The organism is Kitasatospora sp. NPDC001660 (assembly GCF_053596725.1).
The window spans coordinates 1-55960 of the sequence record NZ_JBSFGU010000035.1; the positions used below are offsets into that span (position 1 = coordinate 1).

The 55960-nt window shown below is 72.9% G+C and carries 53 protein-coding genes and 3 pseudogenes (1 of these 56 cut by a window edge); 37 read left to right on the plus strand and 19 right to left on the minus strand.

Features of this window, described 5'->3' with window-relative positions:
• The 3 genes and pseudogenes from ACWCXH_RS28995 to ACWCXH_RS29005 all read right to left on the minus strand — a co-directional run.
• Window positions 1-136 (minus strand): annotated as a pseudogene (locus ACWCXH_RS28995) (IS481 family transposase); the annotation flags it as partial.
• 241 nt (window positions 137-377) lie between these two features.
• The gene (locus ACWCXH_RS29000; RefSeq protein ID WP_449804435.1) at window positions 378-755 is read right to left on the minus strand and encodes a hypothetical protein; all 378 of its coding nucleotides are present in this window, start codon (window positions 753-755) and stop codon (window positions 378-380) included.
• Window positions 756-934: 179 nt separating this feature from the next.
• On the minus strand, window positions 935-3448 hold the full coding sequence (locus tag ACWCXH_RS29005) for an ATP-dependent Clp protease ATP-binding subunit (RefSeq protein WP_449804436.1): 2514 nt from the start codon (window positions 3446-3448) through the stop codon (window positions 935-937).
• Window positions 3449-3886: 438 nt separating this feature from the next.
• On the opposite strand from ACWCXH_RS29005, the gene ACWCXH_RS29010 reads away from it, so the two are divergent.
• From ACWCXH_RS29010 to ACWCXH_RS29035, 6 genes are all read left to right on the plus strand, one after another.
• On the plus strand, window positions 3887-4042 hold the full coding sequence (locus ACWCXH_RS29010) for a hypothetical protein (RefSeq protein WP_449804437.1): 156 nt from the start codon (window positions 3887-3889) through the stop codon (window positions 4040-4042).
• A gap of 130 nt (window positions 4043-4172) precedes the next feature.
• Window positions 4173-4496 (plus strand): plasmid stabilization protein, encoded by a 324-nt coding sequence (locus ACWCXH_RS29015; RefSeq protein WP_449804438.1) that lies wholly within the window; start codon window positions 4173-4175, stop codon window positions 4494-4496.
• 103 nt (window positions 4497-4599) lie between these two features.
• Window positions 4600-4791, plus strand: a complete 192-nt coding sequence (locus ACWCXH_RS29020) for a hypothetical protein (protein ID WP_449804439.1) — start codon at window positions 4600-4602, stop codon at window positions 4789-4791.
• 246 nt (window positions 4792-5037) lie between these two features.
• Entirely contained in the window at window positions 5038-5442 is a 405-nt protein-coding gene (locus ACWCXH_RS29025; protein WP_449804440.1) for an STAS domain-containing protein, read from the plus strand.
• A gap of 8 nt (window positions 5443-5450) precedes the next feature.
• On the plus strand, window positions 5451-5684 hold the full coding sequence (locus tag ACWCXH_RS29030) for a DUF6296 family protein (RefSeq protein ID WP_449804441.1): 234 nt from the start codon (window positions 5451-5453) through the stop codon (window positions 5682-5684).
• 144 nt (window positions 5685-5828) lie between these two features.
• Window positions 5829-6038, plus strand: a complete 210-nt coding sequence (locus ACWCXH_RS29035; protein WP_449804442.1) for a winged helix-turn-helix transcriptional regulator — start codon at window positions 5829-5831, stop codon at window positions 6036-6038.
• Window positions 6039-6085: 47 nt separating this feature from the next.
• On the opposite strand, the gene ACWCXH_RS29040 is transcribed toward ACWCXH_RS29035, so the two are convergent.
• Both ACWCXH_RS29040 and ACWCXH_RS29045 read right to left on the minus strand, forming a co-directional pair.
• On the minus strand, window positions 6086-6277 hold the full coding sequence (locus ACWCXH_RS29040) for an MmyB family transcriptional regulator (RefSeq protein ID WP_449804501.1): 192 nt from the start codon (window positions 6275-6277) through the stop codon (window positions 6086-6088).
• Window position 6278: 1 nt separating this feature from the next.
• Entirely contained in the window at window positions 6279-7130 is an 852-nt protein-coding gene (locus tag ACWCXH_RS29045) for a pirin family protein (protein WP_449804502.1), read from the minus strand.
• A 172-nt stretch (window positions 7131-7302) separates the two neighbouring features.
• Between ACWCXH_RS29045 and ACWCXH_RS29050 the strand changes: the two genes are divergently transcribed.
• Window positions 7303-7794: a carboxymuconolactone decarboxylase family protein gene (locus ACWCXH_RS29050; protein ID WP_449804503.1), complete on the plus strand. Its 492-nt coding sequence runs from the start codon at window positions 7303-7305 to the stop codon at window positions 7792-7794.
• A 192-nt stretch (window positions 7795-7986) separates the two neighbouring features.
• Window positions 7987-8637: a rhomboid-like protein gene (locus ACWCXH_RS29055; RefSeq protein ID WP_449804443.1), complete on the plus strand. Its 651-nt coding sequence runs from the start codon at window positions 7987-7989 to the stop codon at window positions 8635-8637.
• A 100-nt stretch (window positions 8638-8737) separates the two neighbouring features.
• On the opposite strand, the gene ACWCXH_RS29060 is transcribed toward ACWCXH_RS29055, so the two are convergent.
• Both ACWCXH_RS29060 and ACWCXH_RS29065 read right to left on the minus strand, forming a co-directional pair.
• The gene (locus ACWCXH_RS29060; RefSeq protein ID WP_449804444.1) at window positions 8738-11257 is read right to left on the minus strand and encodes a collagenase; all 2520 of its coding nucleotides are present in this window, start codon (window positions 11255-11257) and stop codon (window positions 8738-8740) included.
• A 201-nt stretch (window positions 11258-11458) separates the two neighbouring features.
• A complete protein-coding gene (locus ACWCXH_RS29065; RefSeq protein ID WP_449804445.1) occupies window positions 11459-12028 on the minus strand; it encodes an Lrp/AsnC family transcriptional regulator in 570 nt (189 codons plus the stop codon).
• Window positions 12029-12073: 45 nt separating this feature from the next.
• Between ACWCXH_RS29065 and ACWCXH_RS29070 the strand changes: the two genes are divergently transcribed.
• Entirely contained in the window at window positions 12074-12964 is an 891-nt protein-coding gene (locus ACWCXH_RS29070; RefSeq protein WP_449804446.1) for an NAD-dependent epimerase/dehydratase family protein, read from the plus strand.
• A gap of 13 nt (window positions 12965-12977) precedes the next feature.
• Window positions 12978-13850: an aldo/keto reductase gene (locus ACWCXH_RS29075; protein WP_449804447.1), complete on the plus strand. Its 873-nt coding sequence runs from the start codon at window positions 12978-12980 to the stop codon at window positions 13848-13850.
• A 423-nt stretch (window positions 13851-14273) separates the two neighbouring features.
• Here ACWCXH_RS29075 and ACWCXH_RS29080 read toward each other — a convergent pair whose 3' ends face one another.
• The 4 genes from ACWCXH_RS29080 to trpD all read right to left on the minus strand — a co-directional run bounded on the left by ACWCXH_RS29080 (window position 14274) and on the right by trpD (window position 22098).
• Window positions 14274-17180: an ATP-binding protein gene (locus ACWCXH_RS29080; RefSeq protein WP_449804448.1), complete on the minus strand. Its 2907-nt coding sequence runs from the start codon at window positions 17178-17180 to the stop codon at window positions 14274-14276.
• 135 nt (window positions 17181-17315) lie between these two features.
• Complete coding sequence (locus ACWCXH_RS29085; protein ID WP_449804449.1) at window positions 17316-17498, minus strand: hypothetical protein; 183 nt, start codon at window positions 17496-17498, stop codon at window positions 17316-17318.
• Between the two features lie 29 nt (window positions 17499-17527).
• A complete protein-coding gene (locus ACWCXH_RS29090; RefSeq protein WP_449804450.1) occupies window positions 17528-20608 on the minus strand; it encodes a type 2 lanthipeptide synthetase LanM family protein in 3081 nt (1026 codons plus the stop codon).
• 407 nt (window positions 20609-21015) lie between these two features.
• A complete protein-coding gene (trpD, locus tag ACWCXH_RS29095; protein ID WP_449804451.1) occupies window positions 21016-22098 on the minus strand; it encodes an anthranilate phosphoribosyltransferase in 1083 nt (360 codons plus the stop codon).
• Window positions 22099-22371: 273 nt separating this feature from the next.
• Here trpD and ACWCXH_RS29100 point away from each other — a divergent pair, with 273 nt between their 5' ends.
• Window positions 22372-23787: a pyridoxal phosphate-dependent decarboxylase family protein gene (locus ACWCXH_RS29100; RefSeq protein ID WP_449804452.1), complete on the plus strand. Its 1416-nt coding sequence runs from the start codon at window positions 22372-22374 to the stop codon at window positions 23785-23787.
• Entirely contained in the window at window positions 23784-23954 is a 171-nt protein-coding gene (locus ACWCXH_RS29105) for a hypothetical protein (RefSeq protein ID WP_449804453.1), read from the plus strand. The genes ACWCXH_RS29100 and ACWCXH_RS29105 overlap by 4 nt, the downstream gene beginning before the upstream one ends.
• 45 nt (window positions 23955-23999) lie before the next feature.
• On the opposite strand, the gene ACWCXH_RS29110 is transcribed toward ACWCXH_RS29105, so the two are convergent.
• Window positions 24000-24692 (minus strand): TetR/AcrR family transcriptional regulator, encoded by a 693-nt coding sequence (locus ACWCXH_RS29110; protein ID WP_449804454.1) that lies wholly within the window; start codon window positions 24690-24692, stop codon window positions 24000-24002.
• A gap of 224 nt (window positions 24693-24916) precedes the next feature.
• On the opposite strand from ACWCXH_RS29110, the gene ACWCXH_RS29115 reads away from it, so the two are divergent.
• Window positions 24917-25642, plus strand: coding sequence for a DUF2306 domain-containing protein (locus ACWCXH_RS29115; RefSeq protein WP_449804455.1), 726 nt, complete (start codon window positions 24917-24919; stop codon window positions 25640-25642).
• A gap of 101 nt (window positions 25643-25743) precedes the next feature.
• Here ACWCXH_RS29115 and ACWCXH_RS29120 read toward each other — a convergent pair whose 3' ends face one another.
• Window positions 25744-26286, minus strand: coding sequence for a DinB family protein (locus ACWCXH_RS29120; protein ID WP_449804456.1), 543 nt, complete (start codon window positions 26284-26286; stop codon window positions 25744-25746).
• A gap of 100 nt (window positions 26287-26386) precedes the next feature.
• Between ACWCXH_RS29120 and ACWCXH_RS29125 the strand changes: the two genes are divergently transcribed.
• Window positions 26387-27355, plus strand: a complete 969-nt coding sequence (locus ACWCXH_RS29125; protein ID WP_449804457.1) for a helix-turn-helix transcriptional regulator — start codon at window positions 26387-26389, stop codon at window positions 27353-27355.
• 6 nt (window positions 27356-27361) lie between these two features.
• Here the strand turns inward: ACWCXH_RS29125 and ACWCXH_RS29130 are convergent, their stop codons facing one another.
• A complete protein-coding gene (locus ACWCXH_RS29130; protein ID WP_449804458.1) occupies window positions 27362-28699 on the minus strand; it encodes an aminotransferase-like domain-containing protein in 1338 nt (445 codons plus the stop codon).
• A gap of 104 nt (window positions 28700-28803) precedes the next feature.
• Between ACWCXH_RS29130 and ACWCXH_RS29135 the strand changes: the two genes are divergently transcribed.
• Window positions 28804-29583 (plus strand): enoyl-CoA hydratase-related protein, encoded by a 780-nt coding sequence (locus ACWCXH_RS29135; protein ID WP_449804459.1) that lies wholly within the window; start codon window positions 28804-28806, stop codon window positions 29581-29583.
• Between the two features lie 67 nt (window positions 29584-29650).
• Here ACWCXH_RS29135 and ACWCXH_RS29140 read toward each other — a convergent pair whose 3' ends face one another.
• Window positions 29651-30553, minus strand: coding sequence for a LysR family transcriptional regulator (locus tag ACWCXH_RS29140; RefSeq protein WP_449804460.1), 903 nt, complete (start codon window positions 30551-30553; stop codon window positions 29651-29653).
• A 201-nt stretch (window positions 30554-30754) separates the two neighbouring features.
• Here ACWCXH_RS29140 and ACWCXH_RS29145 point away from each other — a divergent pair.
• From ACWCXH_RS29145 to ACWCXH_RS29155, 3 genes and pseudogenes are all read left to right on the plus strand, one after another.
• Window positions 30755-31282 (plus strand): annotated as a pseudogene (locus ACWCXH_RS29145) (DUF6817 domain-containing protein); the annotation flags it as partial.
• A 42-nt stretch (window positions 31283-31324) separates the two neighbouring features.
• Window positions 31325-32179 carry a ketopantoate reductase family protein gene (locus ACWCXH_RS29150; RefSeq protein ID WP_449804504.1) on the plus strand — a complete coding sequence of 285 codons (855 nt, stop codon included), beginning with the start codon at window positions 31325-31327 and terminating at the stop codon, window positions 32177-32179.
• Between the two features lie 240 nt (window positions 32180-32419).
• Window positions 32420-33331 carry a hypothetical protein gene (locus ACWCXH_RS29155; RefSeq protein WP_449804461.1) on the plus strand — a complete coding sequence of 304 codons (912 nt, stop codon included), beginning with the start codon at window positions 32420-32422 and terminating at the stop codon, window positions 33329-33331.
• Between the two features lie 66 nt (window positions 33332-33397).
• Here the strand turns inward: ACWCXH_RS29155 and ACWCXH_RS29160 are convergent, their stop codons facing one another.
• On the minus strand, window positions 33398-34087 hold the full coding sequence (locus ACWCXH_RS29160) for an SDR family NAD(P)-dependent oxidoreductase (protein ID WP_449804462.1): 690 nt from the start codon (window positions 34085-34087) through the stop codon (window positions 33398-33400).
• A 283-nt stretch (window positions 34088-34370) separates the two neighbouring features.
• Between ACWCXH_RS29160 and ACWCXH_RS29165 the strand changes: the two genes are divergently transcribed.
• Complete coding sequence (locus ACWCXH_RS29165) at window positions 34371-35435, plus strand: PP2C family protein-serine/threonine phosphatase (RefSeq protein ID WP_449804463.1); 1065 nt, start codon at window positions 34371-34373, stop codon at window positions 35433-35435.
• 271 nt (window positions 35436-35706) lie between these two features.
• Window positions 35707-37359, plus strand: coding sequence for an arylsulfotransferase family protein (locus tag ACWCXH_RS29170; RefSeq protein ID WP_449804464.1), 1653 nt, complete (start codon window positions 35707-35709; stop codon window positions 37357-37359).
• 58 nt (window positions 37360-37417) lie between these two features.
• On the opposite strand, the gene ACWCXH_RS29175 is transcribed toward ACWCXH_RS29170, so the two are convergent.
• On the minus strand, window positions 37418-39874 hold the full coding sequence (locus tag ACWCXH_RS29175; protein ID WP_449804465.1) for a sodium-translocating pyrophosphatase: 2457 nt from the start codon (window positions 39872-39874) through the stop codon (window positions 37418-37420).
• Between the two features lie 362 nt (window positions 39875-40236).
• Between ACWCXH_RS29175 and ACWCXH_RS29180 the strand changes: the two genes are divergently transcribed.
• A complete protein-coding gene (locus ACWCXH_RS29180; RefSeq protein ID WP_449804466.1) occupies window positions 40237-40731 on the plus strand; it encodes an inorganic diphosphatase in 495 nt (164 codons plus the stop codon).
• Between the two features lie 212 nt (window positions 40732-40943).
• Window positions 40944-41579 (plus strand): TetR/AcrR family transcriptional regulator, encoded by a 636-nt coding sequence (locus tag ACWCXH_RS29185; protein ID WP_449804467.1) that lies wholly within the window; start codon window positions 40944-40946, stop codon window positions 41577-41579.
• A gap of 49 nt (window positions 41580-41628) precedes the next feature.
• Here ACWCXH_RS29185 and ACWCXH_RS29190 read toward each other — a convergent pair whose 3' ends face one another.
• A complete protein-coding gene (locus ACWCXH_RS29190; protein ID WP_449804468.1) occupies window positions 41629-42591 on the minus strand; it encodes an EamA family transporter in 963 nt (320 codons plus the stop codon).
• A gap of 69 nt (window positions 42592-42660) precedes the next feature.
• Here ACWCXH_RS29190 and ACWCXH_RS29195 point away from each other — a divergent pair, with 69 nt between their 5' ends.
• From ACWCXH_RS29195 to ACWCXH_RS29230, 8 genes are all read left to right on the plus strand, one after another.
• The gene (locus ACWCXH_RS29195; RefSeq protein ID WP_449804469.1) at window positions 42661-43521 is read left to right on the plus strand and encodes a LysR family transcriptional regulator; all 861 of its coding nucleotides are present in this window, start codon (window positions 42661-42663) and stop codon (window positions 43519-43521) included.
• 196 nt (window positions 43522-43717) lie between these two features.
• Window positions 43718-44308 carry an SRPBCC family protein gene (locus ACWCXH_RS29200; RefSeq protein WP_449804470.1) on the plus strand — a complete coding sequence of 197 codons (591 nt, stop codon included), beginning with the start codon at window positions 43718-43720 and terminating at the stop codon, window positions 44306-44308.
• An 8-nt stretch (window positions 44309-44316) separates the two neighbouring features.
• Window positions 44317-45030 (plus strand): maleylpyruvate isomerase family mycothiol-dependent enzyme, encoded by a 714-nt coding sequence (locus tag ACWCXH_RS29205; protein WP_449804471.1) that lies wholly within the window; start codon window positions 44317-44319, stop codon window positions 45028-45030.
• A 106-nt stretch (window positions 45031-45136) separates the two neighbouring features.
• Window positions 45137-45562 carry a hypothetical protein gene (locus ACWCXH_RS29210; RefSeq protein ID WP_449804472.1) on the plus strand — a complete coding sequence of 142 codons (426 nt, stop codon included), beginning with the start codon at window positions 45137-45139 and terminating at the stop codon, window positions 45560-45562.
• 25 nt (window positions 45563-45587) lie between these two features.
• Window positions 45588-46730 carry a sensor histidine kinase gene (locus ACWCXH_RS29215; protein ID WP_449804473.1) on the plus strand — a complete coding sequence of 381 codons (1143 nt, stop codon included), beginning with the start codon at window positions 45588-45590 and terminating at the stop codon, window positions 46728-46730.
• Window positions 46727-47335, plus strand: coding sequence for a response regulator transcription factor (locus ACWCXH_RS29220; protein ID WP_449804474.1), 609 nt, complete (start codon window positions 46727-46729; stop codon window positions 47333-47335). The genes ACWCXH_RS29215 and ACWCXH_RS29220 overlap by 4 nt, the downstream gene beginning before the upstream one ends.
• A gap of 186 nt (window positions 47336-47521) precedes the next feature.
• On the plus strand, window positions 47522-48373 hold the full coding sequence (nadE, locus tag ACWCXH_RS29225; protein ID WP_449804475.1) for an ammonia-dependent NAD(+) synthetase: 852 nt from the start codon (window positions 47522-47524) through the stop codon (window positions 48371-48373).
• A 67-nt stretch (window positions 48374-48440) separates the two neighbouring features.
• The gene (locus ACWCXH_RS29230) at window positions 48441-48860 is read left to right on the plus strand and encodes a DUF2267 domain-containing protein (protein ID WP_449804476.1); all 420 of its coding nucleotides are present in this window, start codon (window positions 48441-48443) and stop codon (window positions 48858-48860) included.
• Window positions 48861-49138: 278 nt separating this feature from the next.
• Here the strand turns inward: ACWCXH_RS29230 and ACWCXH_RS29235 are convergent, their stop codons facing one another.
• Window positions 49139-49873, minus strand: a complete 735-nt coding sequence (locus ACWCXH_RS29235; RefSeq protein WP_449804477.1) for an ArsR/SmtB family transcription factor — start codon at window positions 49871-49873, stop codon at window positions 49139-49141.
• A 66-nt stretch (window positions 49874-49939) separates the two neighbouring features.
• On the opposite strand from ACWCXH_RS29235, the gene ACWCXH_RS29240 reads away from it, so the two are divergent.
• The 7 genes and pseudogenes from ACWCXH_RS29240 to ACWCXH_RS29270 form a co-directional block, all read left to right on the plus strand.
• Window positions 49940-50383 carry a GNAT family N-acetyltransferase gene (locus ACWCXH_RS29240; RefSeq protein ID WP_449804478.1) on the plus strand — a complete coding sequence of 148 codons (444 nt, stop codon included), beginning with the start codon at window positions 49940-49942 and terminating at the stop codon, window positions 50381-50383.
• A gap of 866 nt (window positions 50384-51249) precedes the next feature.
• Complete coding sequence (locus ACWCXH_RS29245; protein WP_449804479.1) at window positions 51250-51642, plus strand: plastocyanin/azurin family copper-binding protein; 393 nt, start codon at window positions 51250-51252, stop codon at window positions 51640-51642.
• 380 nt (window positions 51643-52022) lie between these two features.
• Window positions 52023-52100, plus strand: a pseudogene (locus ACWCXH_RS29250) (NUDIX hydrolase); the annotation flags it as partial.
• Between the two features lie 35 nt (window positions 52101-52135).
• Window positions 52136-54013, plus strand: a complete 1878-nt coding sequence (locus ACWCXH_RS29255) for an eCIS core domain-containing protein (protein WP_449804480.1) — start codon at window positions 52136-52138, stop codon at window positions 54011-54013.
• 100 nt (window positions 54014-54113) lie between these two features.
• Window positions 54114-54545, plus strand: a complete 432-nt coding sequence (locus ACWCXH_RS29260) for a hypothetical protein (RefSeq protein WP_449804481.1) — start codon at window positions 54114-54116, stop codon at window positions 54543-54545.
• 171 nt (window positions 54546-54716) lie between these two features.
• Window positions 54717-55136, plus strand: a complete 420-nt coding sequence (locus ACWCXH_RS29265; RefSeq protein ID WP_449804482.1) for a VOC family protein — start codon at window positions 54717-54719, stop codon at window positions 55134-55136.
• Between the two features lie 94 nt (window positions 55137-55230).
• Window positions 55231-55960, plus strand: partial view of an ATP-binding cassette domain-containing protein gene (locus tag ACWCXH_RS29270; RefSeq protein ID WP_449804483.1) — the beginning only. It continues 1661 nt past the right edge of the window; only the first 730 of its 2391 coding nucleotides appear in the window; the start codon lies at window positions 55231-55233; the stop codon falls past the right edge of the window.

Genomic DNA, 55960 nt, shown 5'->3' on the forward strand with positions numbered 1-55960 from the left:
CCGCCCAGCGCTTGGCCGTGGTGGGCGAGACCTGGAAGCGCTCGGCGGCCCTACGCAGCGGCCAGCCGTCCTCGACCACGCAGCGGGCCAGGCGCGGACGTCCGGTCTCGGTCAGCGGTGCGTTACGGTGTGGCATGAGGGCCTTTCTGGCTGTAGGTGGAGATGTCGCAATCCACACCGAGCCAGAAGGCCCTCACTCATTTCAAGATCACCCGGCCGTGAGCCCTGTCACCAACCTCCGTGGTCAGTACACGCGTCCCTGCACCTTCCGGTGCGAACACGCTCTTCAGCTCAATCGTTCCGGTCCGCTGAGTGCGCCGCCACCGCGGCTCCGGCCTCGTCGCTTGGGGTGGCTCTGTTGTTGGTTGCTTTCGCGGTCAGATCGTCGGTCTGTGTCTTCGGAGGAGGAGGCCGGCAGCGAGTGCGGCGACGCCCTCGGCGATGGCCGCGGCCTGTTTGTCGCTGAACCAGACGGGTTCGTACATGTTCGGCAGTGGTCCGAGCGTGCCGACGTCGACGTAGCGGTAGAGGAGCAGTGCGGCGAGGCCGCCGGCTGCCACGGCGAACGCGAGGGCGACTGCCGACCGCCGAGGCCAGACGAGCAACAGCAGCGCGGCCAGTGCCGCGAGACCGGCTTCGATCCTGAAGAGATCGCCCTGGCTGACCGACTCGCTGACCGCGTCGTACTGGTCGGCGAGGTGGGCGTGTATGTAGGCATCGACAGCGAGACCGGCTGCTGCCAGGCACCTGAGCACGGTCCGCCCGCGCCATCCGGCGTGGTGCGGTCGGCGATACGACCAGCGGGGGAGCATGGCGACACCTCACAACCGTGAGCAGCGGCCTTCCGCACCTGATGAGCCAGAGTCCACAAAGCGCGTGGCCACGTCACAAGTGTGCGTCGTGAGCCGATAGAGCCGGGACCAGTTCAGATGGGCTACTCCGCCGAACTTGCTGTGCCCGGCTCCGGCTGGTCCGCGCCGCCCGAGGCGACCGCCGGACCGAGGGCCAGTGCCAGCTCGCCGTCCTTGACATCGGCGATGACGGTGTCGTTCGGATTGACCGAGCCGCTGAGCAGCATGTTCGAAAGGCGGTTGTCGAGCTCCGTCTGGATGGTGCGGCGCAGCGGCCGGGCTCCGAACTCGGGCTGGTAGCCACGGTTGGCCAGCCACTCCTTGGCGGTCTCGGTGACCTCGAGGTTGATCTGCTGGGCGTGGAGCCTGCGCCGGCTGCGTTCCAGCAACAGGTCGACGATGCGCACCAGATCCGCCCGGGTCAGGGCGTGGAAGACGATGATCTCGTCGATGCGGTTGAGGAACTCGGGCCGGAAGTGCGCCTGCAGTTCGGCCATCAGGTCATCCCTGATGTCCTCGACCGCCCCCTGGTGGTCCAGGATGCGCTTGGAGGCGATGTTGCTGGTCATGATGACCACGGTCTGCCGGAAGTCGATCGTCCGTCCCTGGGCGTCGGTGAGCCGTCCGTCGTCCAGCACCTGGAGCAGCAGGTTGAAGACGTCCGGGTGGGCCTTTTCGACCTCGTCGAACAGCACGACGCTGTACGGCTTGCGGCGCACCGCCTCGGTGAGTTGCCCGGCCTCCTCGTAGCCGACGTATCCGGGAGGGGAGCCGACGAGCCGGGAGACGGTGTGCTTCTCCTGGAACTCGCTCATGTCGAAGCGGACCATCCGGTCGGAGTCTCCGAAGAGCAGTTCCGCAAGTGCCTTGGCCAGTTCCGTCTTGCCGACTCCCGTGGGTCCGAGGAAGAGGAAGCTGCCGGTGGGCCGGTCGGGGTCTCCCATGCCCGCCCGGCCGCGGCGCACGGCCTGGGACACGGCGGTGACCGCCTCGTCCTGGCCGACCACCCGCTCGTGCAGGGCCTCTTCGAGCTTCGTGAGCCGCTCGCGCTCGGTCTCGGTGAGCTGGGAGACGGGAATGCCGGTGCGCGCGGAGAGCACATCGGCGATGTCCTCGGCAGTCACACTCCCGGCCTCTTCCCGCTCCCCGCCGACCCCGGCGAGCTCCTGCTCCACCTGCCGGATCTGCTCCTTGAGCTGTGCGGCGCGTTCGTAGTCCTCGGTGCTGACGGCCTCGTCCTTCTCCCTGCGCAGCTTGGTGAGGCGGTCCTCGAGGCTCGCGGTCCCGGTCGGGGCACCGAGGCCGCGCAGTCCCACGCGTGCTCCGGCCTGGTCCATGAGGTCGATCGCCTTGTCGGGCAGGAACCGGTCGGTGATGTAGCGGTCGGACAGGGCGGCCGCGGCGTCCAAGGCCTCGTCCGTGTAACGGACCTGGTGGTGGGCTTCGTAGGAGTCGCGAAGCCCGCGCAGGATCTCGACCGTCTCCTCGACGGTGGGTTCGCGCACCATGACCGGCTGGAAGCGCCGTTCGAGCGCGGCGTCCTTCTCGATGTACCGGCGGTACTCGTCGATGGTGGTGGCGCCGACCACGCTGAGGTCGCCCCGGGCGAGCGCGGGCTTGAGAATGTTGCCGGCGTCCATGGCACCCTCGCCGCCTCCGCCGGCGCCGACGACCGTGTGCAGTTCGTCGATGAACACGATGATGCCGCTCTTGGCCTCCGTGACCTCGTCGATCACCTTCTTCAGCCGCTCCTCGAACTCTCCCCGGTACTTCGATCCGGCGACCAGACCGGCCATGTCGAGGCTCACGACGCGGCGGTTGCGCAGGGCCTTCGGGACCTCTTCGGCGACGATCCGCTGCGCCAGTCCTTCGACGATGGCGGTCTTGCCAACGCCGGGATCGCCGATGAGCACGGGGTTGTTCTTGGTACGCCGGGAAAGGACCTCCACGGTCTGCTCGATCTCCTCCGCCCGGCCGATCACCGGGTCGAGACGCCCGCCGCGGGCCTCCTCGGTGAGGTCCCGGCCGTACTCGTCCAGGGTCGGGGTGTCGCTGTTCCTGCCCGACGCCCCCTCCCGGCCGGCTCCGCCGCCCCTCAGCGCACCCGGGGAAACCCCCTCGGACCCCAGCGTCTGCGCGAGACCGGAACGGGGATCCTCCAGCAGCGCGGCGAGGATGTGCTCCGGACCGATGTACGAGGAACCCGTCGTCCGGGAGCGCGCGTGGGCGGCGAGCAGGGCACGCTTCGCCGCGGGAGTGAGACCGGGCTCCCCGGTGCCCGCCCCGGACGGAAGGCTCTCCTGCAGGTCCGCAGCCAGCTGGTCCGGATCAGCGCCCGCCTGCTCCAGCACCTGCCGGGCGGCCGGTACCTGCGTGGCGGCCCACAGCAGGTGCACGGTGTCGAGATCGGACCCGTCCTGGGCCGCCCGGCCGCCGGCCGCCGCCAGCAGCTCGTGCGAGGAATCACTGAGCAGTCGCCCGATGGGCACGCGCTGCACGGCTGGCGGCGATGCTGCCGGACTCATGCCGAAGAAGCGGTTGAAGAGATCGGAGAACGGGTCGCCGGACCCGAAGGGCGAAGTTGTCACAAGGATCATCCCGTCCGGCGGGCGGCACAGCGGCTGTGCGCAGCCTGCCGTAGTCGAATTGCCGGTTCACGGCCATTCTTCGCCGGGTCGTCCCGGCATGCGAACGCGGCAGGTGAGTGACGGGCGTCCTGGGTAGAGCCGCAGATGCCACAGGCGATCGGGCACGAGGAATGGGTCACGCGATCTTCGGCCGACGGCACTACTGGTAGCGCCGCGCAGTGTGGACGGGGGAGAACGTCATGGACGTGCCTGAGTGGTACGCGGCGGGAGCGTGGACGGCGTCCTACACGGACGCGGACGGTTTCTTCCGGTGTTTGCGTTGTGGCTGCTCGGCTTCGTCTTCCGTGGCGCGGCGGAGGGCGGACGCAGCCGCTGGTACCGCTGGTAGCCGTAGTCGGTCGCAGCGAGGCCGGCCGTCCGAGCCTGGGCAGGAGGCCGTGCCGTGCTGTGAGTGTGCTCCTGGCGCTGACGGTGATCGTCATCGCCCTGGGATCGGTGCGACTCGTCGTCCACGGAGTGCTGTACCTGCTGTTCATCGGCATCGTGGTGGGCGGCCTGAGTCGTCTCGCGTTCACCGCCTCCCGCAGGCGCCTTGCCCGCTGACCGTCCCGGGCGCCGGCCCGGCTGGGTCGGAGTAGTCCGGCAGGGCCCGTCTGCCGCATCCAGGAGGCCTGCGAACGAGTCGCGTCCTAGGTTCGGGGTAGACGATGCGGCACACCATAGAGGAGGAAACATGCCTGCGGGTTCGAGCAAGAAGCGTGAACGCCAGTACGAGCACATCAAGGACAGTGCGCTGGAACGCGGGGAGAGCCAGGAGCGGGCCAAGGAGATCGCGGCCCGGACCGTGAACAAGGAACGAGCCCGGCATGGCGAGTCGAAGACCGCCAGCCGCTCCTCCACGCACGACATGTCTTCTTCCCGGCGCGGTGGACAGCACTCGCACTCCGGCTCCCAGGGGCCGACGAAGGAGCAGCTGTACAACGAGGCTAAGCAGCGCAACATTCATGGCCGCTCGAAGATGAGCAAGAAGGAACTCGCCAGCGCCCTCGGCCACTGACCGACCCACACCACAGCAACCCGGCACGAGGCAACCGGGCGCCGTCATCGGGGCACGCCTGGTGGCCGAATCCGCCACCTGACATGACGGGAAGGACGATGCGATGAGCACGGACGACACGAGCGCCCGGGACAAGAACGACGCGTCGCGGGACGACGACACCGTACGGGAGCGGTCTGCGGAGGAGCGAAGCATTACGGCGCCGACGCCGAAGGACGTCCGGGCCAAGGCTGATGACGTCGATGACGACGGCGAGGAAGCCGAGCCGCCCGCGGCCGACACCCAGACGCCCTGACCGGCGCCTCCGCTGGTCGAACGCTTCACCCGTCGCCGACACTGGCCATTTCATATGGCGCGATCCGCAGTCAACCGCTCGTGCGCAGGCGGAACAGGACGGGATTCGTTTCAGACAAGCCGCAGGACGGCGACGGGGCCGGCCAAGCGGTGGGGCCCCCGCCATTGGCGCCTGCCAGTGGACCAGTTCGGGGCAAGCGAGGCAGGATCTAATACGGAACACCTTCCCCTGCCGGAGGCGAGCCCCATGTCTACCCGGCACGAGCCCTCCGAGGACAAGCCGACTGCCGAACCGCGACTGCGGATCGGCGCGACGAACGTCCCCGAGATCGCTCAGATCCTGCGCCTGGACGGCGAAGTCGATCATGACCAGCGCACAGACCTGGAGGACGCCCTCCGTCGCGCGATCAAAAACGGCGAGCCGCGACTCATCATCGATCTGGCCGGCGTTTCCTTCTGCGACTCCACCGGCCTCAATGCCCTGCTGGCGGCGCGTCTCGACGCCACTGCGAACAGCGTTCGGCTGATCCTGGTCGCCCCACCACCCCAGCTGCGGCGACTACTGGAGATCACCGGAGCTGACGAGGTCTTCACGATCCGTTACAACGTTCAGGCCGCCCTCACGGAGCCCACCCGCATGGACACGGACTGAGGCAGAGCATGGACGTACTGCCGTGCTACGCGATCACTCTCCCGGGCCCGTTCGGAAGCCACGGCCCACCAGAGGTCGTCCTGGTCCAGCCCAACGGCGAGGTCACTGCGGACGGCCACCCGGTGTACGCCGACGCAACGGGGAGACTGCGGGTGGAGATCATCGGCGGGGTCGCCCGACCGCTCATCGCCGGCCCCGGACCGGGTCGCCATACCTGCCTCCACGCCACAGCGCTACCTTGACCAGCGGCGAGGTGCTCTGCGAGGTGCGGACGGATTGGTCGGGGCGCCGGTCCGACGTCCCGGGCCAGCCGCTCGACGCCCTCGGGCAGCAGACGCTGCGGGTTCGGCGAACTCAAGGTCCAGGTCGACGGGATCAGCCACAAGATGCTCACTCAGACACTGCGTAACCTCGAACGTGACGGCATCGTCGAGCGCACCCCGTACGCCACCGTGCCACCTCGCGTCGACTACGCCCTCACTCCGGCCGGCCGCGAACTGCAGAAAATCGTGCACGGCATCTGCCACTGGACGCGTCACCACCTCGACCACGTCAAGGCGTCCCGCCGGCGCTTCGACCACCCTGACGGCAAGTGAGCCGCCGAGCAAGCCGCTGAGCGGCCCCCGCGTACCGGCGGCCTCGCTCAGGCGACCGGGAAACCGTCGGTGCCGAGGACGTTCAACAGCGCCAGCTTCTCCTGGCTGTCCGTGCCGGGCGTCGTGGTGAAGACCAGCAGCGACTGGGACTCGTCCGGGTCCTGGAGCGTCTGGCAGTACAGGTCGATGCGCCCGACCTGCGGGTGGAAGAAGCGCTTGGCCTGCTGCCACCTGTGCAGGTCAGCGTACTCGTCCGCGCGGCTTCAGCGGGGTGGTGGGGAGCTCGGGGGCGGGCAGGCGGTCACCGTGGTAGCCGCGCACCTCGCCGAATCGGTCGCCGGTCATCCAATCCGAACGGGCTCGGGCGATGTCGTCCATCGACCGGCCGATGAAGTTCCACCACATGACGATCCGCTCCTCGAAGGGCGGGCCGCCGAGCAGGACCGTCCGCGCCTCGGTGTCGGTGGTGTTGGTGAGGGTGAGGGTGGTGCTGCCGGGGGCGAGGTAGCCGAGTTCGGCCGGGTGGAGCGGGGTGCCCGCCATCCGGACCTCGCCGCGGTCGACGAGCAGGCCGTGTTCGAAGGCGGGGTCCACGTCGAGGGTGACGGTGGCGTTCGGGCCCAGTGTCACCTCGGCGCCGAGCAGCGGGGTGAACGTGGGCACGGGCGAGGTGTCGCCGGCCAGGGTGCCGAGGAAGACCCGCGCCTCGCCGCCGTCCAGGTGGACGGGCCGCGGCACGTGGTGGTGGAAGTCGCGCGCGGTGTGCCGGTGTTCCTCGGGCAGGGCCACCCACAGCTGGACGCCGTGCAGGACGGTGGTCGCCGGGGTGGAGACCTCGGAGTGGCTGATGCCGTGTCCGCCCGTCATCAGGTTCAGCTCGCCCGGGCGGACGAAGGCGTGGACACCGAGGCTGTCGCGGTGCTCGATCTCTCCGGTGAACAGCCAGCTGACCGTCTGCAGTCCGGTGTGGGGGTGCGGGGCGACGTCCATCCCGCCGGTCTCGGCGACGTCGTCGGGGCCGTAGTGGTCGACGAAGCACCAGGCGCCGATCAGGGTCCTTGAGCGCTGCGGCAGCGTGCGCCGCACTGTCATCGCCCGCGGCCCGCCGAGCGGGACGTCCCGTGCGGGCAGGACCTGTACCTGTGGTGCGACGGTGCTCACGTCGTGCTCCCTGCTTCCCCGGATGGTTTTACTTTCAACTATTATGCCATGGCGACCTGCCTTCCGACAGCGAATTGCCAGAGGAGTTACTGTGAGTAGCGAAGTGACCGGCCAGGTGACCGTGGCCCCGGCGCGGCGACGGGTGTTCATCGACAAGCAGACCCCCAAGGCCTACCGCGCACTGCTCGCGACCGCCGAATCCGTCCACGCGGCCGCGGCCGACGCCGGGCTCGACCGCAAGCTCGTCGAACTGGTCAACCTCCGGGTGTCCCAGGTCAACGGCTGCGCCTACTGCCTCAACGTGCACACCCGGGCCGCGCTGCAGGCGGGCGACACCACCCAGCGCCTGGGCACGCTCCCGGCGTGGCGCGACACCGAACTGTTCACCCCGCAGGAACGCGCCGCCCTCGCCCTCGCGGAGGCGACCACCACCCCGTCGGACGCGGCGGCACAGGAGGCCGCCTACGGAGCGGCCCGCGACGTCCTGACGGAGGAGCAGATCTCCGCCGTGATCTGGGTGGCCATCACCATCAACGCGTTCAACCGCGTCTCGATCCTGAGCAAGCACCCGGTGCGCTCGATCCCGGCCCAGTGACCGTGCGGAAGTCGGCGCGTCCCGGGCACACCCGACCCTCCCGGAGACGACTGTCGGGTGCTCCGACCGGGCGCCGTTGACTTCCTCCCCATGCTCATGGACGGGGATTCCGGCCGCGCGAGTCCGACCGCGGGGGCCGGGCACGGACCCCCTACGCTGGCCGCACCCCCCCGGCGACCTCTGGAGACCCCCTTGCCCCGCGCTCACCGACTCGTCCGCAATCCCGCCGCGTGGTACGCGGTCCTGCTGGCCGCGGGGGTGGCGGTGACGCACGCGCTGCCCGTCGACGATGCCGAGCAGCTCCGTGCGTGGGCCTCGACCAACCTCGCCAACCTGCGCCCCTGGCCGGTCGGGCACCCGGTCGAGGCGCTGGCGGTCTCCGCCTTCGTCCCCCAGGGCGACGGGTGGGCGTGGCCGCTGCTCGCGCTGGCCGGGCTCACCGTGGTGGCGGTCCTCGGCCGGCTGCGCGGTGTGCTGGTGCTCGCGCTGGCGCACGTGGGCGCGACGGCCGTGACGGAGGGGATGGTCTGGTGGCACATCCAGCACGGCAGCCTCCTGCCCGACGCCGCGTACGAGGTGGACACCGGCCCGTCGTTCGTCGTGGTCGCGGCCATGGTCATCGCGGTCGGCTGTGCCCGCCCGCTGTGGTGGCGCGCCGTCTGGCTGGCCCTCCTCGCGGCCTCCGCCCCCGACCTCCTCGACGGCCTGCGCGACGGCGACGTGTCCGCCGTCGGGCACGTCCTCTCCGCCCTCGCCGGTCTCGCCGTCGTCCTCACCCACCACCGCAGCCTCCGCCGCCGCCCCCGCACCCCCGACCGCACCCGCGAACCGAGTCTGAGGTGACACGGGGAGGCGGCGTGAGAAGGCGTCCACCATCCCGGTGGCCACCCGGCTGTAGGGCGGCCCGGGGCGGTTGCTCCGGGCCGCCGTTCAGGGGTGTGTGTCAGTACCGGGCCGAGACCGTGACGTCGCTGAAGTCGGTCTGGGCGTAGAGGCTGATGTAGCGGTAGCCAGCGGTGGTGTTGGTGACGGTGATGGTCTGCTCGGTGCCGTTGTTGGTCGAGCCGCTGGTGTGAGCGGTGGGTGTGGCCCAGGAGTCGGGGTTGTAGTAGAGGTAGGCGGTGCCGGTGCCGCCGGTGCTGGAGACGGTCAGGGTGGTCTGCCCGGCGGGCAGCCAGAGGTAGAAGTAGTCGAGGTTGCCGGCGGTCGCCGACTGGTTCGCGCGGTAGCAGTTGCGGTCGAGCTGCCGCGGGTCGGCTCCGGTGCAGGGCGCGGCCACGGTGACGGTCTTGCTGGTGGTCGCGGTCCGTCCGTTGCCGTCGGTGACGGTCAGGGTGACGGTGTAGGCGCCGGGCGCGGTGTAGGTCTTCGTCGGGCTGGCGGTGGTGGCGGTGGTGCCGTCGCCGAAGTCCCAGGCCCAGGAGGCGATGCTGCCGCCGCCCGACTCCGTGGAGCGGTCGGTGAGCTGGACGGTCAGGCCGGAGACGGCCGCGTCGAAGGCGGCGGTCGGGGTGCCGGTGCTGCCGGCCGTGCAGGCTCCGGCGGCGCAGGCGTCGAGCCAGGAGGTGAAGTCGGCGTCGTAGCCGGTGCCGACGGAGTTGTAGACCGCGTACCCGCCGGCGTAGTCGCCGGTCCGGAAGTGGGCGAGCATGGCCTGGATGTCGGCCGGGTGCTTCTCGACCATGTAGCGGACGGCGAGGTAGCCCCACGGGTAGGTGCGGACGGTGTCGCTGTTGTCGTAGGTGTTCTGGAACAGGGTGCTGAGCGCGTAGGTGTGCTTGGCGGCCTCGGTGACCGCCTGGGTGTCGGTGACGCCGCGGTAGGTGTAGGAGACGTACTCGGCGACGCCCTCGATCCACCAGACGTCGGGGACGGCGATCTGCTGGGAGAAGTTGCCCTTCATGTCGTAGCGGGCGTCGAGGGCGTGCGTGTACTCGTGGTTGAGGTTCCAGACCCGGGCGGTGAAGCCGTTGTCGGTCGGGTGCCGGTAGGTGATCGAGAGCGGCTGGTTGGCGGGGTTGGCCGGGTCGCCGGTCAGGGTCATGCCGCCGTTGTTGGTGTCGATGCCGTAGATCGGTCCGGCGTAGGTCTGGTAGTCCGCCGGGCTGGCGAAGTTCACCAGCTGGAGGGTGGACTCGTACTGGCCGGCTATCGGGCCGCTGTCCTTGACCAGGTCGTGGACGAACGGGTCCTGCTTCTGCAGGCTGGCGCAGACGGCGGCGAGGTCGGCCGCGGTGAGGTCCTGTGCGCGGATGGTGTGCGTGGCGTCGCAGGTGTCGCTGACCGGGAGGGCGGCCGCGGTCAGCTGCTGGGGCAGGTTGCACACGCCGTAGTACGAGCACTGGGACTGGTCGTAGGTGGCGGCCAGGTTGGCGACGCCCACCCAGAGCGGGGCGGTGGGGCCGGTGATGGACGACGCGTCGAGGAGGCCCTTGGCGAGCGGCCGCACCTTGGCCTGGAGGGCCGGATGCTCGATGAAGCGGGCGGTTTCGAGCCCGGCGTTGGCGTCGAGGAAGGCGTTGGCGGTGCCCAGCAGGTCCCGGTGGTTGAGCGCGAAGGCGTCGAGCGTGTCGATGATGCTCGGATCGGCGGTGACCGCGTCGACGTAGTCCTGGTTCTGGTGGCCGCGGAAGACCGGGGTGAAGACGTCGTTGACGAAGTTCACCATGTACCAGGAGGCGTTGTACGAGCTGTTGTACCCGTTCAGGAGCCGCTTGTAGGTGCCGAGGTAGCGGGCCTGGAGGTTGGCGCTGTCGCTGAGGACGACGACCTCGCCCGCGATCTTGCCGTTCCCGTCGTTGACGTCCTGGAGGTGCGGGCTCGCGAAGAACGCGTCGAGGCCGCCCGCCACCGCGTTGGTGAGCGCGGAGTCGTAGGCGCCGACGTCGGCCGGGTGGTTGTACTGCACGTAGTACCCGGCGCGCAGGAAGAGGACGAGGGGCAGGACCCCCGTCGAGTTGTCCCCGGGGTAGCCGGTCGCGACGCTGTGGAAGGCGTTGGCGATCGTGACCATCTGGCTCTCGCGGAACACCCCGCCGGCATCCGCCCCGCTGACGCCGAACAGCGTGTTGACGCAGTCGGGGGCCGAGGCCTCGACGAAGGAGACCAGCGCGGCCCCGGTCCGGCTGCCGAAGTCGCCCGGCGTGCACGACGCGGCGGCGGCCAGGGTCGCGGCCCCGGGGCGCGGCGTGGCCGTGGGGCTGCTCAGCGGCCGGTGCGGCGGGAGCTGGGCGGCCGTGAGCCGGTGGTCCTGCGCGGCGGCCGGGCTGGTGGCGTCGACGGCGGAACTGCCGGTCGGCGGCAGGGGTCGGACGGTGCCCGCGGCCTGCTCGACGTGGTGTGCGGGCTGGGAGGGCTTCTCCGTGGGGGCGGCGAAACCCGGTGCGGCGGAGAGGCCGACGACGGCGGTGCTCGTCGCGGCGATCACTGCCAGGAATTTGGGCAGCCGAAATGGCTGACGCATCGTCACTCCTTGCGTGGGGTGTGGGGGTGCGCCCCGAGGCGGGGGGAGGGCGCGTGAAGCACGGTCTCATGTACATGACGGTCCTTCAATAGGGTGTGACATATCACTTTGAACCGATGGCCGCCGAACCCGTGCGCAAGAGTGGACGGAGGAGCCTCCGTGCTCGCCGCGCAGCGGCCCCGGTGCCCGTGTCCGGGGTGGTCAGGGCGTTGTGCGCGGCCGCTGCGGGGGCAGGAGGACGCGCTGGGTGACGGGGGAGGAGAGGATGACGGAGGTCGTGGTGCGGCCGAGGGCGGAGATGAGTTCGATCAGCTCCTCCAGGTGGGTCGTGTCGCGGGCGGCGATCTTGAAGACCCAGCAGTCCTCGCCGATGACGTGGTGGACCTCCAGGACCTCGGGGCGGTGGACGAGTTCCTGGCTGCGCAGGTACTTGACGGTCATGCGCGCGTGCGGGGAGACGCGGACGAAGGCCTGGATGCCGTAGCCGAGGCGGTCGGGGGCGACCTGGGCGGCGTAGCCGGTGACGGTGCCGTCGGCTTCGAGGCGGCGGACGCGCTCGCCGACGGCGGCGGGGCTGAGGTTGACGCGGCGGCCGAGTTCGCTGAGCGTGATGCGGCCCTCGGCCTGGAGGAGCTCCAGGAGGCGCAGGTCGACGGCGTCGAGGCCGCTCTCGGAGCGCGGGCCGGGGCGCGAAACCGGCGGCACCGAGGAATCGTCGGTGGCGGTGCCGATCTGCCGTCGGTCTTTCGGTCGCGGCGGCTGAACTCCCATGATCTCCCCTTCATCCGGTGACGCCGCACCGTAACACTTGGGGGCATGGAAAACGTGCTGGTCATCGGGGGGAACCGCTACTTCGGGCGGCGGCTGGTCACCCGGCTGCGGGACTCCGGAGTTCGCGTCAGTGTGCTGAACCGGGGCTCGGCGGCCGCTCCGCCCGGCGTCGCCCATCTCGTCGCCGACCGGGGGGATGCGGCGGCGCTGGGTGCGGTGCTCGCGGGCCGGAGCTTCGACGTCGTGGTCGACCAGGTCTGCTACACGTCGCTGCACGCGGAGGGGGCGGTGCGGGCGTTCGCCGGCCGGGTCGGGCGGTATGTGATGACGTCGACGATCGAGGTGTACGACACGGGGGAGGACCGGCCGGCCGGTGTTCCGCTCGACGAGGGGGCCGTCGATCCGCAGCGGGAACCGGTGCATCCGGAACTTCCCTGGAGGGAAGGGGAGTTCTCGGAGGCCTCGTACGGCGAGGGCAAGCGCCGGGCGGAGGCGGTGTTCGCCCGCAGCGGCGCGTTCCCGTTCGTCGCCGTCCGGGCCGGGCACGTGCTGGGCGCCGCCGACTTCACCGGGCGCCTCGCGCACTACCGCGAACGGATCGGCACCGGGCGGCCGGTGGCCGTCCACCCGGCGGACCGGCCGTCGTCCTACACCCACGAGGGCGAGATGGCCGACGTCCTGCACTGGGCGGCCGCGGCGGACTTCACCGGAGCCGTCAACGCCTGCTCGCACGGCGAGTTGACCGCGACCGACCTCTGCGACCTGATCGCGGCCGGGCGTCCGTACCGGACGGCCGCACCCGCGCCCGGCGAGGAGGCCTCGCCGTTCTCCTTCGACCGCTACTACGGCATGGACAACTCCCGTGCCGAGCGGCTCGGTTACACCTTCTCCCACACCCGCGACTGGCTGCCCGGCCTCGTCGCCGCCACGTCTTGAACCGGAGCCACCCATGACCACCACCCGCCGCATCGGCACCCTGGACGTCAGCGCGATCGGCCTCGGAGCCATGCCGCTCTCCGTCGAGGGCCGCCCCGACGAGGACCGCGCGATCGCGACCGTCCACGCCGCGCTCGACGCCGGCATCACCCTGATCGACACCGCCGACTCCTACCACTGGCACGCCGACGAGTACGGCCACAACGAGCGCCTGATCGCCCGCGCCCTCGCCGCCTACGGCTCCGGTGCCGACGACGTGCTGATCGCCACCAAGGGCGGACGCGGCCGCCCCGGCGACGGCTCGTGGACGATCGACGGCGACCCGGCCCACCTCAAGCGGGCCTGCGAGGGCTCGCTGCGCCGCCTCGGCGTCGAGGCGATCGGGCTCTACCAGCAGCACTACCCGGACCCGCGCATCCCCTACGAGGACTCGCTGGGCGCCATCCGCGAGCTGTACGACGAGGGCAAGATCCGGGCGGCGGGCATCTCCAACGTCTCGGTGGAGCAGGTGCGGCAGGCGCGCGGGATCCTCGGGGACGCCCTGGTGTCCGTCCAGAACCGCTACTCGCCGATGGTTCTGGACCACCAGCCGGTGCTGGACCTGTGCACCGGACTCGGCCTCGCCTTCCTGCCCTGGAGCCCGCTCGGCGGCATCGGCCGGGCGGACGCGGTCGGGGGCGGCGCGTTCGCCGGGGTCGCGGCCGCACGTGGGGTGAGCCCGCAGCGCGTGGCGCTGGCGTGGCTGCTGGCCAGGTCGCCGGTGATGCTCCCGATCCCGGGTGCGAGCCGGCCGGGGACGATCCGAGACTCGGCCGCTGCGGCCGAACTGGTCTTGACGGGGCAGGAGTTGAGGACACTCTCGGTGATCGGCCGAGCGGACGCATGAACATGGCGGAGGCGATGCGGGAGTTCCGGTTCGCCTGGCAGGGGCGCCACTGCGCGGGGCTCCGCTGAAGGAGCTGTGGTTCGCGCTGGCCACGGACGGCTCGGCGTGGTGGTACGACGGCCGTGTGACGGGCCGCGGGCCGCGGGCCGTGTCGGGCACGTGGAGAATGTGGGGGATGTGGGAGACGTGCGGTGGGTTCGTGGGTGGGTCGGGCGGAATAGTGGGGCCCGATCCCTCATGTGCGCAGGCCGCGGACGGTGTTGGCTCTGGGAGCGCCGGAAAGCAGCCGGCGTGAAACCCGACCGGGGGCGGTAGTTCCCCGCCCTCGGCCGCGACGAGGAGGAAGTTCCATGAGCGTTCCGTACGCGGCGCGGCCCTGGCCGCCTCACGCCTGAATGGTGCGGCCCCGACGGAATCCCGTTCTCACCCCTGCGCGTTGAGGTCCGCGGCGAGCCGGCAGAGCGCGGCCCGGTCGGCGTGGCCGGTCTTCTGGAGCAGGCTGGCCAGGTGCTTCTCGACCGTGCGCGGCGAGATCGACAGCAGTCGGGCGAGGTCCTGGTTGCCCGGCCGGTCGACGAGCAGCGCCAGCACCTCGTACTCGCGCGGGGTGACGCCCCGGGCCCGCAGCCCGGCCGGGATCAGCTCGCGCCCCCTGCGGCGCTGGGCGACGTTGGCGCCGGCCTGGCGGAGCAGGGCCCGGCAGGCGCCCGCCACCGGCGGGACGTCGAGGGCGTGGAAGTACTCCTCGGCGGCCCGCAGCCAGGCCACCGGGTCGCCCCAGCCGTCGGCGATCGCGGCCTCCGCGACCAGGCGCAGCCCGAGGTGGTGCCCGGTGGGGAAGCGCCCGGCATCGCGACGCACCCGCTCCACCGCCTCCGCCGCCTCGGCGGCCCGTCCCTCCCGGCCGAGCAGCACCGCCTCGGCGAGGTCCAGGAACTGTCTGTTCCAGGCGAGTTCGGCGCCCGGCGAGGCGGCGACCGCGGTGTGTTCGGCCCAGCCCGCGGTGCCGGCCAGTACGGCCAGCAGCGGACGCAGCCCGTACCGCCCGGCGAGGAAGTAGACGTTCGGGTGCTCGGCCTCCCAGGCCGCCGCGGCCGCGAACTCGGCGTCCGCCGTCGCGCGGTCCTCCTCCAGCAGCGCGCACATGGCCCGGCACAGGCCGAGCATCACCGGCGTCAGCAGCGATCCCTCGCCCCCGGCCCGCCGGAACGCGCGCAGGACCTGCTCCATCGTCCGCCGCCGGCCGTGGTGGGCGGCGAGGGTCGCGGAGGTCAGCAGCAGGTAGCGGTGGGTGGCGTGGTTGCGCATCCGCCCGGCGGCGTCCAGCCACCGGCCGATGATCTCCTCGGCCGTCGCCGGGTCGCCGGCGAGCACGGCGTGCATGGCGAGGAACCCCTCGGTGCGCTGGCTCAGCACGATCGAGCCGAGGTCCTGGGCCGCCGCCTTCGCCTGCTCCAGTCTTCGCGCCTCGCCGGTGCGCATGAAGGCGTTGCCGCCGAGGCGGATCAGCGCCTCGAACCGCCAGCTCGGCAGGCCGTGCGTCTCGGCGATGGCGAGCATGCGCTCCAGGCACCCGTCGGCGACGTCGAAGCCGCGCGTGCGGGCGAGCATCGCCAGCACCTGCCAGGCCTGGCAGGCCAGGACCGGCAGCCCGGCCCGCTCGGCCATGTCGGCCGCCTCCTCGGCCGTCCGCTCGGCGTCGGGCAGGCGCTCCTCCTCGCCGGGCAGCAGCGCCAGGTGCGCCTCGACGACCGCCAGGGCGGCGGCCTGCTCCGGCCGGCCGCCGTCGTGCAGCCGGGCCCGGGCGGCGGCCACCTGGGCGACGGTCTCCGCGCTCCGTTCGGCGACGACGGCGGCCCAGGCGAGGCGCGTGTGCAGGGCGACCATGCGGTCGGCGCCGAGGGTCGTCGAGCCGATCGTGGGCAGCGTCCAGGCGAGCGCGAACGCGCGGTCCAGCCGGCTGTCCTCGGCGAGCGCGTAGGCGAGCGACTCGGTGATCTCCGCCCGGTGCGCCGGGCCGGCCAGCGACTCGGCCCGCTCCAGCAGCAGCACGGCGGACGCGGAGGCGCCGTCGGCCAGCGTCAGCCGTCCGGCCTCGGCGAGGAGCAGTGCCGCGCCCGGCCGGTCGCCCGCGGTGACGAGCAGGTCGGCGACCAGCTGGCAGCGGTCGGGGGTCAGCGGACCGTCCTGGCGCAGCGCGTCGGCGGCCCGGCGGGCGAGCGCGGCGCGCTGGGCCGGGGGGATGCCGGCGAGCACGGCGTCGACGGTGATGGAGTGGCGGAACGCGTAGTTCTGGGGCGAGGAGTCGTCGGGCACGAGGAAGTGGGCCTCGGTCGCCTCCCGGAGGCGGGCGAACAGGGCGGGCTCGTCCAGCCCGGTGACGGCCCGCAGGACGCCGACGCAACAGCGGGGGCCGATGGTGGCCGCGAGCAGCAGGAAGTCGCGCAGCGGCGGGTCGATCTGGAGCAGACGGTGGCCGAAGCTCTGCACGACGGTGGTCGGCACGGTGGTGTCGAGGTCGCCGGTCACCCGCCAGCCGTGCCCGGCGGTGCTCAGCAGCTTCGAGTCGACGAGGTCGGCGAGCAGTTCCTCGGTCAGGTAGGGGTTGCCGTCGCTGCGCGCGAACAGGCGGTCGACGACGGCGTCCGGGACGTCGTCGGCGGGTGCGTCCAGGCAGCCGGCGACCAGCGCCCTGATCTCCGGCGCGCTCAGCGGCGGCAGTGCGGCCACCGTGGCGATCCGGCGCCGCTCGGCGCTCCGCGCGAGGGTGAGCGCGTTGCACGGGTCCGTCCGGACGGTGGCGAGGAGCAGCACGGGCAACTGACCGAGGTTGTCGGCCAGGTACTCCGCCACCGCGACGCTCTCGGAGTCCGCCCAGTGCAGGTCCTCCAGGGCGAGGACGCAGCCGGCGTCGCGGCCGATGACGGCGAGCAGGCGCAGCAGTGCCTCGGCGAGTTCGACGACGCTCTCGGTACGTCCGGGGGCCGCGGTGTGCCGCCACTCCGGGACGACCCGGGCGAGCGCGGAGCGGTAGGGGAGCAGTTCCGGGTCGGTGGGCGGGCCGTTGGTGCGGAAGTGCGAGGACAGCGCTTCGAGCAGCGGCCGGAAGGGCGTCCCGCCGCCGGTCATGCTGCCCCGCCCGCGCAGCACCGGCAGGCCGAGTTCGGCGGCCCGGCGGGCGCAGTGGTCGACCAGCCGGGACTTGCCGATGCCGGGCTCGCCGACCAGGAACACCGTGCGGCCGGTGCTCTCCCGAAGCCGCGTCAAGGCCGTCTCCAGCAGGGAGATTTCGGCCTGACGCCCGATGGTGACCGGCGAAGTGATGCGCATGTCGGCAGGGTAGTTGATCGCATGATCCAGTTGACAAAACGATTGTCAAAATCCGGTGGGTCGGTCGGCGACGGACGCTGCCCGAGCTGGGACCGCCGCCGACCGCCGGTCAATGGCCGGTCAGGGAACGTCCGGTCACCGGCAGGTCACCGTCTCGATGGTGCACCTCCCGCGGTCCCGGGTGCCCAGCAGCTCGGCGCGGCGGGCGAGCAGAGCGCCGCCCGAGCGGATGCTGATCGCGCCGATCGGGTCGTCCTGCGCCGCGTCCTGGTCGACGGTCGACGACTTCCAGCGGAGGACGGTCTCGTGGATGTCCATGGGGAATCCTTTCGTTGGAGGGTCATGCGTCACGGCGTCCGGTGCGACGGCCGCGGATCGGTCGGCGGTTGCAGCAGCAGCGCCGAGGTCGTGTGGTCGGGGAAGGCGAGCCGCAGCAGTCCGTGGCCGATGCCGGCCAGGCCGGTCAGCAGGCCCGGGGCCGGGACGGCGCCCGGGGTGCCGCAGACCGGGCCGACCCGGTCGAGGGCGGTGAGCAGGGCGGCGGTGCGGCCGCCGAGGGCGGGGTCCTTCAGGTGCGCGAGCAGTTCGAGGACGCCGAGCTCGCCGTGGCACAGGCTGTGGTCGGGCAGCGGGCCGGTCGCGCCGGCGCGACCGGCCGTCTTTGCGACGAAGCGCGCCAACTCCTGGTCCGCCATGGCGACTTCGCTGTCGGCCACGGCGAGCGCGATGCCTGGTGCGCCTTCGCACCAGGATGTGGGCTGCGCCACCGTGGTCGGGCCGTCATCGGCGAGGCGTGCCGACTTCGGTTCGGCCACGGCGAGTTCGAGGTCCGGTGTGCCGTTGCGCCAGGGCGTCGGCACTTCTCCCGCGCACGCGGCCGAGCGGAGGGCGGCGAGTCCCGCCCGTTCGTGGTCGGCGCTGCCGCCGGCGCGGGCGAAGCGGAGCAGTGCCCAGCCGATGCCCGCCGTCCCTGCGGCGAAGCCGCGCGCGGCGGGCCAGGGCCGGCCGGTCAGGTGGTCGGCGCACTGCCGGGCACCCTGCCAGGCCTCGGCGCTGCCGGTGGCGCGGTGCACGGCGAGCAGGGCGGCGAGGCCGCCGGCGGTGCCGTCGGCCAGGGCGGGGGAGTGCTCGGCCTCGGCTGCGGAGGTGGTGAGCCGGACGGCCTGGTCGCGCAGGTCGGCGAACTCGTGCTCGTCCAGCAGGACGGCCAGGTGGGCCAGCGCGTGGGTGAGACCGCCGAGGCCCGCGAACGCGCCGGATCCGATCAGCGGCAGCTGCTCGGGCCGGGCCGCGAGCCGGTCCAGCAGGTCGGGCACCGGCCGCAGCGCGAGGCGGGCGGCCTCGGCGTAGCGGCCCGTGCCGGTGAGCGCGGCGAGTTGGGCGAGGAACAGGGCAGGGCCCGGGTAGCCGCCGCCGAGGTCGGCGCCGGCGGGGGCGGGCTGCCAGTAGCGGTCGCCGAGGAGTTCGATCCCGATCCAGTTCACGCGTCCGGCGTTCCGGTGGGCCCGGTCGAGGAGGGTGTCGCCGATGGCGCGGGCGGCGTCCAGGAGTCGGGCGGGGCCGGGGGCGTCCGTCGGTAGGGGCGGGGCGGTCCGCCCCGGGCCGGACGGGTCGTTCGTGCCGGGCTCCCGGGGCCGGCCGGCCGCCTGGCCGGGCGCGTTCGCCGGTAGGGGCCGACCAGGCGCGTGGGGCGGGGTGGTCGCGCGGCTCGCCATGGTCGCGCGGATGATCCACTCCTGGTCGTCCAGGGCGGCCGTGCCGAGCCCGCGGAGCCGCTGTGCCACCCGGTCGAGGCCGGGGCGGTCCAGCGCGTCGCGGACGCGCCTGCCCCGGCCGGTCCACAGGTCCGGCGCGCCGGGGCGGGCGGTGAAGAGCGGAACGTCGCCGTTCCAGAGCTCGGCCACCTCGTCGTCGTCCAGTCCGGCCCAGCCGGGGCGGTCCGTCCCGTCCGCGAGCGCCTCCCGCAGCAGCGCGTCCCGGTCGGCCGCGTCGCGCAGGAGGCTGGGGTGGGTGGACTCGTCGAGCAGTGCGGCGTAGTCGGCGGTCGCGCGGACGACGACGCGGGTCTCGTCGTCGGCGAACGCGGGCAGCAGGCCGAGCAGTTCGTCCCTGCCGTCGGCGAGGATGCGCAGGCCGAGGCGGTGGCCGTCCACCAGCGCGTCGACGTGGTCGGCCGGGTCGGCGTCCGTGCCGTCGAGGCGGGGGCGGTTGGCGCCGCCGCGGAGTTCTCCCGTCCGGCGGACGAGCCGCATCGCGTCGGTGCCGGCCGCCTCCCACCGCACGGACTCCTCGGGCGCCGCGGCCCCCGCGTCGCCGCCCAATCCCGAGGCGTCGAGCGCCCTTTCGTCGCCGAGGATCAGGCGCGGCAGCAGGCCGGTCCGGTACACCGAGGCCGCGAGGGCGACGGCCGCCGGATCGACGGATCCACCGGGCTCCTGCGGGGGCGTCGGGTGGAAGAGGGTTTCGAGGTCCACCGGCACCGGGTGGTCCGCGGACGCGATGAGGTTCTCGAAGTGCAGGTCGGTGCAGTCGAAGGCGTGGAGCAGGGCGAGCCAGGCGCCCTGCCGGAGGTAGAACCGGTGCACCTCCTCGGGCGTGGCGCACGGCCGGCGGTCGACGAACTCCGTCCAGCCGTGGCCGGGGCGTTCGACCAGGGCGAGGGCGCGCAGTCCGGGCGAGCCGGGCTGCGCGTTGAACCAGTCGACCACGGCGTTGAAGTGCCGGTGGACGCGCGGCGGCCGCGGCTTGTAGACGACCCGGTTGCCCTCCGCGAAGTGCAGCACGGCGACGGCGTGGCCGCGCCGGTGCTGGTCGCCGGTCCGGTGGACGGCGGTCAGCGGGCCGGGGTCGGTGCCGGTGAGCAGCTCGGCGGCGATGTCCGCCCGGTCGGCGGCGAACCGGTCGAGCAGGTCGGTGAGGGCGTCCGCGGCGGCGAGGCAGGCCTGTGCCAGGGTCCTTGCGAGGACGGGGTATTCGCGGAACAGGGCGGACAAGCCGCACTGGCGTGCCGTCGAATCGACGTACGAGCGGAAGCGTTCCTCGGGCGTGGTGCCCGTCAGCCGCCCGCCCACCCGGGCGACGTTGAGTTCCAGGACGAGCGTACGGGCGGCGCGCCGGGTGAGGGCGTCCGTGAGGTCGTCGGCGAACCGTGCCCGGACGGCGGGTAAGTCGACGATCGCAGGCGGGAGTTCGGTGCGGACGCGCGCCAGCGCGGCCCGGACGAGGGGCGCGACGACCGTCCGGAACCCGGTGGTCCCCGGCAGCGGGCCTGCGGGCACCCGGGGCACGTCCGCGCCGGCGACCGCCTCCTCGACGAAGGCCGCCCACGAGGGCCGGCCGCCGTCCGACGGCTCGCCCGGGCGCAGGCCCGGCGCCCACCAGCGCCCCGTCAGGGCGTCGGCCGTCGTGTCGATCGGAGGATTGGTCACGGTACAGAGCGTGACAGCCGACGGACTGTTCGCACAAGAGTTTGATCAAGTCGGACTGCGTGGGAGCCGGGCCGGCCGGGATCCCCGAAGCGCGCAAGAACAGCGCAAGAACATGGGGGCCGGGCCCCCATGTGGGGTGGGCGCGGTGTGCCCAGAATGACGACTGCGGCCGCGGTTCCCCGCCTCCGCCCCGGCTCGGCCGCCTCCATCAGGGCCTCGGCGGCCGCCGGGGCGGGCACGGTTCGCCCGCGTGGGGGTGGGGGTTCCGGCCCGGGGGGAGCCGGAACCCGCCGGGCACCCGGCGCGCGGACGTCGCCCGCCCTCCACCCCCGTGGGGCGGGCGATGTCCTCGCGCCGGGTGCCCGTCCTCGCGCGCCGGCCGATGGCGTGGCACCCGCTGTGGCGGGCTATCCGACGGCGCGCACGTCCCGGACCGCCGTGAGCCACGCGTCGAGCGTCTTCAGCGCGGCCCCCGACTCCACGGCCTGCCGCGCCTCGTGCAGGGCGGCCGGGAACCGGGTCACCACGCGGCCCGGTCGGGGCCGGGCGGCGATCAGGGCCGCGGCCGCGTTGAGCAGGACGGTGTCGAGCGCCGCTCCCGCCCCGCCCGCCAGGACCCCCCGCAGGACGCGCGCGTTGTGCTCGGGGCCGCCGCCGGCGAGTGCCCCGGCCGGCGCGGGGGCGAGCCCGAGGCCGACGGGATCCAGCCGCTCCTCCGTGACGGCACCGTCCCGGACGGTCCAGATCCGGGCCGGTGCGGTCGTCGTCAGCTCGTCCGTCCCGTCCTCGGAGCGCACGACCAGCGCCGAGGTCCCGCGCTCGGCCAGCACGCTCGCGATCGCGGGTGCCGCCCGCAGGTCGGCGACGCCGACCACCTGGTGGCGCGGCCGGGCCGGGCCGAGCAGCGGCCCGAGCAGGTTGAACGCGGTCGGGACGCCGAGCGCGCGGCGCACCGGGGCGGCGTTGCGCAGGGCCGGGTGGAAGACGGGGGCGAAGCAGAACGTGATCCCGGCCCGGCGGGCGACCTCGGCGACGGCGGCGGGCGGCAGGTCCAGCGGGATGCCGAGCGCCTCCAGGACGTCCGCGGTGCCGCACGTGGACGAGGCCGAGCGGCCGCCGTGCTTGACCACCGGGACCCCGCAGGCGGCGACCACGACGGAGGCCATGGTCGAGATGTTGACGGTCGAGCCGCCGTCGCCCCCGGTGCCGGCGAGGTCGACGCACCGGCCGCCGTCGACGTCGAGCGGCACGGCGTGGTCGAGCGCGGCCTCGACGAGCCCGGACAGTTCGGCGGCGCTCTCGCCCTTGACCCGCAGGCCCATCAGGAAGGCCGCGAGCTGCTCGGGCCGGAAGTCGTCGTCCAGCACGCGTTCCATGGCCCACCGCGTCTCGCGGGTCCGGAGGTCGCGTCCGGCCGCGAGCGCGGCGAGCACCCGCGGCCACGAGAGGCCCGGGGTGTGGGCGGGGTGCGTGGGGTTCCTGTCGTCCACTGGTTCGCCGTCCTTGGCGTCGAGTCCAGTGGGAGCCCGGGAAAACGCGAATCGGCCGCCCACCGGACGGCCGATACATGACGCGCTGCGCTGTCAGGCCACCCGATCGGTGGCCCACCAGAATCCGCGGCACGTCGTCATGCCCGGCAGCATAGCGCCCACGGGCCGGGCGGCGCGGTGCAGGCCACTTGGGTGGAATTGGACTGGGACAGCATGGCTGCCAGTCGGTAGTCTCGGTGCACAAGTTGATCTTCCGATCCGCGGAGTAGCGCCATGCACCCTGAACTCGCCGCCGACCTCGACCAGTTGCCCGCGCTGCTGGAGGAGACCCGGCAGCGGGCGGTCGCCTTCCTGGGCGGCCTCGACGAACGGCCGGTGGTTCCTCGCACGGAGGAGCCCGCGCCGGTGCGGCTCGGGGACGAGGGCGGCGGGCTGCGGGCGGCGCTGGCGGAGTTCGCCGAGCGCTGGGAGCCGAGGCTGGGGGCGAGCGCCGGGCCGCGCTACTTCGGGTTCGTCACCGGCGGTGCGACCCCGGCGGCCCTGGCGGGGGACTGGCTCACCGCCGCCGCCGACCAGAACTCCAACTCCTCGCTCGACCCGGCCGGCCAGCACCTGGAACGCGAGACGGTCGGCTGGCTGCGCGAGCTGTTCGGGCTCTGCGGCGCGCACACCGGCACCTTCGTGAGCGGCGCCACCATGTCCAACACGGTCGGCCTCGCGATCGCCCGGGAGTGGCTGGGCGAGCGCCTCGGCGTGGATGTCGCCGAGGACGGCGCCGGCGCGCTCGGCCGGGTGCGGGTGCTGTCCGGCAGCGCGCACTCGAGCATCGCCAAGGCGCTGTCCGTCCTGGGCCTCGGCCGTTCGGTGCTCACCGCCGTGCCCACACTGCCGGGCCGCGAGGCGGTGGACCCCGCCGCGCTGGAGCGGGCGCTCGCGGCGGCGGACGGCCCGTGCGTCGTCGTGGCCAACGCGGGCACGGTGAACACGGTCGACTTCGACGACCTGCGGGCGATCGCCGCACTGCGCGAGCGGTACGACTTCTGGCTGCACGTGGACGGCGCGTTCGGCGCCTTCGCCGCGCTGACGCCCGAACACGCCGAACTGACAGCGGGGTTGGACCTCGCCGACTCCGTCTGCATCGATCTCCACAAGTGGCTCAACGTGCCCTACGACAGCGCCGTGCAGTTCACCCGCCGCCGCGATCTCCAGGCCCGCGTCTTCCAGAACGCCGCCGCCTACCTCGGCCCCCTCGGCGAGCACCCCGACCTCGTCCACCTCACCCCCGAGAACTCGCACCGCCTGCGCGCCCTCGCCGCCTGGTTCACGCTGCGGGCGTACGGGCGGGCCGGCCACCGCGAGATCGTCGAGCGCTGCGTCGCCGGGGCCCGGGCGCTCGGCGAGGCGGTGGACGGGATCGACGGGCTGCGCCTGCTCGCGCCGGTGCGGCTGAACGTCGTCTGCTTCACGCTCGCGGACGACCCCACCGCCGAACGGCTCGCCGAACTGGCCGCCGAGGTGGCCGGGGAGGCCTTCTTCACGCCGACCCGCTACGCCGGCGTCCCGGCGCTCCGGGCGGCGTTCAGCAACTGGCGCACGACGGAGGCCGACGTCCGGCGGACGGTGACGGCGCTCGCGCAGGCAGTGGCGAAGCCGGGGGCGGGAGCGGAGCCGGGGGCGGGGCCCGCGTGAAGCCCTTTGCGGGACGGCGGCTGCGGCGCTGGAACAGCGCGGCGACCGTCTTCTGCTGTGCCGCCTGCGACACCGACCTCACCCTCACCCTGGCCCAGCTGCCCTCCGTGCCGGACGTGTCCGCCACGGAGGGCGTCCGCGACCCGGTGACGCGGCGGGCACGGTGAGGCCATCCCCGCGCGGTGGTGCCGACTGCCCGGAGTAGGGGACGGTCACGAACGGCTCCGCCCGGCCCGGGAAGGTGCCCGGCGGGGTGCCGTCGTGAGGCCCCGGATCATGGAGGCGACGCCGTCGGCGATGGCGGACTCCCTTGCCTCGTCCGGGAGTTCGGCGTAGGGGCCGAGCAGGAGCAGGGCGATGCCGTGGACGCCGGCCCAGGCGTTGAAGGTGGCCGTCTCCATGGGCTCGGCGAGGAGGCCGGCGGCGTCGAGCGCGGCGAGGGTCTCCTGGAGGATGGTGAAGGGCCCGTGCCGGGGCTCCCCGGTTTCCCCGGCCTTCCCGCTGTCCTCGTTCTCCTCGCCGTGCTCGGCGGTGCCCGCCTTGCCGGTCGGGAAGGCGGTGGCGAACAGGCCCGGTTCGGCCAGGGCGTAGCGGATGTAGCCCTGGCCGACGGCGGTGAGCCGGCCGACCGCGTCCGCGCCGGGCTCGGCCGCGGGCGCGCGCCGGCTCAACTCGGCGTCCATGGCGTCGGCGAGGCGTCTGCGGGAGTCCCGGGCCACGTCGTCGATGAGGTCGGGCAGGGCGGAGAAGTGCCGGTAGGTCGCGTTGGGCGAGACGCCGACCCGGCGCGCAACCTCGCGCAGCACGATGGCCGACGGCCCGCCGTCGCGTGCGAGCTCGACGCCGGCCTGCACGAGGGCTTCGCGGAGGTTGCCGTGGTGGTAGCCGGCTCGCTGTGAATCCATGCTCGATGTTAACAGCGTGAACACGTCGAATGGACCGGCTCGGCTCTCGTGCAGAACGTGCTTGTACAGCAAAGTGATTGAGGCGCAATCGGTCGTGAACCGGTACATGTTGACGCCGTCCACATCCACGCGTAAGTTCACAGTGTCCACATCGGGGGAGCCGGCGTCGCCGGCTTTGCGCCCGTGTACGCGTCATCGAACCACCGAGCAGATCGGGGACACCCATGACCAGTACCACAGCTCCCGCTGCCGGCGGCCCCGGCGCGGGAGCGGACAAGAGAAGCGGACGGGTCCCGTGGACCGTCGTCCTCCTGACCTCACTGGCGGTCGTCGGGTATGTCGTCGCCACCTACGCGCAAGCCGGCCTGCCTCTCGACGGCTCGCGCGGCGGCCTCGCCGCCACCTACGCCGAGCGTCCGTTAGGCATCCAACTCGCCTTCTGCGTCCACATCGTGACGGCCTCGACAGCGCTGCTCGTCGGCCCACTGCAGTTCTCCGCCGCGCTGCGCCGCCGCTCGCGCACGGTCCATCGCTGGACGGGGCGCGTGTACCTGGCCGGCATCGGGCTCGGGTCGCCGGCCGCGTTCGTGATGTCGTTCGCCAGCTCGGTCGCCTTCGACGGCTTCTTCGGTTTCGGCAGCCTCGCCCTGCTGTGGGCCTGGACCACCTGGCGCGGCTACCGCGCGATCCGCGAACGCGACCTGCCGAGCCACCGCGCCTGGATGATCCGCAGCTTCGCCCTCACCTACGCCGCCGTCACCCTCCGGGCCTGGCTCGGCGTCCTCATCCTCGTCCAGAGCCTCACCGCCGACGGCACCGTCGACGGCACGCGCGTCTTCGACAACGCCTACGCCGCCCTGCCCTTCCTCGCCTGGCTGCCCAACCTCGTGGTCGCCGAACTCCTCATACGCCGCCGCGGGCTGCCCTCCTACCGCCTCGCGGCGGGCTGACCGCCGGCCGGCGCGCGGGTCGGCGAGCACGGGCGGACTCCTCCGCGGAGGATCCGGCCGAGCGTCAGCCCGTGCTCTTCGCGGAGGAGTCCGGCCGAGCGTCAGCCCATGCTCTTCGCGCCGTCGAGGGCCTCGCGGATGATGTCGGCGTGGCCCGCGTGCTGGGCGGTCTCGGCGACGATGTGGAGCAGGACGCGGCGGGCGGACCACTCCTCCTCCTGGAACCAGGGGGCCTTCGGGAGCGCCTGGGCGGCGTTCAGGTCGGCCAGGGTGGTGACCAACTCGTCGGTGCGGCGGGCCACTTCCTCGTACGCGGCGAGCACGCCGGCGAGCGTCTCGCCGGGCAGCATGCGGAACTCGTCGGCGCGGCGGGCGAAGTCCTCCTCGGTGAAGGTGGAGAAGTCGGGCATCGCCGACAGGCCCTCGACGATGAAGTTCGCCCACAGCTTCTCGACCACCGTCACGTGCTTGATGAGGCCGCCGACGCACAGTTCGCTCACGGTGGTGCGCTGCCCGGCCTGCTCGTCGGTGAGGTCGCGGGCGGTGAAGCGCAGGAAGTGCCGCTGCTTGGCCAGCGCCAGGAGGAGGTCGGCGCGCTCGCCGGTGACGGCGGTGGTGTCAACGGTGCTGGGGGTGGTGGTCATGGTGATTGCCTTCCGTGTGCTTCCTGCTCCCTCGGACAAGAACCACAGTAGGGGCCATTGCGGCCACTTCCTGACCTGAATTCCGAGGAGAATCGGAGACATGGCGAACACCAGCACCCGCACCCTCCGGTTGCTCTCCCTCCTGCAGACCCACCGTTACTGGCCCGGCGAGGAACTGGCCGAGCGGCTCGGCGTCTCCGTCCGCACGCTGCGCCGCGACATCGACCGGCTGCGCGAGCTCGGCTACCCCGTCGAGGCGCAGCGCGGCGTGGACGGCGGCTACCAGCTGGCCGCGGGCGCGGCGCTGCCGCCGCTGGTGATCGACGACGAGGAGGCGGTCGCGCTCGCGGTGGGCCTCCAGGCGGCGGCGGAGAGCCCGGTGGAGGGGATCGCCGAGGCGTCGGTGCGGGTGCTGGCGAAGGTGGTGCAGGTGATGCCGGCCCGGCTGCGGCGGCGGGTGGAGGCGCTGCGGGCGATGACCGTGCCCGCCGACTGGGGGAGTCGGCCGGGGGCTGCGGTCGACCCGGACGGACTGACCGTGGTGGCGCTGGCCTGCCGGGACGGCGAGCGCCTGCGCTTTTTGTACACCACGGCCGACGGGCGGAGCGCCGAGCGGCACGTCGAGCCGCACCGGCTGGTGTGCCTCGACCGTCGCTGGTACCTGGTGGCGTACGACCTCACCCGGCGGGACTGGCGCACCTTCCGGCTCGACCGGCTCAGCGCGCCCGAGGGCGGCGGGGGCCGGTTCGGGCCGCGCGAGCTGCCGGCCGCCGGCGCCGCCGAGTTCGTCCGGGCCGGTGTCAACGGCCTGATCCGTCCCTACCGGGTCGAGGCGGTGGTGGCCGCGCCCGCCGGGGACGTGCGCGAGCGGATCGGCCGGTGGGCCACGGTCGAGGAGGCCGGCGCCGGGCGCTGCCGGGTGGTGATGAGTGCCGACGACCTCAACTGGCCGATCATGGCGCTCGGTTCGGTCGGCGCGGACTTCACGGTCGTCGAGCCGCCCGAACTGGTCGAGCGGCTCGACGACTGGTCCACGCGCTTCGGGCGGGCCGTCCGCGCGGCGGGGTAGCCGGGGTCACGGCGGCGGGATGGACTCGATCGCCCTCCTCAACCGTCCCAGCACATCGCCGAGTTCGTGACGTGGTGGTGTCGCCAGGGCGAGGCGGACGGCGTGCGGCACGTGCGGGCCGGTGGCGAAGGCGTCGGCGGTGGAGACCAGGATGCCCTCCCGGGCGAGCAAGTCCGCCACGTGGTCGGGGCGTTGGTGCGCCTCCAGGCCCAGCCACACCACGTACGACGACGGGTGCGCGGTGACGTCCATCCCGGCCAGCTCGGCGCGGGCGATGGCCTGCCGGGCGATGGCGTCCTCCCGGCGGTGGCGTTCCAGGCGGGCGACCGTGCCGTCCGTGATCCAGCCGGTGGCGAGTGCGGTGACCAGGCCCGGGGAGCCCCACGCGGCCGCGCGCAGCGCGGAGGTGGCGGCCCGCAGGTGGCGGCCGGGCACGACGGCGAAGCCGAACCGCAGGCCGGGGGCCACGTTCTTCGACAACCCGGCGACGTAGCAGGTGCGTTCGGGCGCGAGGGCGTGCAGCGGGGGAGGGGGCGCGGGCTCCAGGAACGCGTACGTGCCGTCCTCGACGATCACGCAGTCGTGGGCGGCGGCGATCTCGGCCAGGCGCTCGCGCCGCTGCTGGTCGAGCACCCAGCCGAGCGGGTTGTGGACGGTCGGCATCGCGTACACGGCGCGGACCCTGCGGGCCCGGCACAGGCGGTCGAGCGCGTCGAGGTCCGGGCCGTGCGGCGTGACCGGCACGGGCGCCAGGTCGAGGCCGTGGGCGGCGGCGAGCAGCTTGACGCCCGGGTAGCCGAGGGCGTCCACGGCCAGGACGTCGCCGGGCCGGGTCAGGGCGCGCAGCACGCAGTCCAGCGCCTGCTGGGCGCCGCTCGTCAGCAGGACGTTCTCGGGGGCGGTGTCGACGCCCCGGTCCAGCAGGTAGGTGGCGACGACCGCCCGGTCGTGCCGGTGGCCGCCGGGCGGGTGCTGGCGCAGCAGCGCCTCCGCGTCGCCGGAGGCGGCGAGGGCGCGCAGGGCGTGGCGGAGGTCGTCGCCCTGGCCGGGGGTCAGCGGCTGGTTGAACGAGAGGTCGGCGAGGCGCGGCACCGGGAGCGTGCGGGAGGGCTCGATGCCGTCGTAGCCGGAGCGGACCCGGACGAACGTGCCGCGGCCCTGTTCGCCCACCACGAGCCCGGCGGCGGCGAGTTCGGCGTAGACCCGGGTCGCGGTGGCGAGGGCGATGCGGCGCTCGCGGGCGAGCTTCCGGTGGGTGGGCAGGCGGGTGCCGGGCGGGAGGGCGCCGGAGCGGATCGCGGCGGCGTACTCGTCGACGACGGCTTTGTAGGCGGGCGGTCGCATGGGCGGCATCCCTTTCGGGTGTATCCGGGACAATGAGTGGATTGTCCTGCACGGCCTTCCTAGCCTCGGTCCCGACCGCATCCAGGCGCAAGGGAGCAGCCGGAATGACCGTCCGCACCGTCCCCACCGTTCAGGTGGCACGCGACCAGCACGTCGTGACCCTCACCATCGACCGCGAGGCCAAGCTCAACGCCCTCGACTACCCGACGATCGACGCGCTGCTCGCCGAGCTCGCCCGCGTCGACGCCGACGACTCCGTCCGGGCCGTCATCCTCACCGGCGCCGGGACGCGCGCCTTCAGCGCGGGCGCCGACATCCCGTCGCTGGCCGGCAGCATCGCGGGCGGGACGGAACGGGCGCTGCGCGAGATCGTCCGGCGCGGGCAGGCGCTGACCCGGCGGATCGAGGAGTTCCCGAAGCCGGTTGTCGTGGCCGTCAACGGGTTGGCGTACGGCGCGGGTTGCGAGATCACCGAGGCCGCGCCGCTGGCGATCGCGGCCGCGCACGCGACCTTCGCCAAGCCGGAGATCACTCTGGGCTTCCCGCCGCCGTTCGGCGGTTCGCAGCGGCTGCCGCGGCACGTCGGGCGCAAGCGCGGCCTGGAGATGATCCTCACCGGGGATCCGGTCCCGGCGGCGCGCGCCGCCGAGCTGGGCATCGTGAACGCGGTCGTCCCGGCGGACGAACTGCTGGACGCGGCACGGGACTTGGTCGACCGCATCGTCCGGCACGCGCCGACGGCGGTCGCGGCCTGCCTGCGGGCCGTCACGCGCGGGATGAACCTGCCGATCGACGAGGGGCTGGCCGTCGAGGCGGCCTGGTTCGCCGCGACGGTGCCGACGGACGGGGTGCGGGACGGGCTGCGCCGGTTCCTCGACCGGTAGGTGGTTGACCCGCCGGCTGCCGGGGTGCCTGGCTCCACGGGCCCGCGGTGGAACGGTACTTGGCGCATCAGATGGTCGAACCCGACGCCCCGCAGTGGTCCGCGACAGTGTCCGCGAAGGCGCGGGCCAGCGGCGAGAGGGTGTCCCAGCGGCGGACGGCCCAGCCTGCGGTGAGGACGGGCAGGGCCGGGAGGGGAATCAGGCGCAGGCCGGGGTGGCCGGGGCCCTGCCACTCGGGGAGGGCGGGCACGATGGCCTGGCCGAGGCCGAGTTCGGCCAGCAGGATCGCGGTGTCCCAGTCCGCGACGCTGGTGTCGAAGACCGGCCGGATGCCCGACGTGGCGAGCCAGGCGTCGAGTCGGGAGCGCGAGACCGAGTTCTGCGGCAGCCCGATGAGCCGGGCGTCCTGGAGGTCGACCGGGTCGACGTGGGAGCGGCCCGCGAGCGGATCCCCGGCGGCGACGGCGAGCACCCAGGGCATCTCGACGACCGGCCGCTGCTCGATCCCGCGCACGGGGGCACCGAGCGAGATCCAGGCCAGGTCGACGCGGCCCGTGGCGAGCGCCTCGAAGCAGCTGCGGCTGGAGACCTCCGTCTGGAACTCCAGGCTCACCTCCGGGAAGCGGCGCCGGAAGTCGACGACGGCCGCGGACATGAAGTGCCGGATGCTGGTGGCGCCCGTCGTGATCCGCACCGATCCGCCCTCCCCACGGGCGAGTTCGTCGATGCCGCGCAGCGCGTGGTCGATTCCGCCGAGGCTGTCGACGGCCGCCGCGCGCAGCAGTTGCCCGGCCTTCGTCGGCGCGACGCCGCGGGGGTGGCGTTCGAGCAGCGCGACGCCCAGCTCCCGTTCGAGCCGCTTCACGTGCTGGCTGACGGCGGACTGCGTGCAGGAGAGCTGGCGGGCGACGGCGCTCAGCGAGCCGGCCCGGCACACCGCGGCGAAGACGCGGAGATCGTCGAGGGTCACGACGGTCCACGGTACGCGGTGCTGACCCAAGCTCTTCCTTGGGGGTTCCCCAGTGAACCCGTGGATTGACTTGGATGTTCGCGGGGCTCGATCATCGCTGCAGGGCCCAGGGCGGCAACCCGCCCGCTGTCCTCGCGCGTTCCGGACGCAAGGCGGGGCACGGCGGGTGCCGACCCACAATGCTCCGAGAGGAATTCCGAGTTGACGACCGACCATGCTGTCTCCCTGCTGCGCGAACTCGGCGCAGCGGAACTCCCGCACCCCGGCGGCACTATGCTCGCCCACCTGGAACGGGTCCGCCGGCAGCTCGCCGACTGGGGTGCCCGCCCGGCCCTCCAGCTGGCGGGGCTCTGTCACGCCGCCTACGGGACGGACGGCTTCCCGACCGCCCTCCTGCCGCTCGACCGCCGGGCCGACCTGGCCGCCGTGATCGGCCCCGAGGCCGAGCGCCTGGTCCACCTGTACGCGAGCTGCGACCGCCGCGCCACCCACCCCGGGCTGCCCGGCCCCGGCGCCGTCCTCCACGACCGCTTCACCGGCCGCACCCTCACCCCGGACCCGGCCGACCTGCGCGACCTCGCCGAACTGACCGCCGCCAACGAGCTGGACATCGCGCGGACCGACCCGGCGTTCCGGGAAAGGTGGGGCGCCGACCTGCTCGCCCTGTTCACCCGGCTGCGGCCCCTGCTGAGCCCAGCCGCCCGGGACGCGTGCACGGCCGTCCTCGCCCGGGGCTCGGGCACCGACCCCGACCGCCGCTGGACGGTCGCCGTGCTCGGGCCCGGCGGGGTCGGCGGGCTGTTGGCCGCACTGCTGGCGCGGGCCGGCCACCGGGTGATCTGCCTCGCCGGGGAGGCCACCGCCGAGGCGCTGCGCCGCGACGGGATCCGGGTGCGCAGCGCCCAGTTCGGCGAGTTCACCGCACCGGTGGAGGCGGACACCGAGCTGCGCGAGCCCGTCGACCTGTGCCTGGTGACCGTCAAACACACCCACCTGGCCGCGGCTCTGGAGCGGGTCCCACCCGCCCTGGTCACGGACGGACTGGTGGTGCCGTTGCTGAACGGCATCGAGCACCCGGCCCAGCTGCGCGGGCGGTTCGGGGCGGAGCGGGTCGCCGCGGCCGTCGTCCGGGTCGAGTCGGCCCGGGTGGCGCCGGGCGTCGTCGAGCACGGCAGCCCGTTCACCGAGATCGACCTGGCCGGCCCGGCCGACCGGCTCGCCGCCCTGGCCGAGGTGCTCGGCGGCGCGGGTGTGCGGACGCGGGTGAGCGAGGACGAACCGGCCGTGCTGTGGGCCAAGTTCGCCTTCCTCGCACCCTTCGCGCTGCTCACCACCCGGTACGGGCTCACCATCGGCCGCGTCCGCACCGGGCACCGCGCCGAACTGGAGGCCCTCGTCGAGGAGGCCGCCGCCGTCGCCCGCGCATGCGGAGCCCCGGCGGACCCGGCACGCTCGCTGGCCCTGTACGACGCCTTCCCGCCCGAGGCGAAGTCGTCGATGCAGCGCGACGCCGAGGCCGGCCGCCCGTTGGAGCTCGATGCGATCGGCGGAGCCCTGCTGCGTTCGGCCGCCCGCCACGGTGTGCCCGTACCGCTTGCCACCCGCCTGGTCAACGAACTGGGGTGAGACGTCCCGCCTCGCCGCATCCAGCCGGCGCCGGGCCGCCGGTGCAACGCGACGCCGAGGCCCGCCGACCGTCGGAAGGAGGCACCGACGGACCGGGCGGGCATGGGCGTACGAGCAGTAACGGATCACGAGCCCTTCACCGTCGGGTTGCGGCTAATGGGATTGCGCACCCGTACGGGGAACTGGCACGGTTTCAGCGCTTCGACGTACGAGGTGTTCTGACGACCACGGGGGCCGACCATGACCACGCCTGCGCCACCGGGCGACCTCGCCGACGGGTACGACCGGCCGCCCTACTGGCAACCGCCGGCGCCACGGCGGGAGCCGCGGGAGTGGGTGCTCGACCTGCTGCTGCCCTGGAGGCTGGCGAGCCGGGTGTACGGGCCCTACCGGATGCTGCGGATGTCGGCCTCCGGGGTCGCTGCGGTGGCGGGAGCGGAACTGCTGGATCCGGTGCTGCAACCGGTGGTCACGCAGCTGGTGGCGCGGACGCTCGACCCGCTGGTGGAGCGGCTGATGTGGGCCCGGGCGCTGTTCGGCCTCGGCGTGATCCTGTTCGTGGTGCGCCTGGCGAACGGGGCCTCCGCCGACGAGCTCTTCCAGGATGCGTTCGGGGACAGCATCGTGATGCTGCTCAGTGGGCCGGTCGCGCTGCTGCTCGCCTGTGTGCCGCTGGTGCTGCTGGCGCGGACCGGGACCAGGCGGCGGGTGGGCCGCCTGGTGGCCCGGCCGCTGTTCACCGGTGTGGTCACCTTCGCGGTCTTCCTGGCGATGATGAAGTCCGACCCCAACGCGTACGTCGGCAACACGGTCGGGCTGCACCTGCTGCTGGTGATCTGGCTGCCGGCGTTCACCCTCCCGACGGTGTACCTGATACACCGGAACTCCTTCGCGGTGCGGGGGCACCCGCTGGTGCGGCCATTGGTCGCGGTGCTGCTGGTCTGGCTCACCCTGATCGGGCACGTCACGCTGGTCGACACCAAGGGCGCCACGACGAGCGGCGCGGCGGCGCTGGTCGGACTGCTGGTCGGGCCGGTCGGGGTGACGGTCACCGCGCTGATCGAACTGGTGCGACTGAGGCGCCGTCACCGCGTTGGCTTCCGCGGCCCGTTGCCGCCGCTGCCCCCGCGGGAGCCGCATGGCGCGGGGTAGCGTCGGCTCCCTCCGCCGCGCGGGCCACGTCCAGCGCGAGGGGTGTCGCGCTGCCGTGGTCGTCGCCTACCAGGGCAGAGGGCCGGCCGCGTCGAAGTAGCCGCCGGTCGGGCCGTCCGGCCCCAGCCGAGCCATCCGAACGATGATCTCGGCGCCCTGCTCGACGGTCTGCGTGCCCTCGTGCCGGTTCAGGTCCGTCGCGGTGTAGCCGGGCTCCACGGCATTGATCCGCATCCGCGGGAACGCCTTGGCGAACTGCACGGTGAGCATGTTGACCGTGGTCTTGGAGGCCGGATAGGCGGCCCCCGGGTACCCCTTGCCGGCGTGGGTCAGTGAGGCCAGGCTGCTGCTGACATTGACCACGACCGGGGCGGCGGAGCGTTCCAGCAGCGGCAGGAAGGCGTGGGTCACCCGGACCAGGCCGAAGACGTTGGTCTCGAACACCTCCCGCATCACGTCGGCGGTCAGCTCCGCGGCGCCGATGATCTCGCCCCCCGGTGACCGCACCTCGATTCCGGCGTTGTTGACCAGGACGTCCAGGGCGCCGTCGGCCTCGATGGTGGCCACCGCGGCGGCGACCGACGCGTCGTCGGTGACATCGAGTTGCACGAACCGGGCGCCGAGCTCGGTCGCGGCCGCCGTGCCCCGCTCGATGGTGCGCGCTCCCAGGTAGACGGTGTGGCCCGCGGCGACCAGGCGGCGGGCGGTCTCGTAGCCCAGGCCCTTGTTGGCCCCTGTGATCAAGGTTGTCGTCATGGGCACAGCTTCCCTCCGGGACGATGCGATCGGCCAGTGGTTTACGACGCGGTCCGCGATGCGGAACGCGCCCGACGCGAGGGCCTGCCCAGAGCTGCTCGCGCGGCCTGCGGGCGTGGCCCCAGCCGGATCGCGAGCCCGCAGGAGACCACGAGCGTGTCCGAAAGATCGCGTAAGTCCGTGATGTGGCAGGCTGGCCGGGACCTGCGCTCTGGGCCTTGCCGGCCGGGACGGGAGATGCACCGTGAAAGTCCTGCGACCCACTCTGGCGAAGGTGCCGTGGATGCTCGCGGCGCTGGTCCTCGTGGCCGGCGTCCTGCTGGACCGTTTCGCGCCTCAGCCGTACACGGGACTCCCCCTGCTGGCAGCCGCACCGCTCATCGCGGGTGCCACACTGTCCTTCCGCTCCGCGCTCGCCGTCGTGTGTGTCACGTGCGTGGTCTCGGTGTTGGTGGACATCGAACGCGGGCGCCCGGCGACACCACTGATCGTCGATCTCGCCGTGGTCAGCGTGATCGGCGTGCTGGCTCTCGCGGTCAACCGGCTGATCGTGCGCCAGGGGCGCGATCTGGCACTGGCCAGAGATGTCGCGGAGAGGGTCCAACGGGCGGTGCTCCCGGAGCCGCCGACGATGGTCGGGCCGCTGGCCGTGGCCGCGGGTTACACGGCAGCGCAGGCCGAGGCGCGGATCGGCGGGGACTTCTTCGCCGTGCAGGAGACGCCGTTCGGGGTGCGGATGATCATCGGCGATGTACAGGGCAAGGGCATTGCGGCTGTCGCCGCCGTGTCGATCGCGATCGGAATCTTCCGTCATGAGGCCGAGTCCGTTCCCACCCTGGTGGCGCTGGGACAGCGGATGGACGAGGCGGTGAACAAGGACACGGCCCGGAGCGGCCCGGTGCTCGCCATGGAGGGCTTCATCACCGCCGTGCTGGCCGAGGTCTCCTCCGACGGCGAGGTGCTGAGCCTGGTGAACCACGGGCATCCGCCCCCGTACCTGATCCACGACGGACAGCTCGTGCGGCTCGATCCGACCGTCCCACAGCTGCCTCTCGGCCTGGGGCTGGGAGACCTCGCTCCTGCCGGCTCCGTGCCCGCCGATGTCGTGCGGTTGCCTCCGGGGGCCTCGCTGCTGCTGGTGACCGACGGTGTCACCGAGGCGCGGGACAAGCGGGGGACTTTCTACGATCCGCTCGACTCGGAGCGCATGCGCGGGCATTTCAATGACCCCGCTGCAGTGGTGGATGCCCTCATCGAAGACGTCGGCAACTGGACCGAGGGCAAACGCGACGACGACATGGCCATCCTGGTGGTCACCCGGCGCCACCGCCCTGCCCGCGGTGCCTGATCGGGAAGCGCGCTCCCAGTCATTCGGCACCCCGGGGCGTCACCCGGCCGATCGGGCGGGACCACGTGACCACCGGCCGGTCGGCTGGCCTGTTCGGGTGCCATCTGTGGGCCATACCGGTCATGGGGGGCGGGGGCCTCCGGGGCGGATGCCGCGGGCCCGTACAACCTCGTGTGGGGTGCTGGCTCCCCGCCGCTTCCGGGCAGGACGGCCAGGTCGGTGGGGCCATCGCTCCGATTCCGCGCGGGTGAACAGCAGAAGGAGGCGGGACGTGCCTGCAGCTATGGGTGCCTGGCACCGCTGGATGGCGGCCGCGACGGTGATGGTGACGGCCGGGGCACTCGGTTCGCTGGGGGCCGGCACGTCCGCGGCGGCCGATCTGATGGGATGGGACCGTGCCCAGTGCGCGACCGAGCCCGCCCCGCCGGCGACGAGCGTACCGCCACCGATCACCTCCGGCAGCGATGTGTGGAGCTTCGTGTCCGCGCCGAAGCTGCATCCCATGCGGGTCGCCGTGACCACGCGACGACCGGGCACGGCCCCGGGGAGCGTCTTCGTCGCCCCGTACAACCTCACCCAGCCGGTCGGCCAGACCGGGGCGCTGATGCTCGAAGACTCCGGTGATCCGGTCTGGTTCCGCCCGCTTCCCGTCGCGAACCTCGAGAACGGCGACTTCCGGGTGCAGACGTACCGCAACCCCCGGACCGGCGTCAGGCAGCCGGTGCTGACGTTCTGGCAGGGGACCATCGCGATTCCCCCGTATTACACCAACCTGCCCGGCGGCGCCCCCGAGCCGGGAGGCTGCTACTACGTCTACGACGACCACTACCGTCTGCTCAGGACGGTCTTCGCCCGGCACGGCTTCTACCCTGACTTCCACGAGTTCCTCGTGACGCGCCGGGGGACCGCGCTGTTCATCGCGTCCAAGCCGGTCCCGATGGACCTCACCCCGTACGGGGGGCCGAAGGACGGAGCCATCGAGGACAGTGAGATCCAGGAGGTCGATCTCGCGACCGGGAAGCTCGTCTTCTCGTGGGACATCCTGGACCACGTGAACCCGGCGGACTCCGAGGTGTCGGCCTCCTCGGCGTCCTCGTCCGGCGGGGTGTGGGACGCCTACCACGTGAACTCGATCGACGAGGGCCCCGACGGCCAGCTGCTGATCTCGGCCCGAAACCTCTGGGCGGTCTACGACGTCGCGCGGAGGACAGGCGACATCCGATGGCAACTCGGCGGCAAGAAAAGCGACTTCAGCTTCGGCCCGAACGCGGACTTCTTCTGGCAGCACCACGCCCGGTTCCGGCCGGGAAACCGGATCAGCATGTTCGACGACGGTTGCTGCAACCAGCCGGACGGCACCCCCGAACAGCAGTCGCACGGCCTGATCCTCGACCTCGACCTCCCCAACCACCGCGCGACCGCGGCACGGACCTACTACCACGCACCGGGGTTGTACGCGGCGTCCCAGGGAGACACCCAGGCGCTCGGCAACGGCAACGAGTTCGTCGGATGGGGGCAGGAGTCGTACTACTCGGAGTACAGGGGGGCCGGGAACACCGAGGGCGACGGCTCGAAGAACCTGCTCTACGACGCCATGATGCCGGGCTCCGACGTCTCGTACCGGGCGTTCCGCCACGAGTGGGTCGGCAAGCCGTGGTACCCGCCCAGTGCGGCGGCGCGCGGCGGCAGCGGCGGGCCGAGCACCGTCTACGCCTCCTGGAACGGCTCAACGGAGACCAGAGCGTGGCAGGTGCTCGCCGGACCGGACGCCCGTTCCCTGTCGGTGGTCGTCGACCACGCCGACCGGACCGGCTTCGAGACGGCCGTCACGACGGCCAACCCGGGACCGTACTTCCAGGTGAGGGCGCTGAACGCGAAGGGGGAGGTCATCGGGACGTCCCACGTCGTGACCCGCTCCGGTTGAGGTGTGGGTGTGATCGACACCAGGCGGGACTCCGCGGGCGGTGCGCTCGGGATGCGCCCTACCGAACGGGGGCGGGCTCCTCCGACGCCCGGGTGTCGGCGGGTGCTTCATCGGGGCCGACGGTGATGCTGCGGCGTCTGGAGATCCACACCGCAGTGATGACGACGGCCAGCGCCACCAGGCCGATGGCCAGACGGAGGCCGAGGTTGGCGTGCGAGCCGAAGCCGAGTTTGACGATGGCAGGGGCGACCAGGAGGGAGACCAGGTTCATCACCTTCAGCAGCGGGTTGATGGCCGGCCCCGCGGTGTCCTTGAAGGGATCTCCCACGGTGTCACCGATGACGGTGGCGGCGTGGGCGGGGCTGCCCTTGCCTCCGTGGTGGCCGTCCTCGACCAGTTTCTTGGCGTTGTCCCAGGCTCCACCGGAAGTGGCCAGGAAGACGGCCATCAGGGTGCCGGTGCCAATGGCGCCGGCCAGGTACGAGCCCAGCGAGCCGACGCCGAACAGGAAGCCCACGGCGATCGGGGCCAGCACGGCGAGCAGGCCCGGGGTGGCCAGTTCGCGCAGTGCGTCGCGGGTGCAGATGTCCACCACCCGGCCGTATTCGGGCCGCTCGGTGCCGTCCATGATGCCGGGTCGGGTGCGGAACTGGCGGCGGACCTCGTAGACCACCGCGCCGGCGGAGCGTGAGACGGCGTTGATGGCCAGGCCGGAGAAGAGGAAGACGACGGCAGCGCCGAGCAGCAGGCCGACCAGGTCGTTGGGCTGGTCGATGGCCAGGCTCAGGCTCGGGCCATGGGCGGCCGGGCCGATCTGTGCCTCGGCGGTGGTGATGGCGTCGGTATAGGAGCCGAACAGCGCGGTGGCGGCCAGCACCGCCGTGGCGATGGCGATGCCCTTGGTGATCGCCTTGGTGGTGTTGCCGACCGCGTCCAGCTCGGTGAGCACCTGCGCGCCGGCGCCGGTGACATCCCCGGACATCTCGGCAATGCCCTGGGCGTTGTCGGAGACCGGCCCGAAGGTGTCCATGGCCACGATCACGCCGACCGTGGTCAGGAGCCCCGTGCCGGCCAGCGCGACCGCGAACAGGGACAGGATCAGGGAGCCGCCGCCGAGCAGGAAGGCGCCGTAGACGGCGGCGCCGATGGCCACGGCGGAGTACACGGCGGCTTCCAGGCCGAGCGCGATACCGGAGAGCACCACGGTGGCCGGCCCGGTGAGGGAGGTCTTGCCCACGTCCCGCACCGGCCGGCGGGTGGTCTCGGTGAAGTAGCCGGTCAGTTGCTGGATGACCGCGGCCAGCACGATCCCGATGGCCACCGCGGCCAGGGCGAAGAGCCGCGGACTGCCCGCATGCCGGGTGATTTCGGCCGGCACCCCGTGCAGACCGGAGAAGTGGGCCGGCAGGATCGCGAAGACCACACCGGCCACCAGGACGAGCGAGACCAGTGCGGAGGCGAAGAACCCGCGGTTGATGGCGGTCATCCCGCTGCGGTCCCCGGGCCGGGGGGAGACCGCCACGATGCCCAGCGCCGCGGTGAGCACTCCGATCCCGGGCACCACCAGCGGGAAGGCCAGCCCGACGTCACCGAAGGCGGCCCGGCCCAGGATCAGCGCGGCGACCAGGGTGACCGCGTAGGACTCGAACAGGTCGGCCGCCATACCCGCACAGTCCCCGACGTTGTCGCCCACATTGTCGGCGATCGTCGCGGCGTTCCTCGGATCGTCCTCCGGAATCCCCTGCTCCACCTTGCCCACCAGGTCCGCGCCGACGTCCGCGGCCTTGGTGAAGATCCCGCCGCCCACCCGCATGAACATCGCCAGCAACGCCGCACCGAAACCGAATCCCTCCAGCACCTTCGGCGCGTCCGTCTGGTAGATCAGCACCACCGCCGCCGCCCCCAGCAGGCCCAGCCCCACCGTGAACATGCCCACCACCCCGCCGGTGCGGAAGCCGATCCGCATCGCGCGATGCGAGACCGTACGCACCAGCGGTGCCGCCGTCGGCCCCTCCTGCGCGACTGCCACGGGGACCGGCGGTGTCCCCGCCCGCGCCGCTGCCGCCACCCGCACGTTGGCGCGTACGGCCAACTGCATCCCCACGTACCCGGTCGTCGCCGAGAACGCCGCCCCGACCAGGAAGAACACCGAACGCCCCACCCGCTGTCCCCAGTTGTCCGCCGGAAGCAGCAGCAGCACGAAAGGCACCACCCCGGCGAACACGCCCAGGGTGCGGAACTGGCGCGCCAGATAGGCATTCGCGCCCTCCTGGATCGCCGCGGCGATCTGCCGCATCGCCGGCGTGCCCTGATCCTCGGCCAGCACCTGCCGCACCAACACCCCGGCCACGACCAGTGCACCGGCTGCGATCAGCGCGACCACCACCACCAGGGTTCGGCCTGACCCGGTCAGCACAGGTGCCAATGCAGCTGGAGCACCGAGCCGACTCGGCCCGGGGACAAGTGCGGCGGTGTCCTGCACAACGGACGCGCCGACGAGAACGAATCCAGCCACTGCCGTCCTCCTCGACGTCTGCTGGTGCGCTGAACGCGCTGAACGCGCTGCACTGCTCGGCTGCGCGGGCGCGTCGGCGCGATTCGGGAATGGCCTGGCTTGCTTCGACGCTCACTTCGAACGGATTGCTGCCGGAGAATCCTTCTGCGCCGATTCCTGCGCAGTGGCGGCGGCGAATGATCCGCCCACGGACGAAGCGGACGAAGCCCCGTTCAGACAGAGGCTAACCCGGGGCGTGGTTTGTCTCCAGAGCAGCGCGTGCAACCGGGTGGCCGCCGTGCGGCCGCAGCCGAGCCGCCGGAGAATGAAGGCCCGGAGTCGTTGCGGCACAGCACGCCCGGGATCGCGGAAGGAGGACCGACATGGACTTCGAGGTGATCGTCGAGATCCCCCAAGGCTCCCGCAACAAGTACGAGATGGACCACGCGACCGGGCGGATCCGCCTGGACCGGATGCTGTTCACGGCCACCCGCTACCCGGCGGACTACGGGTTCATCGAAGACACGCTCGGCGGGGACGGCGACCCTCTCGACGCCCTCGTCCTCGTCGGCGAGCCCACCTTTCCGGGATGCGGCATAACGTGTCGCGCCATCGGCATGTTCGTCATGACCGACGAGAAAGGGCCGGACGAGAAAGTACTCTGCGTGCCGGCTTACGACCCGCGCTTTGCGCGGCTGCAGGACATCGACGACATGCCTCCGTTCGACCTCCAGGAGATCACCCACTTCTTCGAGGTCTACAAGGACCTCGAACCCGGAAAGTCCGTCGAGGGCTCCCATTGGGAGAACAAGGCCGGCGCCTACGCCGAGATCGAAGCCTCCCGTTCCCGAGCCGCCGCGGCGGCGCCGAGGACGTAGGCGGCGCCGGAGCTGCCGGCGACGTTGCGCGGGTCGGTGCCGGGGCCGTCGCCGAAGCCGAGCGGGGTGTCGATCCGGCCGGGCGGCGGGTGCCGGCGGGGAAGAAAGCCGATGGTGAGGTGCCGCGGCGTTCCCAGCGCCGTTCGAAAGCCCGGTGACGCAAAGCCGGTACAGCTTTCGAACGGCGTTGGAAATCGTTGTACGGTGGCCGCATGAAGCTCACCAAGGAGCGCATCGTCGATGCGGGCATGGCCGTCTTCGCCGAGGTCGGCTACCAGAACCTGTCCATGCGCCAGGTCGCCGACCGCCTGGACGCCCACGCCGGCAGCCTCTACTACCACGTGCGCGGCAAGGACGAGTTGCTCGCCCTGATGGCCGACCGGGTCTGCCGCCGCGCGTACGACGCCGGCACCGGGGCCCTGGCCGCCCTCCCGCCCGCCGCCACCTGGCAGGACCGCGTCGAGGCCCAGGCCACCTCCCTGCGCCTGAGCATCAAGCAACACCCCGGCGGCGCCCAACTCCTCGCCGACAGCCCCGGCGTGCTCAGCCGCGGCGCCCTCTCCCTGATGGAGCGCCTGCTCCGCACCCTCCTCGACGGCGGTCTGCCCGCCGACCACTGCGGCATCGCCGCCGACACCCTGCTCAGTCACGTCACCGGCTTCGTGCTCCAGGAGCAGAACCAGCCGGCGACGCCACCACCCGTCACCGCCGAGCTCTATGCCGAACTGTGCGACCAATTCCCCCTGGTCATGAGCCCGTTGATCCCACGCGTGAGCCAGGACGAGAAGTTCGCGCGGAGTATCCGCCTGCTCTGCACGGGCTTCGCGGCGCACGGTGGGGTCGGGTGAGGCGGCCCCGCACCGCCCGGGCGGTTCCCAGCGGTCGGCCCCTGCTGTGTCACCCCCGCTCCGCGCCGCTCGTCCGGACGGCGCCCGCGCTGGCGCCCGTCACCAGGACGATGGCCGCGCACTGCGGGGCCGACAGGGTCTGCCCCAGCACCAGGAACCCGGCCAGCGCGCCGACCGCCGGGGCGAGGCTCATCAGCACCGCGAAGGTGGCCGCCGGCAGGCGGCGCAGGGCGAGCACCTCCAGGGCGTACGGCAGTCCGGAGGAGAGCAGCGCCACGGCCAGCCCGAGCGCCAGCACCCCGGGGTCGAGCAGGGCGGTGCCCGCTGCGGCGATCCCCAGCGGCAGGCTCATCAGGGCCGCCACGGCCATCGCCACCACGAGCCCGTCCAGGCGCGGGAAGCGCGCCCCGGCGCGGGAGTTGAGGACGATGTACGCCGCCCACAGGGTGCCGGCGGCCAGCGCGAACCCGGCTCCCGTCAGGTCGAGCCGCGCGAAGCCGTCCCGTCCGAGCAGGAAGACGCCCGCGAGCGCGAGCGCCGCCCACACCAGGCTCACCGCCCGGCGCGCGGCGACCACCGACAGCACGAGCGGACCGAGCACCTCCAGCGTCACCGCGGGCCCCAGCGGGATCCGGACGATCGCCTGGTAGAAGAGGATGTTCATACCGCCGAGCGCCACCCCGAAGGCCCCGGCGACGGCCCAGTCCCCGCGGCTGTGGCCGCGCAGCCGGGGGCGGCAGGCGACCAGCAGCAGCGCGGCCGCGATCGTCACCCGCAGCGCGACCGTCCCGAAGGGCCCGACGCGCGGGAACAGCAGCGCGGCGACGGCGGAGCCGAACTGCACCGACAGGGTGCCGCCCAGCACCAGCCCGACACCGCCGAGACCGCCGAGACCGCCGAGGCCGCCGGCACCGCCGAGACCGCCGGGGCTGCGGGCGGGCGGGCCCGCGCTGTCGACCCGGCCCACCGGGGTGCTCGGCACGGTCGCCGTCCGGGACATCGTGTTCGTCATGCACCCCACGCTAGGAAGTCGTTCGTGCCGCGTGAAATGCCGACTGGCGAGCCATTATGCTTCTGAGGCATGACCATCGAGCTGCGCCACCTGCGTGCCTTCCTCACCATCGTCGAGGAAGGCACGATCACCCGCGCCGCCGCCCGCCTGCACACCGGGCAGCCCGCGCTCTCCCGGACCCTGCGCCAGCTGGAGGACCACCTCGGCGTCCGCCTGATCGACCGCTCCACCCACCACCTGGACCTCACCGCGGCCGGCCGCGCCTTCCGTGACCGTGCCGCCGCCGCACTCGCCGCCGTGGACACCGCCCTCGACCCCCGCACGCTCACCTCGCCGCCCCTGCGCCTCGGCCACCCGTGGGCCGCCCTCGGCGACCACACCATCCCGCTGCTGCGCCGCTGGGACGACGAGCACCCCGACGTGCCGCTCGAACTGCGCCGCATCGACGACCGCACGGCCGGGCTCACCCAGGGCCGGGTGGACATCGCCCTGCTGCGCGGCGAGGTCACGGCGCCCGGCCTGGTCACGGAGCTGCTGCTGGACGAGGAGCGGGTCGCGGTGGTGCCCGCCGCCAGCGCCCTCGCCGACCGTGACGTCCTCACCCTCGCGGATCTCGCGCCGTGGCCGGTCGCCCTGAACACGGTCGCGGGCACCACGACCCTCGACCTCTGGCCCGCCGACAACCGCCCCACGACGACGATCGAGGTCGCCAACACCGACGAGTGGCTGACCGCCATCGCCGCCGGCCGGGCCGTCGGCATCTCGACCGCCGCGACGCCCCGGCTGCACAAGCACCCCGCGATCGCCTACCGCCCGCTCGCCGACGCCCCGCCCGTCCCGCTGTTCCTGGCCTGGCGCCGGGGCATCCCGTCGCACCCGGCGATCCCGGCCCTGGTCCGGCTGGCCCGCGACGTGGCGACGGGGCGCTGAGGGACACCGGCCGGGCGCCCAACGGGAGTTGACGGGGCGCCGACCCGGGAGTCGACCCGGAGTCGGCGGCGGCAAGGGGGAGCCGAGAGCGCCGGTGATTCCTCCGACACCTGTCGGGGCTCATGACAACTCGCTAACATCACGGACGGTCACCACCCGGGAACCGCGAAGGTCCCGGCGACGGAGGGGAAGCGCCATGCGATATGCGGACGGACCGCAGACGTACTGCGAGGTGCACATCAAGGCCACGGTCGAGGAGGTCTGGTCGCTGGTCACCGACATCGCCCTGCCCGCCCGGCTCAGCCCCGAACTCCGGGGCGTCGCCTGGCTCGACGGGGCGGACGGGCCCGCGGTGGGGGCGCGGTTCGAGGGTTACAACGAGAACGAGCGGCTGGGCCACTGGCGGACGGTGTCCCACGTGACGGAGCTGACGGACCGGGAGGTGTTCGCGTGGATCGTCACCGACGCGGACGGCCGGTTCGGCGAGCCCTCGGTGGACCCGGCGACCTCGCTCGCGTCCTGGCGCTACGAGCTCACGCCGGACGACGGCGGCACCCGGCTGCGCCACTCGGTGCTGATCGGCCCCGGCCGCAACGGCGTGACGGCCGCCATCGACCGCTGGCCGGACCGTGAGGAGCAGATCATCGAGGTCCGCCTCGGCGAACTGCGCACGGGCATGACGGCCACCCTCGACGGGATCAAGTCGCTCGCCGAGCAGCCGTTCGCCGAGCAGTCGACGGCCGAGCAGTCACGGGCCGACCAGTCGCCGGCCGAGCAGGGGAGTTAGGCACCACCTTGGAGGACCACAGCGCACTCCTGGACGCCGTCCGCGCGTCCGCCGCCCGGTTCGCCGCCTCCGTCTCGGCCCTGACCGAGGCGCAGGCGCGCGGGCCGTCGGCGCTGCCCGGCTGGAGCCGGGCCCACGTCCTCACCCACGTCGCCCGCAGCGCCGACGTCTACAGCTGGCTGCTGGCCCTGGCCCGCACGGGCGCCGAGCCCGGGCCCAGGGCCGACGCCGCCGCACTGGAGCGCCGGCTGCGCGAGGGCGCCGACCGGGACGCCCCCGCCCTCGTCGCCGACCTGCGCGGCAGCCTCGACGGGCTGCTCGACGAGGCCTCGGCCATGCCCGCCGAGCGCTGGTCCGTCCTCGTCTCCGCCCTCGCGGGGTGGAAGCACCCGGCCTGGTTCACCCTCCACCGGGCGCGGCGCGAACTGGAGGTCCACCACGCCGACCTCGCGCTCGGCCGCACCCCGGCCGCCTGGCCCGCCGGCTTCGTCACCGCAGCCCTGGCGGAGACTGCCGCCGCCCTGGCCGAGCGCGGCTTCCCCGTCGCCCGGATCGAGGCCACGGACCTCGGTCGCTCCTGGACCGTCGCCCCGACCGGCCCGACCGCGTCCGGCCCCGGCCACGCGCTGCTCGCCTGGCTCGCGGGCCGCGGCCCGGCGCCGGACGCCGCGCTGCCGGCCCCGCCGCCGTGGCCGCAGCCGCCGGTGCCGGGGTGGGGCTGAGCGACGGCGCCGAACGGGGGCCGAGCGGGACGCTGACATTTGTCACGCCCCATCAATGTGCCGGCACACTGCCTCGGGAGGGGTGCCCCCGGCCAGCATGAGTGCCATGACCTCGACCGATCTGAACCACCCCGAGACCCTCCGGGCCTTCCGCACCATCCGCCGCCTCCTGGGCGCCTACCTCGGGATCAGCCTCGTCACGATGGCCGCGATCGTCGCGCTCGCCGGCCACCCCGACCTCGTCAACGTCGCCGTCTGGATCCGCGGCAGCGCCGTCGCGGCCAGCTCGGTGATCACGCTCGTCCTGGCCGTCAAGGCGGCCCGGGGCTCGACCGGAGCGTTCCGCCGGCTGCGGATCATCTCGACCGCCATGCTCGTCGCGGTCGTCGTGATCGTCGCCATGCCGGGCACGTTCCCGTTCTGGATGAAGATCGAGCAAACCCTCTGCGGCGCCCTGCTGCTGGGGGTGGCCGTGATCCTCAACGGCCGCCACCTGCGTACGCTCTTCGCGGCCGGCACCCCGGCCGACTGAGATCCGACGAGCGGAAGGCGTACCCGTGACCGACGAAGGCCCGGACTCCGGATCGCACCGGTGGGCGTACGGCTGGCGCCGCGTCATGCTGGCCACCGGCATGCTCATCTATCCGGCCCTCACCGCCCTGGGCGTGTCCAACACCGTCGCCGGGACGCGGGCCGTCGCCGGGTACGCGGTCGTCGCGGCCTTCGCCGTCTGCTACGTGGCCGGTGGCATCGCGCTGGCCCGCGGCCGGCGGCGGCAGGCCGAACTCCTGACGGCCGTGGAGGCGGCGCTGTTCGTCGCCGCCCTGCCGTTCGCCCACGCCGACGCGTTCTTCCTCGCCACCGGCGTCGTCTCCTTCGTCGCCGTGCTGTTCCCCGACCGAGCCACCGCGGCCGTGGCGATCGGCACGGCCGGTGCCATCGTCCTGCCGTGGGCGGTGCGCCCCTGGCACACCGGGCCCGGCTGGTTCCAGGCGCTGGGCCTGCTCTTCAGCTCGCTCACCGTGCGCGGGTTCTCCGAGATCGCCACCACCAACCGCGAACTGGTCGCGGCCCGGGCCGAGGTGGCGCGCCTCGCCTCGGAGGCCGAGCGCAACCGGATCGCCCGGGACCTGCACGACCTGCTCGGGCACTCGCTCACCGCGATCACGGTCAAGTCCCGGCTGGCCCAGCGGCTCGCCGTCAAGGACCTCGACCAGGCGGTCGAGGAGATGGCCGCCGTGGAGGGCCTGTCCCGGCAGGCGCTCGCCGACGTACGGGCGGCCGTCTCCGGCTACCGCGAGGTGACGCTGGCCGCCGAACTCGCCCGCGGCCGCGAGCTGTTGCGCGCCGCCGGGGTGGTCGCCGACCTGCCGGGAGCCACCGACGCGGTGTCCCCGGCGCACCGGGAGCTGTTCGGCTGGGTGGTCCGGGAGGGCCTGACCAACGTCGTCCGGCACGCTCGCGCGAGCCGCTGCACGGTGCTGGTCGCCGATGCGTCCGTGGAGATCCGCGACGACGGGCCCGGCGCGGGCCCCGGCGTGGGCGACGGCAAGGGCCTCGCGGGCCTGCGCGAACGGGTGGCGGCCGCGGGCGGTAGCGTCGAGGCCGGCCCGCTGAGCCCGCGCGGGTGGCGGCTGCGGGTCACCGTCCCCGCGGTCTCCCGCCGGCCGCACCAACCCGTCCGAGAAGGAAGCCCATGACGATCCGTCTCCTGCTGGCGGAGGACCAGGAACTGGTCCGTACCGCCCTGCGCACGCTGCTCGACCTGGAGGACGACTTCGCGGTGGTCGCCGCCGTCGGCCGCGGCGACCAGGTCGTGGACGCGGCCCGCGAGCACCGGCCCGACGTGGCCCTCCTGGACATCGAGATGCCCGGCCTGGACGGCCTCGCCGCCGCCGCGGTCCTCGCCCAGCAGGTGCCCGACTGCCGGGTGGTGATCCTCACGACCTTCGGGCGCGCCGGCTACCTGCGGCGCGCGATGGAGGCGGGCGCGGTGGGCTTCGTCGTCAAGGACGCGCCCGCCGAGGTGCTGGCCGACGCGATCCGCCGGGTCGTCGCGGGGGAGCGGGTCGTGGACCCGGAGCTCGCCGCCGCGACCCTCGCCGCGGGCGCCTCCCCGCTCACCGCCCGCGAGCGCGACGTCCTGAACGCCTGCCGCTCGGGCGCCGACGTGGCCGAGATCGCCGCCAAGCTGTACCTGTCGGAGGGGACGGTCCGCAACTACTTCTCGTCCGCGATCGCCAAGACCGGCAGCCGCAACCGGCTGGAGGCGCTGCGCGTGGCGGACGACCGCGGCTGGCTGTGAGCCGCGTGCCGCCGCAGCCCGCGTCCCGTTGTAGCCCGGCGTCCCGCCGCGACCCGCGTCCCGCCGCGACCCGCGTCCCGTTGTGACCCGCATTCCATCACGGTGGAATCCCTTGGCTGCGGCCTTCGCGGCGATCAAGCTGGTCCCCGTAGCCAGCCGTGCCGTTTCCGCTGATTGGGAGCCCTCATGCCCGCCGAACCGATTCCCGCCGAGCCCCTGCCCGCCGACGTCCAGCGGGAGATCGCCCGTGCCCTGGGCGTCGCTCCCGTCGCGAGCGCCGAGCAGGAGGCCGAGCGCCGGGTGGCCTTCCTCGCCGCGCAGGTGCGTGCGGCCGGTGCTCGCACGCTCGTGCTCGGCATCAGCGGCGGCGTCGACTCCACGACCACCGGACGGCTCTGCCAGCTCGCCGCCGAGCGGCTGCGCGCCGAGGGCCACGAGGCCTCGTTCTGTGCGATGCGGCTGCCCTACGGCGTGCAGGCCGACGAGGCGGACGCCCAGCTGGCGCTCGACTTCATCCGGCCCGACCAGGTCCTCACCGTGGACATCAAGCCCGCCACCGACGGCGCCATGGACGCCCTGGCGGCCGCCGGTCTGACCTTCCGGGACCGCGCCCACGAGGACTTCGTCCGCGGCAACACCAAGGCCCGGCAGCGGATGATCGCCCAGTACGCCGTCGCCGGGGCGTCCGACGGGGTCGTGATCGGCACGGACCACGCGGCGGAGGCGGTCACCGGCTTCTTCACCAAGTTCGGCGACGGCGCGGCCGACGTCATGCCGCTGTCCGGCCTGACGAAGCGGCAAGTTCGGTCTATAGCCGAGATGTTGGGCGCGCCGGCGGAGCTCGTCCACAAGACGCCCACCGCCGATCTGGAGTCGCTCGCGCCGGGCAAGCCCGACGAGGACGCCCTCGGCGTCGGCTACGAGGCCCTGGACGACTTCCTGGAGGAGCGCCCGGTCAGCGAGGAGGTGTTCCGCACGGTGCTCGGCCACTACCGCCGCACCGAGCACAAGCGCCGGCTGCCGGTCGTCCCGTCGTAGCGGGTCCGGGCGCGACGGCGTAGCCTCACAGAGAGGGCCTCGCCCGTCGGCGGAAGGGGACTCGGCCATGAAGTACGACGAGATCATCGCCACCGTCCAGGACCTCGCCGGGCTCCCCGACCGGGCTGCCGCCGAGCGCGCCACCAAGGCCGTCCTGCTCACCCTCGGCGAGCGCCTCCCCTCCGGGCTCGATGCGCACGTGGCCGCCCAGCTGCCGCCCGAGCTCGCCGCCTCCGTGCGGGAGGCGGCCCAGGAGGCCGACGAGGAGGGGCGCACCCACGCCTCCGGCGAGCGCTTCGGCCTGCCCGTCTTCGCCGGCCGCGTCGCCAGCCGGGCCGGCACGGGCGAGGACGGCGGCATCCGCGAGGCCGCCGCCGTCCTGGAGGTCCTGGACGCCGCGCTCGCGCCGGACCTGATGGACAAGCTGGCCGCCGTCCTCCCGCACGACATCGCCGAACTGCTCCCGTCCGGCCGCGCCCGGGCCTAGCCACCCGGCCGACGCTGACGCGGCGGCCGAGGCGTTCCCGTCCGGCGGCCGTCCTGCTGGGAGGCGGTGCGGGTCAGGTGGCCGGCCTTGATGCTGTCGCTGACCGTGCGGCCGGCCACCGACGGGTCCACGCCGAGGAGTTCGGCGCTCGCGCCGACGGTGATCTCCGCCTCGGAGTCGCGGGTGTGCTGTTCGACGAGGTTCAGGACCAGGGTGCGGCTGAAGTCCTTGGCCGAGATGGGGTTCTCGACCTCCAGGAGCGAGGTGGGCCGACCGCTTCAGCGCGGCGGCAGCCCGGCGTCCGGGATGCCGAGGTGCTCCCGCATGGCCTGCCGCCCGGCGTCGGTGACGGCGAGAGCGCGGGTCGTGCCGATCCGGGTGAGCCAGCCGTCGGCGAGGGCGTGCTCGCACAGGGCCGCGCCTACGGCGCCCGCGAGGTGTGGGCGGCGTTCGGTCCAGTCCAGGCACGCGCGGACGAGGGGGCGGCGGGAGCGGGTGGGCAGGGCGACGCCGATCTCGGCCAGCCAGGCCGCGCCCGCCTCGGTGAGCCGAGGGTCGTGTCCCCAGCTTCCGAGGAGTCCACGCTCGGCCATCGCGTCGGTGATCGCCAGCGCGACGGCTCCGGCCAGGTGGTCGTAGCACAGGCGGGCGTGGGCGAGGGCCCGCTGCCGCCCGGACTCGGACAGTGAGCGCGGTGGCGCAACGCGGCGCGGAGCCAGCGCGGCCAGGCTCTCGATCAGCTCCATCACCCGCGCGTCGGAGAGCCGGAGGTAGCGGTGCCGCCCCTGCCGCTCCTCGGCCAGCAGGCCGCCGCGCACCAGCAGGTTCAGGTGCTCGGTCGCGGTCGAGGCCGCGACCCCGGCGTGGCGCGCGAGCTCGGCCGCCGTCCACGCGCGGCCGTCCAGCAACGCGACGCAGAAGGCGGCGCGTGTGCCGTCGGCCAGCAGCCTGGCCACCTCGGCCACGTCCACCCCGACGTCCCCCACGTCCGCACCGGTACGTCGAGTGTCCATACGGGCCAGTCTCGCGCATTCCCGGTTCGGCGCCCGCCGAAGGGTCCGCGCCCTACGGTCGACCGCATGCGACCCATCGTCGAGCTCACCGACACCCCGCTCCCGGCCGACCTGACGCCGATCTCCGACGGCCTGGACCGCTTCAACACGGAGGCCACCGGAATCGACGACCGGACCCCGATCGCCGTGCTCGTCCGCGGCCCGGAGACGGGGGAGGTGATCGGCGGCCTGACCGGCCGCACCTCGCTCGGCCTGCTCTTCGTCGACCTCCTCTACCTGCCGCCCACCCTGCGGGGCACCGGCCTCGGCACCGAACTCCTGCGCCGCGCCGAGCACGAGGCCCGCACCCGCGGCTGCCGTGCCGCCGTCCTCTACACCATCAGCTTCCAGGCCCCCGACTTCTACCGGAAGCTCGGCTGGCAGTTGATGGGTGAGGTGCCGTGCGACCCGCCGGGCACGAGCCGCGTCTTCCTGACCAAGGACCTGACGGGCCCGGCGCGTTCAGAGTGAGGTGAACGGATGGTGGTCGGCCGTGGCCAGGCGGCGGACGAAGCCGGCGAGCTGCACGGCACACTGGGCGACCTCCGCCCACCCGGCCCGGCCGTTACCAAGTGAGGTCAGGCGTTGCCGAAAGGTGCAACCAAGGGGCGCTCTCCGACCGCGCAGTGGTAGCAACGCGCCACAGCGCCGTCGTGGTTGTACCACTCATGGGCTCCGCAGTCCTGGCTGCCCTTGTCGGCGAGACCTCGCTCGACGAGGAACCAAGGCAAGTGCCTGCGCAGACGGGTACGCCACCGACACCGACCGGTCCGAGTCATTCCGGGAGGTTAACCCGACCCAGCTGACCATGGAGATCATTTACCGGGCCGAGGATCTGGGCCGAGCCACGAGGTCGGCGGCCATGTACGTCCGGGGCCGGTCCTCACTGGGAGGACCGGCCCTGGGGCCCGCACCCCACCGACGCCAGGACTTGGAGTCCGTGGCCTGACCGGGCACCGCAAGCCGTTTCGGCCGATCGCGCCCAGCGACTGCGTGAGGAGCTCGCCGATCCCGACGCCGAGGTCACGCGACTGGGGGCGGATGAGGTGGTGTACCACTCATCCCCATCGGCGTACTGCACAGTGGGTCGGGCCGCGCACAGGATACCCGTGGTACACACCTGCCGCCATCCTGAGCGGCAGCGCTCAGGAGCTGGCCAACAGCGCCTCATACCCGTCAAGGCAGGGAGTACGCTGGGAATGTCCGGATGTGCGACCCGCATCCGGCGGGTCGTGTTGAGGATCCGCGTGTGTAAGGGATGGGTCGACATCATGACTCTTCATTCAGATACAAATGCACCGGGGAAAGCGCGCAGACGCCGCATCACCACACTTCTGGTGGCCACCGCGGTGGGAGTTGGCACCACGCTCGGCACGGGGTACGCGAGTGACCTCGCCCAGCAGACAGTCGGTCAGCAGACACCACTGGCAGCGACCGCGCTGGTGTCCACCAACTCCGTCAACACCGTGCAGACATCGTCCGCCGTGAAGGTGAACATCGCCGGCTTCGCCTTCTCGCCGTCGTCGCTGACGGTCAGCCGGGGCACCACGGTCACCTGGACCAACGGCGACCCGGTCATGCACTCGGTGAAGAGCGACGGTCGCGGTCCGCTGCACTCGGGGCCGATGAACCCGGGGGACTCCTACAGCTTCCGGTTCGATTCGCCCGGAACCTACAGCTATCACTGCTGCTTCCACACCTACATGGTCGCCACGGTCACGGTGAAGTGAGGCAACGACAGCTGTGCCCTGGTCAGTCCATCCGCGTACTCTGTCGACATCTCCCGCGCAGGAGGTCCTCTCGCAGACGATCTCCTGCCGGCAATCGCGTCCCCGACCGGCCGAGCACCCCGGCCCGGTCCCACATCAGGGCCGTGACCAGCGGATCGTGACCAGCGGATTCAGGATGGAAACAGCTGAATGGGCGTGCTGACCGACTGATCCGTGCGGCGGACGCGGCGGCGGTCCGGCGGCTGCTGGGCGAGACGGACGGGGGATCGCCCCTCGTCGGTTCGCGGCCGGCGTCGACGGGGTTGAGGCGAAGGGGCTGGACCCGGGCGTCGTGCTGGGGCAGCTGTTCGCGGCCGCCCGCCAAGTGCCCTGGTCCGCGGGTGCTCGCGATCCGGCGGGCCGGCAACGGGACTTGGGAGCCTCCCGGTGGCGTGCTGGAGCTGACGGAAGCCGTCGAGGACCGCCGCATCGGCTTCGCTCTCCACCCGGCCGAATGGGGCGCCGGGAACCCGTCTCTGTCATGCTGAAAGCGAGGGGTGAGAAACGGACAGGTGCGACGAGGAGCGCGGTTTTGTTCACCCATGCCAGCGTGCCGAAAGCCGTGTTCATTCCGGCGCTGCCGATCGCGCACGAGAGTTTGCGCGCGGCGCGTGACGAGGCGCTGGTGGCCGCGGGCGCTCGCTACGGCCGCGATTTCAGCGGGATCCCGGTGACGAGAACCGCGTCGGGCGCCAGGTCCACCGAGGCTGTCCTGCAGCGCTGCGCGGACGGGCACTGCCCGACCGGCTCCTGTGTGCGGGACGACGAGGAGCCCGTGCTGCGCAGGCAAGCCGACGGGGCCGGGCCGGGGTTCGCGCCGGCCGTCGTGCACGAGGTTCTGCGTGAGCCCGGCGAGGCACTGGACGCGAGGACGAAGGCGTCGATGGGGTCGCGGTTCGGCCGGGACTTCAGCCACGTCCGAGTCCATACCGACCCGCGTGCCGCGGAATCGGCCGCCGCGGTCGCCGCTCGGGCGTACACCGTGGGCTCACACGTGGTGTTCGGTTCTCGTGGCTACCGGCCGGACACGCCCGACGGCAGCCGACTGCTGGCACACGAGCTGACCCACGTCGTGCAGCAGGGGGCGGGCGGCGTGATTCCCGCCTCCGGGCTGCGGATCGGCGCTGCGCACAGCGGCGCCGAGGCCGAGGCCTTCGCCGTGGCGGAGGGTCGGTCCCGCACGCTGCCCGGTGCCGATGCCGGTGCGGCCACGGTGCTACGCCGTCAGCCCGCCACCGCCGATGTCGATCTGGAGCCCGCCGGGCCGGAGGACCTGGAGCAGATGCGCAGGCTCGGTGTCACCCTGCCCGCCGTCGGTCCGCAGACCTGGGGTGCGATCACGAAGTGGGCGGGACGTCCGCTCGGCAAGGACGAGCAGGCGCGGATCGTCCGCCTGCTGTCGGCCACGGCCCCGACCGGCCAGCCGTTGGCGTTCGCCCGCGGTCCGCAGTTCGTGCTGCACGACACCGGCGCCCAGGTCACCGCCAAGCGCATCGCCGAGCATGGCGCGTTGTCACGTGGACCACTGGACGAGGGGGTGACCGCCTGGGTTCCCCGGGAGGGCGCGGAGACGGTGGCCCGGCCGTCGTTCTACGACCCGCGGCGCCCGGCCACCACGCAGTTCGAGCGCGGTCAGGACGTCATGGACAAGGATGCGCGGGAACGGCTCTACCGGCAGGTCTGGGCGCTCTCCGGCACGGCTGCCCGCAGGACCGCCCTGGAGCAGGCGCTGGCGGGGCTGACTCTGTCCGAGAAGGAGGCCACGCACGAGCGCAGGACGGCGGAGCAGGAGCTCGGCGGCCCCGTCGGCGAGGACAGCAGTGTTCACACCACGGGCTCGTGGGTCGCCGGTGGCCTGTGCCGTGCGGTGACTGCGGGCGGGGTCGCCTCGGTGGCGGCCTCGGCAGGGGCGAGGCCGGAGCTGGAGCGCGTCTGCAAGGCACTCGAACCGCTGTTCCGCGCCCGGGAAGAGCGCATGGGCTCCATGGTCAACGTGGAGATCGTCCAGGAGTCGGGCGGCAAGCCCACCGCACCGACACGGCTGCCCGCCTACACCGCGACGCAGTACGAGGCGGTCGCCCGCCTGTATCTGAGGGCCGCGCTCCAGGCGCGGGTCTGGCCGGAGATCACCACCCATTTCCTGGTGGACCGGGGCGTCGGCGACCACAGGGATCCGCGCTGCTTCGATCTCGGGCGGCTCTACCGGCTCATTCAGGTGCAGATGGGCCACCCCGAGGGCGCGAGCTACGGAATCACGCCGAAGTACGGTACGGCCCCGACGAGCAACGTGTGGTGGACCAAGGACGTCTGCGGCGGACCACCGCCCGGCTGAGCGGCCAGCTGTCGGCTTTCCGTCCCCGGGGACACCGGAGCCCCCACCTGACGCCGGAATTCGCTTGCTCCGCAGGCGCGGTGTGCGCGGATACTGCGGCATGAGCAGAATCGCGAACGTCCTCGTGCTGGCCCCGTGGGACGAGGAGGCGATGGCGCCGCTGTGCCGGCCGGACGCCTCGCGCAGCTGGGACGGCTGCTTCGAGCCGCTGCCCACGTTCGTCGAGGCGTGGGTGGCCGAGTTCGATCGGATGGGCCAGCGGACCGGTCTGCTGCGTCACTTGGAGTCCCTGCCGTGGCGGGCCCCGGAGAGCGTCCAGGTGCTGATTCGTGACGAGGAGGACGACTGCTTCGGGCTGTGGATGATGCGGGACGGCCGGCTGACCGAGATCCCCGTCCCGGGCCATCGGCGACTCCATCGGCTGGTGCCTTCCACCGGGTTTCCGCCCAGCCCCGGCCTGCTCTGGCGCGCGTCCACGCCCGTGCCGGCCGGGTTCTCCACGGAGCGCCAGGACCCCCGCCCGGCCTGGTAACCCGGACCCGGCCGTCCCCCTCATCAGGGTGTCTGTCTCGAACGTCGGCGGGGCGGCTTGCCGATCGCTTACCGGATCCCTCACCGGCGGGAAGGGCGCCCGCAGGCCCCGTCCCGGACCGATCAGGATTCGAGAAGCACCGCCCCGAGGCCCGCGCCTAGCCTCGTGGACATGGACACCAACGACCTCAGCATCCACTGGACCTTCCTCCCGCACACCGACCCCGACGCGTCGCTCGCCTTCTACCGCGACCTCCTCGGCTTCGAGGTCCGCAAGGACGTCGGCCAGGGCAGGATGCGCTGGATCACCGTCGGCCCCGCCGGCAGCCCCGGCACGTCCGTCGTCCTGGAGCCGCCGGCGATGGACCCCGGCGTCACCGAGGACGAGCGCCGCACCATCACCGAGATGATGGCCAAGGGCACCTACGCCCGCCTCACCCTCGCCTCCGCCGACCTCGACGGCGTCTTCGACCGGCTCAAGTCCGGCGGCGCCGAGCTCGTCCAGGAGCCGACCCAGCAGCCGTACGGCGTCCGCGACTGTGCCTTCCGCGACCCGGCGGGCAACCTGATCCGCATCAACGAACTCGGCTGAGCAACCCGAAGTCCCGCCCCCGGCCCGCCCGGTGCGGTTGGATGGACCGACCGCGCGGGCGGGCCCGCCCGACAGATCTGGAGACACGACCACCATGGCCAAGAGGACGGACGCGGACGTGCACGCGCCGGTGCCGCACGACGCCGACAGCCACGACATGATCCGCGTGCTCGGCGCGCGCGAGAACAACCTCAAGGACGTCAGCGTCGAGATCCCCAAGCGCCGGCTGACGGTGTTCACCGGCGTCTCCGGCTCGGGCAAGAGCTCGCTGGTGTTCGACACCATCGCCGCCGAGTCGCAGCGGCTGATCAACGAGACCTACAGCGCCTTCGTCCAGGGCTTCATGCCGTCGCTGTCGCGCCCCGACGTCGACGTCCTCGACGGGCTGACCACCGCGATCATCGTCGACCAGCAGCGGATGGGCGCCGACCGGCGCTCCACCGTCGGCACCGCGACCGATGCCAACGCGATGCTGCGCATCCTCTTCAGCCGACTCGGCGAGCCGCACATCGGCTCGCCCAAGGCGTACTCCTTCAACGTCCCCTCCGTCAGCGGCGCCGGTGCCGTCACCGTCGAGCGCGGCGGCAAGACGGTGAAGGAGCGGCGCTCCTTCAGCATCACCGGCGGCATGTGCCCGCGCTGCGAGGGCCGCGGCACCGTCTCCGACATCGACCTCACCCAGCTGTTCGACGACACGAAGTCGCTCTCCGAGGGCGCGCTCACCATCCCCGGCTACACGCCCGGCGGTTGGAACTACCGGCTCTACAGCGAGTCGGGCTTCTACGACCCGGACAAGCCGATCCGCAGGTACACCAAGAAGGAGC

Coding starts and splice junctions, on each gene's coding strand:
- ACWCXH_RS29005 (WP_449804436.1), bottom strand. CDS start 3,448: ATGATCCTTGTGACAACTTCGCCCTTCGGGTCCGGCGACCCGTTCTCC.
- ACWCXH_RS29015 (WP_449804438.1), top strand. CDS start 4,173: ATGCCTGCGGGTTCGAGCAAGAAGCGTGAACGCCAGTACGAGCACATC.
- ACWCXH_RS29020 (WP_449804439.1), top strand. CDS start 4,600: ATGAGCACGGACGACACGAGCGCCCGGGACAAGAACGACGCGTCGCGG.
- ACWCXH_RS29025 (WP_449804440.1), top strand. CDS start 5,038: ATGTCTACCCGGCACGAGCCCTCCGAGGACAAGCCGACTGCCGAACCG.
- ACWCXH_RS29030 (WP_449804441.1), top strand. CDS start 5,451: ATGGACGTACTGCCGTGCTACGCGATCACTCTCCCGGGCCCGTTCGGA.
- ACWCXH_RS29035 (WP_449804442.1), top strand. CDS start 5,829: ATGCTCACTCAGACACTGCGTAACCTCGAACGTGACGGCATCGTCGAG.
- ACWCXH_RS29045 (WP_449804502.1), bottom strand. CDS start 7,130: ATGACAGTGCGGCGCACGCTGCCGCAGCGCTCAAGGACCCTGATCGGC.
- ACWCXH_RS29060 (WP_449804444.1), bottom strand. CDS start 11,257: ATGCGTCAGCCATTTCGGCTGCCCAAATTCCTGGCAGTGATCGCCGCG.
- ACWCXH_RS29065 (WP_449804445.1), bottom strand. CDS start 12,028: ATGGGAGTTCAGCCGCCGCGACCGAAAGACCGACGGCAGATCGGCACC.
- ACWCXH_RS29070 (WP_449804446.1), top strand. CDS start 12,074: ATGGAAAACGTGCTGGTCATCGGGGGGAACCGCTACTTCGGGCGGCGG.
- ACWCXH_RS29075 (WP_449804447.1), top strand. CDS start 12,978: ATGACCACCACCCGCCGCATCGGCACCCTGGACGTCAGCGCGATCGGC.
- ACWCXH_RS29080 (WP_449804448.1), bottom strand. CDS start 17,180: ATGCGCATCACTTCGCCGGTCACCATCGGGCGTCAGGCCGAAATCTCC.
- ACWCXH_RS29085 (WP_449804449.1), bottom strand. CDS start 17,498: ATGGACATCCACGAGACCGTCCTCCGCTGGAAGTCGTCGACCGTCGAC.
- ACWCXH_RS29100 (WP_449804452.1), top strand. CDS start 22,372: ATGCACCCTGAACTCGCCGCCGACCTCGACCAGTTGCCCGCGCTGCTG.
- ACWCXH_RS29110 (WP_449804454.1), bottom strand. CDS start 24,692: ATGGATTCACAGCGAGCCGGCTACCACCACGGCAACCTCCGCGAAGCC.
- ACWCXH_RS29115 (WP_449804455.1), top strand. CDS start 24,917: ATGACCAGTACCACAGCTCCCGCTGCCGGCGGCCCCGGCGCGGGAGCG.
- ACWCXH_RS29120 (WP_449804456.1), bottom strand. CDS start 26,286: ATGACCACCACCCCCAGCACCGTTGACACCACCGCCGTCACCGGCGAG.
- ACWCXH_RS29125 (WP_449804457.1), top strand. CDS start 26,387: ATGGCGAACACCAGCACCCGCACCCTCCGGTTGCTCTCCCTCCTGCAG.
- ACWCXH_RS29130 (WP_449804458.1), bottom strand. CDS start 28,699: ATGCGACCGCCCGCCTACAAAGCCGTCGTCGACGAGTACGCCGCCGCG.
- ACWCXH_RS29135 (WP_449804459.1), top strand. CDS start 28,804: ATGACCGTCCGCACCGTCCCCACCGTTCAGGTGGCACGCGACCAGCAC.
- ACWCXH_RS29155 (WP_449804461.1), top strand. CDS start 32,420: ATGACCACGCCTGCGCCACCGGGCGACCTCGCCGACGGGTACGACCGG.
- ACWCXH_RS29160 (WP_449804462.1), bottom strand. CDS start 34,087: ATGACGACAACCTTGATCACAGGGGCCAACAAGGGCCTGGGCTACGAG.
- ACWCXH_RS29165 (WP_449804463.1), top strand. CDS start 34,371: ATGCTCGCGGCGCTGGTCCTCGTGGCCGGCGTCCTGCTGGACCGTTTC.
- ACWCXH_RS29180 (WP_449804466.1), top strand. CDS start 40,237: ATGGACTTCGAGGTGATCGTCGAGATCCCCCAAGGCTCCCGCAACAAG.
- ACWCXH_RS29185 (WP_449804467.1), top strand. CDS start 40,944: ATGAAGCTCACCAAGGAGCGCATCGTCGATGCGGGCATGGCCGTCTTC.
- ACWCXH_RS29190 (WP_449804468.1), bottom strand. CDS start 42,591: ATGACGAACACGATGTCCCGGACGGCGACCGTGCCGAGCACCCCGGTG.
- ACWCXH_RS29195 (WP_449804469.1), top strand. CDS start 42,661: ATGACCATCGAGCTGCGCCACCTGCGTGCCTTCCTCACCATCGTCGAG.
- ACWCXH_RS29200 (WP_449804470.1), top strand. CDS start 43,718: ATGCGATATGCGGACGGACCGCAGACGTACTGCGAGGTGCACATCAAG.
- ACWCXH_RS29210 (WP_449804472.1), top strand. CDS start 45,137: ATGACCTCGACCGATCTGAACCACCCCGAGACCCTCCGGGCCTTCCGC.
- ACWCXH_RS29220 (WP_449804474.1), top strand. CDS start 46,727: ATGACGATCCGTCTCCTGCTGGCGGAGGACCAGGAACTGGTCCGTACC.
- nadE (WP_449804475.1), top strand. CDS start 47,522: ATGCCCGCCGAACCGATTCCCGCCGAGCCCCTGCCCGCCGACGTCCAG.
- ACWCXH_RS29230 (WP_449804476.1), top strand. CDS start 48,441: ATGAAGTACGACGAGATCATCGCCACCGTCCAGGACCTCGCCGGGCTC.
- ACWCXH_RS29235 (WP_449804477.1), bottom strand. CDS start 49,873: ATGGACACTCGACGTACCGGTGCGGACGTGGGGGACGTCGGGGTGGAC.
- ACWCXH_RS29240 (WP_449804478.1), top strand. CDS start 49,940: ATGCGACCCATCGTCGAGCTCACCGACACCCCGCTCCCGGCCGACCTG.
- ACWCXH_RS29255 (WP_449804480.1), top strand. CDS start 52,136: ATGGGGCGCCGGGAACCCGTCTCTGTCATGCTGAAAGCGAGGGGTGAG.
- ACWCXH_RS29260 (WP_449804481.1), top strand. CDS start 54,114: ATGAGCAGAATCGCGAACGTCCTCGTGCTGGCCCCGTGGGACGAGGAG.
- ACWCXH_RS29265 (WP_449804482.1), top strand. CDS start 54,717: ATGGACACCAACGACCTCAGCATCCACTGGACCTTCCTCCCGCACACC.